We start from the raw sequence: 55,670 nt of genomic DNA, 5'->3' as shown, positions 1-55,670 counted from the left end.
CTCGCCTCGCTCACCGGCAGCGACAAGCCGCTGATCGTGCTGACCACCGTCAACGCCGTCGTGCAGCGCGTGCCCTCACGCGATCTGGTGGCGGCGCAGGCGCTGTCGCTTGCGCCTGGCAATGTCGTGCCGATGGACACCATCGTCGCCTGGCTGGAGCACAACGGCTATAGCCGCTCCTCGACCGTGCGCGAGCCCGGCGAATATGCCGTGCGCGGCGGCATCCTCGACCTGTTCCCGGCCGGCCTCGACCAGCCCGTCCGCTTCGACTTCTTCGGCGACAGCCTGGAGTCGATCCGCTCCTTCGACGCCGAGACGCAGCGCACGCTGCTCGACATGCGCTCGCTCGACCTGGTGCCGATCTCGGAATTCCAGCTCGTCACCGAAACCATCCGCCGCTTCCGCATGGGCTACGTCGCCGAGTTTGGTGCGCCCGAGCGTGACGATGCGCTCTACGAGGCCGTCAGCGAAGGCCGCCGCCATCCCGGCATGGAGCATTGGCTGCCGCTGTTCCAGGAGCGGATGGACACCCTGTTCGACTATCTGCAAGGCGCTGCCGTCGCGATCGAGCCGCAGGCCGAGGACGCGATCCGCGAACGCTTCAAGCAGATTCTCGACTACTACGAGGCGCGCCGCGATGCGCTGGAGCATCCGACCGGTGGCGCCGTCTACAAGCCGCTGCCGCCTGACAGGCTGTATCTGACCGAAGAGGAGTGGGGAAAGCGCGAAGGCGCGATCCCGCTGGTGCGGCTGACGCAGTTCTCGGTGCCCGCGGACGGCACCAGCGTCATCGATGCCGGCGCGCGCAAGGGCCGCGACTTTGCGCCGGAGCGCAACGATTCCACCGTCAACCTCTTCGAAGCGGTGGTCGCGCATGTGATGGCCATGCAGGCCCAACGCAAAAAAGTCGTCGTTGCGCTCTGGACCGAAGGCTCGCGCGACCGCATGACCTCGATGCTGCGCGACCACAAGCTGACGCATACGACCAGCGTCAATAACTGGCGAACCGTGCAGGCGACGCCGCGCAACGAGACCATGCTCGCCGTGCTGGGCCTGGAAAGCGGGTTCGAGACCGACGAGATCGCCATCATCAGCGAGCAGGACATCCTGGGCGACCGCCTGGTGCGGCCGCGCAAGGCGAGCCGCAAGCTCGACAATTTCATCTCTGAGGTGACGAGCCTTAGCGCCGGCGACATTGTCGTCCACGTCGATCACGGCATCGGCCGTTTCATCGGCTTGCAGACGCTGGAGGTCGGTGGCGCGCCGCATGACTGTCTCGAACTGCATTATGCCGCCGAGACAAAACTGTTCCTGCCGGTCGAGAACATCGAGCTGCTCTCGCGCTACGGCTCCGACCAGACGACGGTCGAGCTCGATCGCCTCGGCGGAAGCGGCTGGCAGACCCGCAAGGCCAAGCTGAAGAACCGCATCCGCGAGATTGCGGGCGAATTGATCAAGATCGCCGCGGAGCGCCAACTCCACGAAGCGCCAAAGCTACCGGTGCAGCCAGGCCTCTATGACGAGTTCTGCGCGCGCTTCCCCTATGATGAGACCGAGGACCAGTTGGGCGCGATCGAGTCCACCCTGAAGGACCTCGAAAAGGGCCGTCCGATGGACCGCCTTATCTGCGGTGACGTCGGCTTCGGCAAGACGGAGGTCGCCTTGCGCGCGGCCTTTGCGGTCGCGCTCGAAGGCAAGCAGGTCGCGGTTGTCGTGCCGACCACGCTGCTTGCCCGCCAGCACCACAAGACCTTCACCGAACGTTTCCGCGGCTTCCCGGTGCAGGTCGCGCAGGCCTCGCGCCTGATCCCGACCAAGCAGCTCAACCAGGTCAAGAAGGGCATCACCGACGGATCGGTCGACATCGTTGTCGGTACCCACGCGCTGCTCGGCAAGGCGATCAAGTTCCGCGACCTTGGCCTGCTCATCGTCGACGAGGAGCAGCACTTTGGCGTCAGCCACAAGGAGCGGTTGAAAGCACTCCGCTCCGAGGTGCACGTGCTGACGCTGTCGGCGACGCCGATCCCGCGCACGCTCCAACTCGCGCTGACCGGCGTGCGCGAGCTCTCGATCATCGCCTCGCCGCCGGTCGACCGCCTCGCGGTTCGCACCTTCGTCGCCCCGCATGATCCCCTGATGATCCGCGAGGCACTGCTGCGCGAGCGCTATCGCGGCGGACAGGCGTTCTACGTGGTGCCGCGGATCGATGACTTGGCCGAGGTCAAGGACTTCCTCGACAAGAACGTGCCGGAGATGAAGGTCGCGGTCGCGCACGGGCAGATGCCGCCCGCGGTGATCGAGGACATCATGACGGCGTTCTACGACGGCAAGTTCGACATCCTGCTCTCGACCACGATCGTCGAGTCCGGCCTCGACATCCCCAATGCCAACACGCTGATCGTGCATCGCGCCGACATGTTCGGCCTTGCCCAGCTCTACCAGCTCCGCGGCCGCGTCGGCCGGTCGAAGCTGCGCGCCTATGCGCTGTTCACGCTGCCGGCGCAGCAGAAGATCACCGCGCAGGCCGAGCGGCGGCTCACCGTGCTGCAATCACTGGAGACGCTCGGCGCCGGCTTCCAGCTCGCCTCGCACGACCTCGACATCCGCGGCGCTGGTAATCTGCTCGGCGAGGAGCAGTCCGGCCATATCAAGGAGGTCGGTTTCGAGCTCTACCAATCGATGCTGGAAGAGGCGATCGTCAACCTCAAGGCCGGCGTTTCCGAGCCTGCGGCCGACCGCTGGTCGCCGTCGATCACGATCGGCATGCCCGTGCTCATTCCCGAAGATTACGTCGGCGACCTGTCGGTGCGGCTGTCGCTCTACCGGCGGCTCGCCGATCTCGACACCGAGGAGGAGATCGAGAACTTTGCCGCCGAGATGCGCGACCGTTTTGGCGTCTTGCCCGACGAGGTGCGCTATCTCTTCAAGGTCGCGGCGATCAAGGCCTATTGCCGGCGCGCGAATGTCGAGAAGGTCGATGCCGGTCCGAAGGGCGCGGTCATCGTCTTCCGCGACAACTCCTTTGCGCATCCGGACCGGCTGGTGTCGTTCATTCGCAGCCACGGCGAGGCCGCGAAGGTGCGGCCCGACATGAAGGTGGTGTTCTTCCAGGATTGGGAGACGCCGGAGGAGCGGCTTGCCGGTACGACCGAGATCCTGCGCCAGCTCGCGCAGCTCGCCACGAGCAAGAAGGCGGCGTAGGCGACGCGAAGGGAGGTGCTGTAGCCGTAGGGTGGGCAAAGCGAAGCGTGCCCACCTCTTCTGTCACCTTCGTGGAGAGATGGTGGGCACGGCGCTATGCGCCTTTGCCCACCCTACGGCATCGAGAGAATAGCTACGACGCCGCGCGCGGCGCCTCAGCAGAGAGACGAGCGAGCAGCGATCTTGCCGTATCCGACGGCGCCAGCGAATCCACGCTGACGACGGGCTCGCTGCGCGGCTCGCGTTTGCCGTTGGAGGTGTGGCGCATCACGGCGGAGAGGCGGCGGGCGATCATGTGAGCGGTCCGGAAGTCGGTCTCAGCGAACACCACGATGACGGAGCCGTCCTTCTGAGCGGCACCGAAATCCATCTGCCGCATCAGCCGGCTCAGGATCCGCGCGGCGTCTAACTGCGCGCGTGGATTATGGGCATCGAAAGCAAAGCGCGCCACCGACAGGCCGCCGCCGCGGGCGAGCGTCTGCTCGACTGCCTTGGAGAAATCGCGGGCAAAGGCTTCCGGCGTGAGCAGGCCGCTGCGCGGATCGAGCCAGCCGCCGGCGTCGATCGAGCGCAGCGTGCGGCTGAACTGCGCCTCCATCGCGTGCTGACGGATCAGCGGCAGCGCGTTGGCGGCGATCTGTGCCGGCTCGCCGGAGATGAGCTCGAGGTTGGGCAGGTCGTAAGCCTGGGTGAGCTGATGCGCGGTGACGATCACGGGCATGTTGCGAAAGCGGGTGTCTTCCGCAAGCACAGTGAGGAAGGCGTCCGCAACGCGCGCGGTGAAGCCTTCGGCAAGCACGACGCCGTCGATGTCGCGGGTGTTGAGATGCTTTGCAGCGGCTTCGATGCTGAGAGCCCCGATTACGCCCACGCGCTCGCCGAGTGCGACCGACAGCGCCGGATAGGCGGAGCCGCGGCCGATCAGCAGCACCGTAGCGTCGCGCGCGGGGTCGGAGTCGGGCAGCGAGACCTTTGCCTCCGGCAGGCGGCGCAGCACGGTCGCGTGCAGCGTGCGGACGCGCATGGCGGCGCGCAGCCGCGCGATGAGGTGGTCGGAATTGTTGCCGCTCAGCGTGAACGGCAGCGCGTTATGGGGCAGGGCTGTCTGGGGATTGACGATGATCAGCGGCAGGTAAAGCGTCTGCTGAGCGATCACTTTTGCGACCGCGGCAAGATGCGGCTCATGCCCACCGGCAAGCGCCCCGACGACAGCGGCTGGCTGGACCTCTTCGACGGCGCGTGCCGCGCTCGCCCAATCGCTGTCGATGACGGGGAAAAGCCGGGCCCCATCGAGCGCCGAAATGAAGGCCGGCCGCTGACCATTGGACACAAAGAGGATTGGGCCCGCCTGGGACATCTCAAGCTCTGATTACGTACACGAATGCCGCGCAATCTAGTCCGGCCGCCTTAATGCCCGGTCAACGGAAGCGATGAAAAGCGCTTCAACCGGGCCCGGTGCGGTCGCGAAAAGCCTCGACCATCAGGGGGTTAAGCCCGAGTTCGCCGAGCGCTTCGCGGGCCCTTGCGTTGTCCTGGGCGCGGCCGGCCAGACGGTGCCCCGAGAGCCGGTCTGGCAGCGCCGTGAGCAGGGCGCCCTGACCAAGCCGGCGCGCCCACTCCTGCAAATCGTTGGACAGAAAGCGATAGCCGCCGACGGCCATGATGCCGGAGGGGGGCGCCGTGATGCAGATCGCACCGCTTGGGCGATCGAGCCGCGCGGCGTAGCCGGTGTCGACATAGTCGCGCGGCGGCTGCGCCGACAGGGTGTCGCCGAGCGGTTGCGGCGGGGCGTAGGCCGCAATCGGCACCATCGGCCCACGCAGGCCGAGCGTGCCTTTCGGTGTCAGCAGGATTTCGCCCGCAACAGAGGAGCCCGACTGCTCGCGCGGGGCGCCATGCGGCCCTGGCATCACCGGCACGGGCATGCCGTCCTCGCCGCGCCGCACTCCGAACAGGCCGGCCTCGCCGAACAAGTAGACGTCCGTCAGTGGCGCATGCGGCGCGATCCAGGCGTCGCTCGCCGCGACCTGTTCCGGCGCGCGCCACAGGCCGATGACGTTTCGCAAGCCCGGCATCCGCGCCGCGAGATCGGCTTCCCCAAGCCGCGAGGCCAGCGGGGCGGGCACGATCAGCACATCGCAACCTTGCTCGTTGACTTGCTGCTCCAGCACCTCGCTGTCGAAGGGATGATGCAGCGCCAGCGTTCCGCCAGACAGGAGCCAGATCGCAAGCGAGGAGGCGAGGCCGGCAAACGACATCGGCGTGAACGCCGACATGATGGTCGCACCCTGCGGAATGTCGGCTTCGAGCGACATCGCGAGCCCGCCCGCGATGATGCTGAAATGCGGCCGCGGTACCGGACGAAAGCCTTCCGCCGTGACGTCGAAGGAAATCATCGCTGCCTTGCGGCCGTCCTGGATGACGCTACGAGTCGTGCCGGGCGCGCGCGAAAGAACGTCGTCGAGCGAGGCCATGCCTTCGGGCAGATCGGTGCCGAAGCCGCAGACGTGACGGATAGAGAAGGCTTCTGCCGCGGCATGCATCGCGAGATCGGCGTAGATGACACCGTCGACCTTGCTCATGGTGACGATCGCACGTGCGGCGGTGCGGTTGAGCGCCGCGGTCAGCTCCGCGTGCCGCCAGAGTAGCGGTAGCACGGCGACGACGAGGCCGGCGCGCTGCGCCGCGAGCACCGTGAGCACGAACTCGACGGTGCTCGGCAGTTGCACGGCGATGACGGAGTTGGCCGGCAGGCCGGACTCGACGAAATGGGCCGACAGCGCCTCGATCGCCCGATCGGCTTCGGCATAGGTCAAGCGTCTCGGCAGATGCCCGGTGATGCGAATCTTGTTGATGGGATCGTACAGCGCAGGCGCATGTGGCTGGCGGGTCAGCGTCCGCTGGAACAGCGTGTCGAGCGTCGGCGATACGGCTGGCTGGTTCACGGCATCACGTCGCTTGCTGGTTGCCTTTTTACTTGCTCGGGGCGTCCACCTTCTGCCACCAGGTCTCCGGCAGATAACCGGATAACGCGATAGCCGATGGCCGTTCTATCCGATTCCAACGCGCGATCCATTGCTCCGATACGTTAAACAGGGGGATCGTGTAGAAGCCGGCGATCAAGGCACGGTCGAGCGCCCGGACGGCGGAGACGAATTCCGTATGATCACGGGCCTCCAGCAGGGCTGCGATCATTGCGTCGACAGCCGGGTCCTTTGCGCCCATGTAGTTGCGGGTGCCGGGATTGTCGGCGGCGGCGCTGCCCCAGTAGAACGATTGCTCGTTGCCCGGCGAGAGTGATTGGTCCCAGCGGTTCTGGATCATGTCGAACTCGTATCCGAGCCGGCGCTGGTCGAACTGCACCGGATCGACCGAGCGCACGGTCGGCTCGATGCCGGCTCGCTTGAGGTCACGTGCGAAGGCGAGCGCAATGCGCTCCTGGTCGCGCGTGCTTACCAGTATCTCGAAGGTGAAGGGCGCTTTCGTCGCGCGGTTGCGCAGCACCGTGCCGTCGAGATCGTAGCCCGCCTCCGACAAGAGCTTCAGTGCCGCGCGCAGCGTGGCGCGGTCACGCCCCGAGCCGTCTGTCACGGGCAGGCGGTAGCTGCCGTCCATGACGTCCGGCCGGATCTGCGCCGCGTACGGCTTCAGAAGTTCCTGCTCGCGCGCGTCGGCCGGGCGGCCATAGGCGGAGAGGTCCGAGCCCGCGAAGTAGCCGGCTACGCGCGAATAGAGCCCGAAGAAGTAGCTGCGGTTGACCAGCTCGAAGTCGAACAGCAGCGTCAATGCCTGCCGAACGCGAATGTCGGCAAACATCGGGCGGCGGGTGTTGAACACCAGAAATTCCGAGGGCTGCGGCAAACCCGGCTTGATGGTGTCGCGGATCACTGCGCCGGTCTTGACGGCCGGGAAGTCGTATGCGTCGTGCCAGCGCAGCGGCTCGGTCTCGACGCGAAAGTCATAGAGGCCGCGCTTGAAGGCTTCGAACTGGCCGTTGGCCTCGCGATAATAATCGAGCCTGATCTCGTCGAAATTGTAGAGGCCGCGATTGACCGGCAGGTCGCGGCCCCAATAGTCGGGATTTCGGGTCAGCGTCACGCTGGTGCCGGGCTTGACCGCGCTGACGCGATAGGGGCCCGAGCCGGTCGGGCCGATCATCGTCGTCTCCTCGAAGGTTGCGACATCCACCGCGTGCCTGGGCAAGATCGGCATCAGACCGAGGATCAGCGGCAGTTCCCTGTCGTTGGCGCCAGTGAGATCGAAGCGAACGGTGAGGGGATCCGGCGTCTCCGCCTTGGCGACCTTGGCGTAGTATTGCCGGTGGTTGGGCCGGCCATGGTCACGCAGGAGTTGCCAGGAGAACAGCACGTCCTCGGCGAGGACCGGTGTTCCGTCGGAGAACCGCGCGCGCGGATCGAGGTGGAATGTCACGTAAGTCCGGTCGTTGTCGGTTTCGACCGTCTTCGCGAGCAGGCCATACAGCGTGAAAGCCTCGTCATTGCCGCGTGCCAGCAGGCTTTCGATGACGTAGCTGCGGACTTGCTGGACCGCGATGCCCCTGACAATGAACGGATTGAGGCTGTCGAAGGTGCCGAGCACCGACCAAATCAGCCGGCCGCCCTTGGGCGCATCGGGGTTGGCGTAGGGCATGTGGGTGAAATCGGGCGACAGCGCAGGCTTGCCATGCATAGCAATGGCGTAGCTTTCGTCCGCTTTGGCCGGGACGGACCTCAAGCCCGCGAGAGCAAGCGCTACGCAGGCCGCGGCGGCTAAGCGCAGGCACTTAGACATGAACAACGGCGCGCGGATTGATTCGGAGACCGGTCACGCCCAAACCCTAGCATATGCCTTCGTCTTAAGCCTCTCTGCCCACTTCAAACATGCTTGTCGGCATTGATCTTTTCGTCCGCCACGTTAAGAAGGCGGGCAATCGCGCAGGAGCGTCGAACTTGTCACGTTTCCGCCTCTATTGATGGGGAGACAGCCGCGCCAAGGCGGCTCAGTATCGGTGCTTAGGAGCGGTTCGGGCACTTCCCGTTCAGAAAGGGTTTTCCGCAATGAATTTCCGTATTTTGGCCGCGTCGGTCCGGCCGCGCGGGCGCCTTCTCGCCCTTTTGACGGCCTCGGCACTGGTTGTTCCGTTCGCCGTCCAGGCTCAGACCGCAACGCCTGCTCCGGCGGCGCCGAAGGCAGCTCCGAAAGCCGCGCCGAAGGCAGCTCCCAAGGCGCCCGCGCCCGCCGCACCGGCGCCGCAGGCTCAGGGTCAGGCACCCGCCGCCGGCGCTCCGCCAGCCGGCGCACCGCCCGCCGATCAGCAACAGCAGCAGGTCCAGCTGATCTACGCGCCCTGGACCAAGTTCTGCCTGAAGGGCCAGGACGCCAATGCCAAGCAGGTCTGCTTCACCGGAAAGGACGGCCGCATCGAGTCCGGCCAGCCGGTGATCGCCGCCGTGATCATCGAGCCGGAAGGCGAGCCGAAGAAGATTCTTCGCGTCACGCTGCCGCTCGGCATGCAGCTCGTTCACGGCACGCGCATCATCGTCGACAACAATCCGCCGCTGCAGAGCCCCTATGTGATCTGCTTCGCGAACGGCTGCATGTCGGACTATGAGGCGACCGCCGAACTCATCAACAACCTGAAGAAGGGCCAGAACCTGGTGGTTCAGGCGATCAACGCCAATGGCGCGCCGCTGACGCTGCCGCTGCCGCTGGCAGGTGAGTTCGCCAAGGCCTATGACGGTCCGCCGACCGATCCGAAGGTGTTCGAAGAGAACCAGAAGAAGCTCCAGGAAGAGCTTCAGAAGAAGGCCGACGAGCAGCGCAAGAAGCTCGAGCAGAGCGGTCAGGCGACGCCCGCACCTTCGGCCCAGAAGTGATCGGGCCAACGCGGAACACGAAAAAGGCGCTCGATTGAGCGCCTTTTTTTATTGGCTTGATTGGCCGAATTCGAAACGGATCAATTGAGCGACGGATTGCGCGGGCGATAGCCTCCCGACTTGTCCTTCACGAAGATCTCGGCGACCTGCGAATGCCGGATCGGCTCGCCGGAATCATCGGGCAACAGGTTCTGCTCGGACACGTAGGCGACGTATTCCGACTCCGCGTTTTCCGCCAGCAGGTGGTAGAACGGCTGATCCTTGTGGGGCCGGACCTCCTCAGGGATCGACAGCCACCATTCCTCGGTGTTGTTGAATTCCGGATCGATGTCGAAGATCACGCCCCGGAACGAGAAGATCCGGTGGCGCACGACCTGTCCGATCTGGAATTTGGCGGTCCGCGCTTTAATCATGCTTCGTCGATAGACCAGGATTGTGGCCGATGCTAGTGCCCTTGCTTGGAATTAACCCGCGGAGGCGGGGCGGATAGCCCCGATTACCTTAGAAATCACTTCATAAATGGTCGATATCCTCAATCTGGCCCTACCTTATTTCGGCCTGATCTTCGTCGGTTTCGCCTGCGGTAAGGCCAAGTCCCTGCCCGAGTCAGGCCTCGCCTGGATGAACTTTTTCCTACTCTACGTGTCGTTGCCGGCACTGCTCTTTGCGATCATGTCGAAGACGCCGTTCTCCGAGCTGAACAACCCGCCGTTCCTCGTTGCGACCACGCTGTCGACGGTTGCGGCGTTCAGCATTGCGCTCATTGTCGGAAGGGTCCTTGGCCGGCTGTCGCTGCGCGAGGCAACGCTTGCGGGGCTCTCCGGCGGCTATGGCAATATCGGCTATATGGGCCCGGGGCTCGCGCTTGCGGTGCTCGGACCGAAGGCTGCGGCGCCGACCGCGCTGATCTTCTGCTGCGACAGCATCTTCCTCTTCACGATCGTGCCGCTCCTGATCGAGCTCTCCGACCGCGATCATCCCTCGATCCTGCACGCCTTTGGCGTCGTGCTGAAGCAGATCCTGCTCAACCCTTTGATTATGTCGGCCTGCTTTGGCGCGGCTGTTGCGGCGCTCCATATCGAGCTTCCGGTCGCGCTCGATCGCACCATCACCTTCCTGCAAAATGCCGCAGCTCCTACGGCACTGTTCGTACTCGGCGTCACCGTGGCGCTGCGGCCTTTCGATCGAGTCCCATGGGAGGTGCCAGGTGTGATCGCGGTCAAGTTGCTGATCCATCCGCTCACTTCGTTCGCGCTGATGCTGGCGTTCGGGCCGTTCGCGCAACCCTGGGCCGCGACCGCCGTGCTGATGGCCTCGCTGCCGCCGGCGCTGAACGTGTTCGTCATCGCGCGTCAGAATGACGCCTGGATCGAGCCTGCCTCGGTTGCGGTGCTGCTCGGGACGTTTGCGTCGGTGGTCACGTTGACCAGCGTGATGTGGTTCATCCAGACCGGCCGGCTGGCTTTTCCGTGAGCCGCCAAATTACCGTCGCCACGTTGGCGCCAATCCTTCACGCATCGCGAGACGCCGCAGCGGGCCGATGGCGCCGAGCAGGTGCATGCCGACGGCGCGGACCGGCTGCAGCGGCAGGAAATCGTTCAGCAGCGAACGGTTCGCCATATCGATCATGAAGGTGCGGCTCAGAATGTCGGGACGACGGGCCCAGTCGTAGCGCTTGAGCACCTCGTCAGCACCGGGATCGCAGCCTGCCGCGATCGCCTCTCCGGCGAGCCTCGCCATATCGGCGGCATCCCGCAGGCCGAGATTGAGGCCCTGCGCGCCAATCGGGGGAACCACATGGGCCGCTTCGCCGACGAGCGCGATGCGGTCGCGGGCGAAAGCCTTCGGCCGCTCAATCGCTAGCGAAAACAAGTTGCGGCCCGGTTCCACGGTCATCCGGCCCAGGATGGAATGCGATTGCTTCTCGATCGCCGTCGAGAGTTCCTCGTCGCTCAGGGCCCTGAGCCGCTCGGCTTCCGCAGGCGAGGTCACCCAGACGATGCTGCTTCGATCGCCCGGCAGCGGCACGAACACGCAAGGTCCATGCGGCGTGTGGAACTCGGTCGAGACGTTGCGATGCGGCCGGGAATGGCTGACGTTGAAGGTCAGCGCCGTCTGCTTCAGATCGCGCCGCGTGACGTCGATGCCGGCGGCCTCGCGGCACAGTGAATGCCGGCCGTCGGCGCCGACCACGAGGTGCGCCGTGAGATACCGCCCCGCGGCGGTGCGGATCGCGACAGCCTCGGCCTCGGCGAGGACGCTGTCAGCCTCGTCATCGAAGCGAACGAGATTGGCAAGCTCGGTGGCGCGCGCCTCCAGCGCCTGCATCAGCGAGCGGTTGTCGATGTTGTAGCCGAACGCGTCGAGACCGATCTCATGGCAGGAGAACCGCACCTCGGGCGCGCGGATCAGTCGGCCAGTGTCGTCGACAAGCCGCATCGCCTCGAGCGGTGCGGACTTGTCGCTACAGCGCGACCAGATCCCGAGCCCGTCCAGGAATTCAACGGAGCCGCCGAGCAGCGCGGTGGTGCGGTTGTCGGAATAGGGCGCGCGCCGCGCCACCAGCGCCGTGCGTGCGCCGGTCTCCGCCAGCGCGATGGCCGCGGCGATGCCCGCCGGTCCACCGCCGATCACGGCCGCGTCAAAAGGTGCTGCTAGATCTGTCATGACCGGACATTTGACATGCCCGGCGGTAATTTCAAGCCGCTGTTTCGCGCGAATTTGTCGCGAATTGCACGGCCGGACATTGCCGCGCCTTATGTGCAAATCGTTCTCATTCTGATAGCACTGCGCCAGCCATGGATACCCCGCAGGATTCTCTCAACCCCACGCCGGCCGCCCGTGCCGCGGCCTTCTCCGTGCATATCTTCACGGCGTTCGGCGGCGCGGTCGCGCTGCTGGCGATGCTGGAAGCCGTGCGCGAGCATTGGGCGGCGATGTTTCAGTGGCTCGGCGTCGCCCTGATCATCGACGCGATCGACGGGCCGATTGCGCGCAGGCTGAACGTCAAGAACGTGCAGCCGAACTGGTCGGGCGATGTGCTCGACCTCGTGGTCGATTTCGTCACCTATGTGTTCGTGCCGGCCTATGCGATCGTGGCGAGCGGCCTGCTCCTGCCCGTCGCGGCGCCACTGCTCGGGGTCGCCATCATCGTCACCAGCGCGCTCTATTTCGCCGACCTGCGCATGAAGGCAGAGGACAACCATTTCCGCGGCTTTCCGGCGCTGTGGAACGCTGCGGCGTTCTATCTGTTCCTGTTGCACTGGCCGCCATTGTGGTCGACGCTGCTGGTTGCGGCGCTGGTCGTCCTCACCTTCGTTCCCTTCCACGTGCTGCATCCGGTCCGCGTGGTGCGGCTGCGCTGGCTCACGATGACGTTGATCGTGATCTGGGCCGTGCTCGGCCTCTATGCGCTGGAGATGGATTTCCAGGTCGCCACTGCGGTGAAGGTCGCGCTGTGCGCGATCGCGCTCTGGATTGTCGGCAGCGACGCCGTGATCAGGATGGCTAGATCCTTCGCATGATGCATCTCATCACCAGCCCGGAGGCCTGGGCCGCGCTTCTCACCTTGACCTCGCTCGAGATCGTGCTCGGCATCGACAACGTCATCTTCCTGTCGGTGATGGTGTCGCGTATTCCCGAGAAACAGGCGCATCGCGCCCGTCAGATTGGGCTCGCGCTGGCCCTGGTGTTCCGCATCATCCTGCTCAGCGTCCTCGTCTGGTTGATCGGCCTGACCCAGCCGGTGTTCTCGCTCAGGGGGTATGATTTCTCCTGGCGCGATCTCATCCTGATCGGCGGCGGCATGTTCCTGATCGCGAAAGCGACCCACGAGATCCATGCCGAGGTCGATGCGGATGACGAGGACGGCGAGGACAATTCCGGCCGCCGGGCCTTCTTCTGGGTGATCGCCCAGATCGTCGTCATCGACATCGTGTTCTCGCTGGATTCCATCATCACCGCAATCGGCATGGCGCAGGATCTGGAGATCATGATCGCGGCTGTCGTGATCGCCTGCCTCGTGATGTACATTTCCTCGGGACCGGTGGCGCGATTTGTTGCGGAGCATCCCACCACCAAGATGCTGGCGCTGGCATTTCTGGTGCTGATCGGCGTCGCGCTGGTGGCCGACGGATTCAAGTTTCACATTCCGCGCGGCTACATCTACTTCGCAATTGCGTTCTCGGCGGCGGTCGAATTCTTCAACGTGTTGGCCAAGCGCAATCGCAGGAAGGCCGGCAAATAGGCCGGTTTGTCCGGTCCGCTTCTTGCGTCGAGTTGACAACGCAGGCGTGATGGCTTTCGCTTGCGCTCAACAAGAACGAGGAGGTCAGGTGATGACCAAAGCCGTCCGCGTGCACCAGGTCGGAGGCCCCGAAGTCCTGGTCTATGAGAGCGTCGAGGTGCCGGCGCCGGGACCGGGCGAGGTGCGCATTCGCCAGCACGCGGTCGGGTTGAACTTCATCGACGTCTATTTCCGCACCGGCCTCTACAAGGCTCCGGGACTTCCCTTCATCGCCGGCAACGAGGCGGCGGGCGAGGTGGTCTCCGTCGGTCCCGGCGTGACGAATTTCCACCCCGGTGACCGCGTCGCCTACTACCACAATCTCGGTGCCTACACCGGCGAGCGCAACATCCCCTGGGAGCGGCTCGTCAAGCTGCCCGACCACATCACCTACGAGCAGGGCGCCGTGCTGATGCTGAAGGGGCTCACCGTCTGGTATCTCCTGCACAAGACCTTCAGGGTCGAGCCACATCATCGCGTGCTGATCCATGCCGCCGCCGGCGGCATCGGCCTGCTCGCCTGCCAATGGGCGAGGGCGCTCGGGGCCCATGTCATCGGCACCGTCGGCTCGCGCCAGAAGGCGGAGCTTGCAGAGGCCAACGGTTGCGACCACGTCATCCTCTACAACGAGGAGGATTTCGTCGCGCGCGTCAAACAAATCAGCCGCAACGAAGGCTGTGACGTCGTCTATGACGGCGTCGGCAAGGCGACTTTCCCCGGCTCGCTGTCCTGCCTGAAGCCGCGCGGCATGTTCGTCTCATTTGGCAATGCCTCCGGACCCGTGCCGCCATTCGCGATCGCCGAGCTCAACACTCACGGCTCGCTGTTTGCGACCCGGCCCAAGCTAAACGACTATATCGGCAAGCGCTCGGAATTGCTGGAAGGCGCCGATACGCTGTTCGCCGCCGTGATCAGCGGCAAGCTGCACGTCCCGATCAACCACGCCTATGCATTGAAGGACGCGGCGAAGGCGCATATCGATCTCGAAAGCCGTGCCACCACGGGCGCGTCGATATTGAAGCCGTAAGCCGGCTTGATTGCGTCCACGAAACGATGCTACCTTGCGGGGTAGAGGATATTGCCAGTGATCTTTGGGAACGCACGATTCCTGAATCGAATGCCCCGGCCCGACCGCGAGGAGGTTTGCCGGATGGGATAGTGCGCGCATATTGCGTGCCGAGCGTGAGCTGAATCCAAGCCCTTCCGGTCCCGCGGGAGGGCTTTTTTTATTGCTTTCGGATTCAGCGCTACTCCAACGCAAAAAAGAGCGCTTCCCATGACCAAAATTCTCATCAGCAGTGCGCTGCCCTATGTGAACGGCGTCAAACATCTCGGAAATCTCGTCGGCTCACTGCTTCCCGCCGATGTGCACGCACGCTTCAGGCGACAGATCGGCGACGATGTGCTGTTCGTCTGCGCCACGGACGAGCACGGCACGCCGGCCGAACTTGGCGCGCTCAGAGCGGGACAGGAGATCGGCGACTTCTGTGCGCGGCAGCACGCGATACAGGCCGATATCTATCGCCGCTTCGATCTCTCTTTCGACCATTTCGGCCGCACGTCATCGCCGCAGAACGCCGCGTTGACGCAACACTTCTATCGCAAGCTCGACGCGGCAGGATTGATTGAGGAGCGCGAATTACAGCAGGTCTGGTCTCCGGTCGACCAGCGTTTTCTGCCGGACCGCTATGTGCTCGGCACCTGTCCCCATTGCGGCCACGGTGAGGCGAGGGGTGATCAGTGCGATGCCTGCGGTGCACTGCTGGACCCGGACGAACTGATCGCGCCGCGTTCGGCGCTCTCGGGAGACTCGGGTCTCGAGATCCGTGCAACCGGGCATCTGTTTTTGCGCCAGTCCCTCCTCGTCGGAAAATTGCGCGCCTGGATCGACAGTCGCGCGGGCTGGCCGCCCTTCGTGGTGTCGACGGCGAGGAGCTGGTTGACCGCGGCGCTGAGGGATCGCTGCATCACGCGCGATCTCTCCTGGGGAATTCCAGTGCCGCGTGCCGGTTTCGAGAACAAGGTATTTTATGTCTGGTTCGACGCGCCGATCGGCTACATTGCCGCGACGCAGGAATGGGCCGCTGCCGGCCCATGCCGCGATTGGCAGCGCTGGTGGTGGCAGGCCGACGATGTCAGGTACATCCAGTTTCTCGGCAAGGACAATGTGCCGTTTCACGCCGTCAGCTTTCCCGCGACGCTGATCGGATCGAACGAACCCTGGAAGACGGTCGACGTCATCAAGGGCTTTCATTGGCTCACCCATGAGGGCGGTAAGTTCTCCACCAGCGCACAACGTGGTGTCTTCACCGACGCTGCCCTGGAGGCGCTGCCGGCCGACTACTGGCGCTGGTGGCTGGTCGCCAACGCACCGGAAAGCGCGGATACGGACTTCACTGTCAGGCGGTTCATCACTGATGTGAACAAAGACCTCGCAGACGTCTTTGGAAATCTTGCCAATCGGATCATTAGCTTTGCGCATGTTGCCTTCGACGGCCGCATTCCGGACGGCGGCAAGCCTTCCGGGCTTGAGCTCGCACTGGCAGCCGACCTTGACCGGCGCATCGCTTCGCTGCGGCAGCATCACGAAGCGTTGGAGTTCCGCGCCTCTGCCGCGGAGACGCGGGCGTTCTGGAGTGTGGCCAACGCCTATCTCCAGCAGGCGGCGCCGTGGACTGCGATCAAGTCGGATCCTGCACGGGCGGCGGTTGTGACACGGACGGGCCTGAATCTGGTGCGGCTCTCGGCGGTGCTCGCATGGAGCATCATCCCCACTTTATCCGACGCCGTCCTGCGCGCCTTCGGCGCTGACAAAGGTGTTCCGGGCTGGCCCGCTCAGTCCTGCCACTCGCTGCTCGACAGCCACGCCGGTGAGGCGGTAGCGCAGCTCGGCCCGATCGTCGAGAAAATCACCTCTGACAAGGCGCGCTATTTGACCGCGCGTTTTGGCGGCGATTGAAGCGTGGATGGCCGGGACAAGCCCGGCCATGACGGAGTGGATATGCCTACGCTACGCCACCCTCCGTGCCGCGCCCGCCTTGGTCAAAATCGCATCAAGGCAATCGATCATTTCGGCGATCTCCTCGCGCGTCACGTTGAGGGCCGGCATGAAGCGTAGCGTGTCGACTTGCGGCGCGTTGAGGAGGACGCCCTCTTCAAATGCCTGTGCGACGATGGCAGATGCGATCGGCAATTTCAGGTCGAGCGCCAGAAGCAGGCCGCGGCCGCGCACCTCGCCGAGGCCGTGCCGCGCCGAGACCTTCTGCAACTCGCTTTCGAGCAGCAGACCCGTGTCGGCGACGGCCTTCAAAAATTCCGGCTTGCCGACCTCTTCGAATACGGCGAGCCCGGCGGCGCACATCACGGGGTTGCCGTTGAACGTCCCGCCTTGATCGCCATGCTCGAAGCATGAGGCTTGTTCGGTCGCAAGCAGGGCGGCGAGTGGCACGCCGCCTCCGATGCCCTTGCCCAGCGTCATGATGTCGGGCGCAATCCCGGCATGCTCGTAGTGGAAGAGCTTTCCGGTCCGGCCCATGCCGGTCTGGATCTCGTCGAAGATCAGCAGGAGACCATGCGCCTTGGTGAGCGCGCGCAGCTCCTGCAAGAACTTGTCGGTCGCCGGCCACACGCCAGCTTCGCCCTGAATCGGCTCGAGCATCACGGCCACGGTGTTCGCGGTGATGAGCGCTTCGACGGAGGCGATGTCGTTCAGCGTCGCCTTCTTGAAGCCTGAGACTTTCGGCTCGAACAGCGGTTCAAATGCCTTCTTGCCCGACGCCGACATGGTAGCGAGAGTGCGGCCGTGGAAGCCGCCCGCGAAGGTGATGATCTCGAACGCACCGCCCTTGTGCCGGCTGCCATATTTCCGGGCCAGCTTGATCGCGCCCTCATTGGCCTCCGCGCCGGAATTGGCGAAGAACACCCGGTCGAAGCAACTGTTCTCGACCAGCGCCTGCGCGAGCTTGAGGCTCGGCTCGTTGTAGAAGGCGGGGCTCGGCGTCAGCAGTCGCTTGGCCTGAGCCGCAAGCGCATCGGCGACCGCCGGCGGTGAATGGCCGAGGCAGTTGACCGCCCATCCCTGCACGAAATCGAGATAGCGCTTGCGGCCGTCGTCCCAGAGGTAGGAGCCCGCGCCGCGGACGAACACGGCCTTCGGCCGTGCGGTGATGTCCATCAGCGCATCATACGGATGGGTAGCGTTGGTCATATCAGACTCCTCTTGGGGGCAGGGACGATCTTCGGGAAAAAGACGCGCGAAATAGCAAGAAGGCCGCACTTTGCGGGTGCGGCCTTCTCGAAAACTCTGCTGATGTCAGTGCTTCAGCGGCGTCGTCGGACATGGCGCAACCCATCATCGTCGCGGGTGCGACGACGGAAAGCTGCGCGGCGGTGGGTCCGAGAAGAGGTCATGGGTCGCGGCCATACAGCCGAAGGGCAGGGTTTGTCAAGCTGCTCCGCGAGGGGGGCCGGTCGATGCGGTGCCGGCTTCAGGTGAATCGCGACGACTCTTCACCGTCGTCTTCGCCCCAATCGGCGCCGGCGATCGACCTCGAAGCACGGCGCGATGTTGCTCGCGCGCTGCGGTTGCGGATTACTCGACGCCCCAGCGCGAACACGTGGCTATAGTCTCGCTTGGCCAAATAGGATTTGCCGCGAAAAGCGGATCATGTCGCGTGCGAAGCACTGTTCGCGCAGCTCGGACGGTGAGGGCGTCTGCGCCTTCGTTCGACGTGGGGCGGCGAGCGAGGGCACCAGCAGTGCGAGAACGGCCGCAAAAGCCCTGAGATCAGCCCAAAATTCAGGTTTCATCCATCGCGCCCGCGCCGAACCATTTTCACGCCCGCGTGTTTGTACCTCTCAGGCGCCGTTTGGTTCGAACCAGGCCGGCGGCCTGCGCGACCAAGAAGACATCTCCATTCCGCCAGGCGGGCCCCCTTGTCCGAACCCTCCTATCGCATCGACGTCGACAGCATCCGCCGAGCCTTTCCGCCCGGCACCGAAGCGCCGCCCCTGCTGCTCGATTTTGCGGGCTGGCTGAAGGGGCGTCCCTGGGGCAGCGTCGGCTGCTTCGATCTGCGCGGACAGTTCGCCGATACCGCTCCGGTCTTCGACAGCAGCCCCTTGCGCGACAAGTTCGCCCTGTTCATGCGGCTGCCGGACGGCTCGGCCGTCGGCGCCTGGTATGGCGAGGGCCTGGACAGAGCCGATCCGCCCATCGTGGGACTTGGATCGGAAGGCGAATACGACATACTTGCTCCGTCATTGCCACGGCTGATCGCCAAGCTCGCGAGGCAGGAGTTCGAGCGTGCGTGGCATGATCTGGCGCCGAACGACGAGGTGGAATGCGAGACGGTGGAGCTAGCGCAGTGGTTGGCGAGGCGACTTTCCGATGTCGGGGTGACGCCACTGGAAGAGGCGTCATCGGACCTGCCCGACTTTCGTGGCTTCGTCGACAGATGGAGCAGGGAGCGCGAGACCTATTGGGCGAACCATCCGATGATGGCCGAACTCGGCTGGCGTCTCGCTGCGCATCTACCGAAAGGCAAAAATCCCTGGGACAAGACACGGTTCGAGGTCGCGATCGTCGGCGCGCAATATCAGGCGCGGGTCATGCGTTCCGGTCCGCAGTCGTTCAAGGAGGAGAAGGCGATCGAGCCGTTGCTGCGTGAATTGCGCGACGACATGCGCCGCGCGCAGCCGGAGCTCGGGCTTTGGTATTCGATGGATTTTGGCCTCTACGCCGACGGCCGCGTCATGCCGCGCTTCGACTATGACGAGCGTCCGACGATTGACGACGTCCCGGCGGAGCTGTCAGAGGCGAAGGCTGACCTCGCCCGCGCACCGCGGCCTGAGCGTTGGGTGCCGACCTGGCTCGCCGCAGGCTGACCTCGCCCCTAACGGCTCGCGACCATTAAGCTTTTGGTCAATATTCTCTTGCTATTCACTGGCCCGCTTCGAATTGGGGGGAGCGGATGAGATTCTTCGGGCGGCAGACAAGCCAGGGTCGCGACGGCCAGATCTGGCAAGCAATTTTCGAACGTTCGGTCGATGCGATCATGGTGCTGGCGGGACCCAAGATCATCGCCTGTAACGAGGCCGCGGTCAGATTCGGCGGCTATCGCAGCAAGGCCGATCTGTTGTCGCGCTCGCCGGCCGATATGGCTCCCGAATTCCAGGCGGATGGCCGCCGCTCGTCGGAGTACGTCAAGGAGACGCTTGCGCGGGCGATGAAGGACGGCCACGCCCGCTTCGAATGGATCACGCGCCGCGCGGATGGGCAGATGGTCCCGGTGCAGGTCACGCTCGTTCCCGCAGAGATCGATGGCCAGCCCGTCGTCATCAGCTATCGGCGGGACTTATCGGAGCTGATTGCCGCGCGGGAAGAGAAGAAGCGCGCCATCGCCAACCTTGCCGGCGAATTCGAGGAAACCATCGGCTCCATTGCCAATGCCGTGTCGTCGGCTGCCAAGGACGTAGAGGTGACGGCGGGCTCGCTCAGCTCGACTGCCGAGAACGCTGCGCAACGCGTTTCGACCGTCGCAGCTGCATCATCCGAGGCATCGACCAATGTTCAGTCGGTGGCTGGTGCGACCGAAGAGCTGTCGAGCTCGGTTGCCGAGATCAACCGCCAGGTCACGACCTCCTCGAACATTGCTGCCGAAGCGGTGGAGGCGTCCGCACGCACCAATGATCTCGTGAAGAGCCTGTCGGAGGCAGCGGCCAAGATCGGAGCGGTCACCGAGATGATCAATGCGATCGCAAGCCAGACCAATCTTCTGGCCTTGAACGCCACGATCGAGGCGGCGCGAGCCGGTGATGCCGGTCGCGGTTTCGCGGTCGTCGCTGCCGAGGTCAAGAGCCTGTCCAGCCAGACCGCCAAGGCGACCGAAGAGATCAGCGCTCATATCAGCGCCATGCAACGTGCAACGGACGATACTGTTGCGGCCATCCAGGGAATTGGCGGCACGATTGGACAGATCAGCGATATCGGCAAGACGATTGCCATTGCCGTCGAGCAGCAAGGTCATGCGACGCAGGAGATCGCGCGCTCCGTGAGCCAAGCGGCGGCAGGCACCAGCGGCGTCTCCGCAAATATCAATGCCGTCACGCGCACGATCGATGCCACGGGCACTGCTGCCAATGACATGCTCGGAGCTGCCGGTGAATTGTCACGACATGCAGTTGCGCTGCGCGACAAGGTGGCCGGGTTCCTGAAAGCCGTGCGCGCCGCGTAACGCGGGGCGCGCTCGGGTGAAGATCAAAATCCGGCGACGCTGCCGTGCAGATCGTAGGCGTCGGCGCGCTCGATCTTGGCGGTGACGATCTCGCCGACGCGCAAGGGACGGCGGCTCGACAGATAAACGGCGCCGTCGATCTCCGGCGCGTCCGACCTGGAGCGACCCTTCGCAACGGTCGGGCCAACCTCGTCGATGATGACCTGCTGGCGCGTGCCGACCTTGCGCTTGAGCCGTCGTGCCGAAATCTTCTGCTGGCGCGCCATCAGCGCGTTATAGCGCTCCTGCTTTACCTCATCCGGCACGGCGCCGGGCAGCGCGTTGGAGGTTGCACCCGCGACCGGCTCGTATTTGAAGCAGCCGACGCGATCGATCTCGGCTTCATCGAGCCAGTCGAGCAGATAGGCGAAGTCCGAATCGGTCTCGCCGGGGAAGCCGACGATGAAGGTCGAACGCAAAGCGAGATCGGGAGATTCCTCACGCCAGCGCTTGATCCGCGCCAGCGTCTTGTCCTGCGCCGCCGGCCGCTTCATCGCTTTGAGGACGTCTGGGCTCGCGTGCTGAAAGGGGATGTCGAGATAGGGCAGCACCTTGCCCTCGGTCATCAGCGCGATGACCTCGTCGACATGCGGGTAGGGGTAGACATATTGCAGCCGCACCCAGGCCCCGAACTCGCCGAGCTCGCGCGCGAGGTCGAGGAATCTGGCGCGGACCTGGCGGTCCTTCCACTGGCTCTCGGCATACTTCACGTCGACGCCATAGGCCGATGTGTCCTGCGAGATGACGAGCAGCTCCTTGACGCCGGCGCCGACCAGCCGCTCGGCTTCGCGCAGCACGTCATTGGCGGGGCGGGACACCAGGTCGCCGCGCAGCTTCGGGATGATGCAGAAGGTGCAGCGGTTGTTGCAGCCCTCGGAGATCTTCAAATAGGCGTAGTGGCGCGGCGTCAGCTTGATGCCCTGCGGCGGCACCAGGTCGAGATGCGGATTGTGCGCCGGCGGCAGCGCCCGGTGCACGGCATCGAGCACGGATTCGTATTGCTGCGGCCCCGTAATCGACAGCACGCCGGGATAGGCCTGCTCGATCTGCTCGGGCTCGGCGCCCATGCAGCCGGTCACGATCACCTTGCCGTTCTCGGCCATGGCCTCGCCGATCGCCGAAAGCGATTCCTGCTTGGCGCTGTCGAGGAAGCCGCAGGTGTTGACGATGACGATATCGGCCCCGTCATGCTTGCGGGCGAGCTCGTAGCCCTCGGCGCGCAGGCGCGTGATGATGCGCTCGGAATCCACCAATGCCTTGGGGCACCCGAGCGAAACGAAGCTGACCTTGGGCGCAGCCGTCTGATCCATACCTAAATCTGCCTGATTGACCGCCTGCAGCTAGTCCTAATTGCCCACAATTACAACCCTTTGCATGGGGCTCCGGCGTGCTATGGATGCCTCGCCGGGTGGTGAGTGAGCGATGAGCGCCGAACAGTCGCCTAAAATTGTGATTGTCGACGAAAGCCCGATCCGGGCCGCGATCCTCGAGGAGGGGTTGCGGGAGGCGGGCTTCACCCAGGTCGTTCATATCAGGGAGATGCAGAGCCTGTTGGCGCGCATCTATGCCGTTGACCCCGATATCATCCTGATCGATCTGGAAAACCCCAGTCGCGACGTCCTGGAACAGATGTTCCAGGTCAGCCGCGCCGTTCGCCGGCCGATCGCGATGTTCGTCGACCAGAGTGATTCGGCCTCGATCCAGGCCTCCGTGGAGGCGGGGGTATCGGCCTACATCGTCGACGGGCTGAAGAAAGAGCGCATCAAGCCGATCCTCGACCTCTGCGTGTCCCGCTTCAACGCCTTCGCGAAACTCCAGGAGGAGCTGGAGCGCACCAAGTCGCAGCTCGAGGACCGCAAGGTCATCGAGCGTGCCAAGGGCATATTGATGCGGGTGAAGGGCCTGACCGAAGACGAGGCCTATGTGCTGATGCGCTCCACCGCGATGCGCGAGAAGAAGAAGATCGGCGAGATCGCCCAGTCGATCATCACCGCGTCGGAGATGCTGAAATGACCGGACCGCTCCGCATAGGGTTCATCCCGCTGGTCGATGCCGCAGCGCTGATCGTTGCCGTCGACAAGGGGTTTACCGCGGCCGAAGGGCTCGAGGTCGAGCTGGTGCGCGAGGTCTCCTGGTCCAACGTCCGCGACAAGCTCAATATCGGACTGTTCGATGCAGCGCATCTGCTCGCGCCCGTCGCGATCGCGTCCTCGCTCGGGCTTGGCCACGTCAAGGTGCCGATCGCAGCCCCCTTCAACCTTGGCATCAATGGCAATGCCATCACTATCTCGCCCGCGCTGCATGCCGCGCTGATGGAGCAGATCGACGGCGACCGCTTCGATCCGATGGCGACCGCCAAAGCGCTCTCGCGCGTGGTGGCGAAACGGCGCCAGGCAGGGGCTGAGCCGCTGACCTTTGGCATGACCTTCCCATTCTCGACCCATAACTACCAGCTCAGGTTCTGGATGGCGGCGGCCGGCGTCGATCCCGACGAGGACGTGCGTCTCGTGGTGCTGCCGCCACCCTACATGGTCGACAGCCTCGCCAACGGCCATGTCGATGCGTTCTGCGTCGGCGCGCCCTGGAATTCGGTCGCGGTCGATCTCGGCATCGGCCATATCCTGCATTTCTCCTCCGACATCCTGGTCCGTGCCGCGGAGAAGGTGCTGGCCATGCGCCAGACCTGGTCGGAGAAGAATCCGGATGTGGTGGCCGCGCTGGTGCGCGCGGCGGAGAAGGCCGCAGCCTTCATTGAGCATCCCGACAACCGCAACGAGGCCGCGCGCATCCTGGCGCAGCCGGAGCGGATCGGCGTCGATGCCCAGGTCATTCAGCGGACCCTCGATGGCCGGCTGAAGATCGCGCCTGACGGCACCCTGCGCGAAAGCGGCCGCTATCTCCTGGTCGGCCGTGAGGGGGCAGGGCGCCCCGACCCAGTCCAAGCCGCCTGGCTCTATGCGCAGATGGTACGCTGGGGGCAGACCGCGCTGAGCGAGGCGGCGCTGAAGACGGCCATGGGGGTGTTTCGGCCTGACCTCTATGACGCCGCAGTGGACGCCGGGGGAGGCGGCAAGGAGGCCTCGGCCAGCTCGTTCGGGGCCTTCGCTGGACCGGCCTTTGACCCCGAAGATCTGGCCGGGTATCTCGCCTCCTTCGAGGTTACGCACCGCGTCCGTTAGATCCTGCTCAAACATTAGGCGCCACGATTCGAAGCTTAAACTTTGGGCCATTGCTGCCTGAAGCAGCATGAATGCTGATCCATTTCATGCAGTGCACCCAAATGTAACCAACTGATTTTGCTCGAATTCCAGAATTATGCTGCGTTGGCACACTCCTTGAATAGGAGGAGTAAGCCGACCGGCGTGGAAGCCGGCGGCTCCAAGTCCATGATGGATTTCCGCAGCAACGAGGCTGATCGGATCGCCCCGGGTTCCGGCCAGGCCACGTGCGCCTGAAATCGTGCTCCCAGCGATCAACGTCGTTTCAACCCGTTGTGGCCGCCCTGCGCGGTGCTGGAGCTTCGATATGGATTATTCAAAACCCTCTGATGTTGTGGCCTCGATGGTCGATGCCAGCTTGAAGAAGCTTGCGCTCGGGCCGCGCGACCTCCTGATCCGAGGCGCGATCTCGGGAGCATTGCTTGGTGCCGCCACGACCCTCGCCCTCACCGGCGCGGTGACCACCGGCCAGCCGATCGTCGGCGCACTCATCTTTCCCGTCAGCCTCGTGATGATCGTTCTGCTCGGGCTCGAACTCGTCACCGGCAGCTTCGCCATCGTGCCGCTCGCCCGGCTCGAGGGCAAAGCCACCTGGAATGCGGTGATCGCCAACTGGTCTTGGGTCTTCGTCGCCAATCTGCTCGGCAGCCTCGCCTTCGGTGCCCTGATTGCGATCTCGCTCACCAACATGGGCAAGGTCGAGGTCGCCGGCGTCGCCGCACGCATCGTTGCGGTGGCGGAAGCCAAGACGATCGGCAATGCCGCGATCGGCACCGCCGGCATGGTCTCCGTCTTCGTCAAGGCGATTCTCTGCAACTGGCTGGTCTGCCTCGGCGTCGTCATGGCGATGACCTCGACTTCGACAGTCGGCAAGATCGCGGCGACCTGGCTGCCGATCTTCCTGTTCTTCGCGCTCGGCTTCGAGCACGCCGTCGTCAACATGTTCGTTATCCCGACCGGAATGCTGCTCGGCGCGAAAGTGTCCGTCACCGACTGGTGGCTCTGGAATCAGATTCCCGTGACGCTCGGCAATCTCGTCGGCGGCTTTGTCTTCACCGGCCTTGCCCTCTACGCAACGTACAAGCCCGCGAAGCCGGCAGCCGAAGTGGCGCAGGTCGCGGTTCAGCCAGCAGAGTAGGTCCCGTTACCCCATGAAACTCGACACAGCACCCACGGCCGACTTCTCCGACGAGCAGAAGCGCTATCTCGAAGGCTTCATGTCCGGCCTCCAGGTCGGACGTGTCGGCCGCGCCTTTGTCGCTGGCGGCGCGCCCTCGGAGCCGACCGGTCCCGATGCCGCCGCCATCAAGGCGCAGGACAAGCTCACTGCGGCGGGCAAGAAGCTCGCCGACCAGGAGAAGTTCAAGCGGGAGCTGCATCCCTTCGACGGGTATGAGCGGCTGAAGGACCAGGCGCGTAACAACGCAAATCCGACGCCGGCGGACAATTTCCGCTGGCGCTACTACGGCATCTTCTGGGTCGCGCCGGCGCAGACCTCCTACATGGCGCGCCTGCGCATTCCGAACGGTATCCTGAAGCACTGGCAGCTCTCGGGCCTTGCCGATCTCGCCGAAGCCTATGGTGGCGGTTACACCCACGTGACCACGCGCGCCAACTTCCAGATCCGTGAGATCGAGCCGAAGAACGCGGTCGCGCTCATCGAGGGCATCCAGGACATCGGCCTATGCTCGCGCGGTTCCGGCGCGGACAACATCCGCAACGTCACGGGCACGCCGACCGCTGGCATCGATCCGCAGGAGCTGATCGACACGCGCGCTTACGCGCGCGAATGGCACTACCACATCCTCAACGACCGCTCGCTCTACGGCTTGCCGCGCAAATTCAACGTCGCCTTCGACGGCGCGGGCCGCATCGCGGTGCTGGAAGAGACCAACGACATCGCGTTCTCCGCGGTCGAGGTGAAGGACGGCTTTGGCGTCGACGCGGGCGTCTGGTTCCGGCTCGGCATCGGCGGCATCACCGGCCACAGGGATTTCGCAAAATATTCTGACATCGTCGTTCGTCCCGAGGACGCCACTGCAGTTGCCGACGCCATCGTGCGCGTCTTCATCGAGCATGGCGACCGCACCAACCGCACCAAGGCGCGGCTGAAATATGTGCTCGACAATATGGGGCACGATCAGTTTCTCAAGCTCGTGGAGGAACGGCTGAAGAAACCGTTCACGCGCGTGCCGTCGGATGCGATCGCACCGCGTCCGGCTTTCGATCGCATGGCCCATATTGGGGTGCACAAGCAGAAGCAGGCGGGTCACAACTGGGTCGGTGTCGCGCTTCCGGTCGGCAAGCTCACCTGCGAGCAGATGCGCGGCATAGGCAAGATCGCCCAGGATCTCGGCGACGGCGATATCCGCCTGACCGTCTGGCAGAACTTTCTGATCTCGGGCGTCCAGGACGAGAACGTGGCGCTGGTGACCGCGGCCATCGAGAAGCTCGGCCTCGCCACGCAGGTCTCTCAAGTCCGCGCCGGCCTGATCGCCTGCACCGGCAATGCCGGCTGCAAGTTCGCCGCCTCCGATACCAAGCGCCACGCTGCCGCGATCGGGGACTGGTGCGATGAGCGAGTGAAGCTGGACACGCCGCTCAACATCCATCTCACCGGTTGCCACCACTCCTGCGCGCAGCACTACATTTCCGACATCGGCCTGATCGCGGCCAAGGTGCCGGGCGCCACGGAGGAGGACACGGTTGAGGGTTATCACCTCTTCACCGGTGGCGGCTTCGGTCCCGATGCCGATATCGGGCAGGAGGTCTATCACGACGTGAAGGCCGAGGACGCGCCCAGGCTCGTCGAGGGTCTCTTGAAGGCCTATCTCGCCAACCGCGCCTCGCCGGAAGAAACGTTCCTTACCTTCTCTCGTCGCCATGACGGCGAAGCCCTGCGCAAACTGGCCGGAGCGGAAGCAACAGCATGACCCAGATGCCTGTCCCACCGAAACTCGAGATCATCCCGCCGAACGCGCCTTTCAGCGAAGGGCAGCGGCTGTGGCTGAATGGATTTCTCGTGGGCATGTTCGGCCTCGACGGCTCGACGCCGCTGTCGCCGGCCGAAAACGGTGCGGTGCTCGCGCCCCAGGGCGATGGCGATGACGGCGAGGCGCCCTGGCACGATCCGGCGATGCCAATCGGCGATCGCATGAAGCTTGCGGAAGGGCGTCCGCTCCGCCGCCGCATGATGGCGGCGATGGCGCAGCAGGATTGCGGCCAGTGCGGCTACAATTGTGCCGACTATTCCAACGCCATCGCCAAGAAGAGCGAAGCCCGTCTCAACCTCTGCGCTCCAGGCGGCAAGGACACCGCGCGGATGCTGAAGCAGCTCTTTGAGGAGCTGGACAAGGCGCCGGCAGCGAAACCTCCTGGGGGCGGTGCATCGCCGGCAGCGGCCGCACCGGCTGCGCCCGAAGTAAAGGCCGAGCTGGGTCGCGCCCGCGAAAATCCGGCTGAAGCCGTATTCCTGTCGCGACGCCTCCTCAACAAGCAGGGCTCGGAGAAGGAGACCTATCACATCGAGTTCGATCTCTCCGACAGCAAGCTCGACTATGTCGTCGGCGATTCCTTCGGCGTGTTTGCGCGCAACGACCTCGGCCTGGTCGACCAGATAATCGCGCTGCTTGGCGCCTCCCACACCACGCAGGTCAACGGCAAGACGCTGCGCGAGGCGTTGGTCGAGGACGTCTCGCTGTCGCCGGCGCCGGACAAGCTGTTCGAGCTGCTTTCTTTCATCACCGGCGGCGCGCAGCGCGAGAAGGCACGGGCGTTGGCGCAGGGTGAGGATCCCGATGGCGATGCCGCAACGCTCGACGTCATGGCAGCGCTGCAAAAATTCTCCGGCTGCCGACCGCATCCCGAAGCCTTCGTCGAAGCGCTGGAGCCCTTGCAGCCGCGGCTCTACTCGATCTCGTCCTCGCACAATGCGTCGCCCGGAAAGCTGTCGCTGACCGTCGATTCCGTGCGTTACGTCATCGGCAAGCGCAAGCGCCTCGGCGTCGCGTCGACCTTCCTCGGCGAGCGCATCACCGAAGGCGAGAAACTGAAGGTCTATGTGCAGAAGGCGCACGGCTTTGCGCTGCCGCAGGATCCGAAGACGCCGATCATCATGGTCGGTCCCGGCACCGGCGTTGCACCGTTCCGCGCCTTCCTGCTCGACCGCAAGGCGACCGGCGCGCCGGGCAAGAACTGGCTGTTTTTCGGCCACCAGCGCAGCGACTGCGATTTCTTCTATCGCGACGAGCTCAACGCGCTGAAGACGGCGGGCTTGTTAACGCGTCTGTCGCTCGCCTGGTCGCGCGACGGCGAGAAGAAGTTTTACGTGCAGGATCGCATGCGCGAGCTCGGCCGCGAGGTCTGGACGTGGCTGGCCGAAGGCGCGCATCTCTACATCTGTGGCGATGCCAAGCGCATGGCCAAGGACGTCGAGCGTGCGCTGGTCGACATCGTCGCCCAATTCGGCGCACGTTCCACGGACGAGGCCGTGAGCTTCGTTGCCGACCTCAAGAAGAAGGGCAGGTTCCAGGCGGATGTCTATTAGCGTGCAGGAACCGGTTCCATTGGCTTAAAGGTTGAGCGAATAAGATTCTCGGAACCCATGGGTGAAGAGAATTTTACTCTACGACGGCGGTTCTGAAGAGAACCGCCGTCGCTATTTCCGCCACCATCTTGTCCGACGCCGCGATTGCTCCTTCATATCTCCGCAAATGGGGCGTTGGAGATCGACCATGCGCGAACTATCGGCGGAAGCGAGGCTGCATTTTTACGCGCGCTCGCTCTCCCGGCGGACCGGGGCGAGCATGCACCATGTGGCGCTCTACAGCGCCTTTGCGGTCATCGCGGCCATCATCTTCGGCACACTGTCGGTGCACCCGTTCTGATTTTGGGTGAGCAAAGGCGCACTTGCGCCGTGCCCACCATCCTTCCGGTCATGAGACAGAAGAGGTGGGCAGCTTTGCTTTGCCCACCCTGCGGCACCGAGCAAGGCTCACGCGGCGCGCTTGAATGGCGCTACCGCAATCCCCGCATCCTTCAACGCCTGACGCAGATTGCGCGCGATATCAACCGCGCCTTGCGTGTCGCCGTGGATGCACACCGTATCCATCCGCATCTTGATGACCTTGCCGGTGACCGAGATCACGGCGCCGTCCTGCACCATGCGCACGACGCGATCGGCGATCGCCTTGGCATCGTGCAACACCGCGCCGGCCTTCTTGCGCGAGACCAGGTTGCCGTCGTCCTCATAGGCGCGGTCGGCGAACACCTCGTGCACCATCGGCAGGTTCGCGTCCTCGCCGGCCTTCACCAGCTTCGAGTTGGCAAGCACAACAAAGATCAGCGAGGGGTCGACGGCCTTGATCCCGGCTGCGATCGCCTTTGCGGTCATGTCGTCCTCGCATGCGACGTTGGAGAGCGCGCCATGCGCTTTCACATGCGTGACCTTGTGGCCGGCCGCGGTCGCGATGGCCTGGAGCGCGCCGATCTGGTAGGCGACGAGGTTTTCGATCTCGGACGATTTCAGCCCGAGGATCGGATGCCGGCCAAAGCCGTGCAGGTCGCGATAGCCGGGATGCGCGCCGATCGAGACACCGCGCGCCTTCGCGAGCTCAACCGTCCGCCGCATGATGTCGGGATCGCCGGCATGGAAGCCGCAGGCGACGTTGACCGATGTCGCAAGCTCGAGCATCGCGGCGTCGTTGCCCATCTCCCAAGCGCCAAATCCCTCACCGAGGTCGCAGTTGAGATCGATCGTCGTCATGGGTGCTCTCCACCTCTGGTTCCGTTACGACTCCGCCGAAACCTGCCACGTCCCGGCATCGACAGCGTTCACCGCGTAGCCCGCGACATTAGCATCGTGCAGGGCATCGATGTTGAGCTCCACGGTGTCCGCCGCGCGTAACCGATCGGGCAGGCGGCGCAGGAGCTGCGCGAATTTCCGGGCCTCGTCCTGCGCTTCGGTCATGCTGATCGCCTTGAAGCGGAACGCGGTGCCGGCAGAGGTCTGGGCGAGGCGGCCGAGATCGGCGGAGATGACCGTTGCGATCTTCGGATAGCCGCCGCTGGTGCCGCGGTCCATCATCAGGACGATCGGCGCGCCGTTGCCCGGCACCTGGATGCTGCCATTGACCGTGCCGTCGGAGACGATGTTGTGGCCGTGGAGATGTTTGATCACCGGGCCTTCGAGCCGGTAACCCATGCGGTCCGAGGTCGCGGAGATCTTCCAGTCGCTCGACAGGAACAGCGCCTTGTTGGCGTCATCGAATTCGTCGTCCTGCGGCCCCAGCACGACGCGGATCGGACCGCTCGTTGGCTTCGGCAATTCGATCCGCTGCTCAGGCCCGCCGCTTGCGACCGCGACGCCGAACTCGTCGCCAGCCTGGAGCGGGCGCGGGTAGGGGCTGCCGAGCCCGGCGCGGGCGTTCACTGCGAGGCTGCCGAACACGGGCTCGCCTCGGACAGCCCCTTCGATCGCGAGATAGCTGAACGCGCCACCGCGGGCGAAGCCGAGCGTCAGCGTCTCGCCATCCTTCAGCGTCATCGAGGTCTCGTTCGCCACAGGCTTGCCGGCGATATCCGCATTGCGCGGGGCGCCCGCGAGCGCGACGCGCACCGCACCGTCGCGCGCGATGAATGAGACGCCGAACGGGCCGATCTCGACAGCGGCCGCGAACAGATCGTTGCCGACCAGGCAGTTGGCGGTCGCCAGCGCCAGCCGGTCCATCGCGCCGCTCGGCGTGAGGCCATAGCGCTGCGAGCCCGGCCGTCCGCCGTCCTGGACGGAGCTGGCCGGGCCGATGCTGGCGACAATGAGCCGACTCATGACGTCGTCAGCTCCGCAATGATCTCGCCCGCTTCGGCGGCGCAGTCCTGCTCCGCAAAGGTCTTAGGGTCGATGGCAAAAAACGTCACGCGATCACCGGGTTCGGTGAGGAAGGTGGGATTCCGGTGGAGCTGATAGGTCCGCACGGGGGTGCGCCCCAACAGGTGCCAGCCGCTGGGACCGGCCAGGCATTGCACGCCGGTTTGAACGCCGCCGATCGCGATCGTTCCGGCGGGCGTCAAGAGTCGCGGATTCTGCCGCCGCGACATGTGCAGGGATTTTTCGAGGCCGCTGAGATAGGACCAGCCCGGGGTGAAGCCGATCATGGCGACGCGATAGTCGCCGGCGATATGGCGGGCCACGATGTCGTCGGGTGTGGTGTTCAGCGTCTTGGCGACATCCTCGAGATCGATGCCGTGCTCGCCGCCATAGGCCACGGGAATGCGCCAGCGGCGCGCTTTTGCCGAGCGCGGCCGCGGCTGGCTTGCAAGCGCAAGCAGCTTTTCGCTCAGTGCATCAAAGGCGATCCGGCCGGGATCGTAGTGCACCAGCAGCGAGCGATAAGTCGGGACCGCCTCGGTGACGCCGTCGATGCCGGCTTCGGTGAGCGCCCGGTCGAGCGCCAACACGCGCTGATTGGCCGCGTCGTCGATGGTCCGGCTGAACTCGACCGTGACGGCACTGTCGCCGCTGGGCAGAAGGCGGGGCGGGGGAAGCGTCGCGGCCATGAGCTGTCGAAATCGGCCCTTTGGAAATCGCGGGAGACTCCTTTGGTTCCCGCTGCCCTTTGCTTCGCGTAAATGCGCCTGCAAGTCCAATAAATTAATTCAGCGCCAAGCGATAAAGCCTTGTTATCGCGTCGCATAACAGCCCTGCGCCGCTTCGCCTTGGCCCTTGACGGCAGGCCTGCGCCTCGCAAGATGCGCAGCTTCTTTCCCACCCGGAGCTCGTTCTCGTCCATGTCGCTATCCCCCGAAGCCCGCAAGACCCTTGCCGGCATCACCACTGCCACCATCACCACGGTCCTGCTGAAGAAGGGCCTGCGCAATGTCTGGATGCGCGGCGCGCGTCCGCTGCGCCCGGGGTTGCCGCGGTTGGTCGGCCCGGCGTTCACGCTGCGCTTCGTGCCGGCGCGCGAGGATCTGGCGACGCCGGAATCCTGGTCCTCTCCGATCTCGACCCGCACCGCGATCGAGGCGATGCCGGAGGGGTGCATCGCCGTGGTCGACGCCATGGGCATCACCGATGCCGGCATCTTCGGCGACATCCTCTGCGCGCGCATGGTCAAGCGCGGCGTCACCGCGCTCGTCACCGACGGTGTCGTGCGTGACGTCGAGGGCGTGCTCGGCACCAATCTTCCGGTGTGGTGCGATGGCTACGCCGCGCCACCGTCGGTCGCGGGCCTGACCTTCGTTGGCTGGGGCGAGCCGATCGGCTGTGGCGGCGTTGCGGTGTTTCCGAACGACATCGTCGTCGCCGACCAGGACGGCTGCGTGCTGATCCCGCAGGCGATGCTCGACCATGTGCTCAATGAGGGCGTCGAGCAGGAGCGAATGGAAGCCTGGATCGTCAACGAGGTGAACAACGGCGCCGTGCTGCCGGGCCTCTACCCCATGAACGCCGAGACCAAGGCGCGCTACGCCGCGAGCAAGAAGTAACAGGAAGAGAGGCACCCATGGAAATCCACGTCGCAGGCACGCGACCGACCCGCCGCGCGCCCAAGGAGAACTTCACCGGCACGGTGTTGCAGGACCCCGTCATCATGGCGCCTGCGCCGGCGCGGCTGAACTGCTCGCGCGTCTCGTTCGAGCCCGGCGCGCGCACCAACTGGCATCACCATCCACTCGGGCAGACGCTCTACGTCATCTCCGGCGTCGGCCGCGTCCAGGCCAAGGGCGGCCCGATCAGGGAAATCCGCCCCGGCGACACCGTCTGGATTCCGCCGGGGGAATTGCATTGGCACGGCGCTTCGCCCACCAACGGCATGACCCACATCGCCATGCAGGAAGCGCTCGACGGCGTGTACTCGACCTGGTTGGAGCCGGTCACCGACGCGGAATATTCGGCACCGGTGGGTTAGCCACGGTCTCGCGCCCCGGCGGCAACGCAGCGCGTCAGCGATGCGTTGCCAATCCGGGGCACAGACCCGCGAGAGCATCAAGCTGACTAGATTCCACTCCGCGTCGCAACACTTCGGGCTGCACCACCGAATTCACAGGACATCGCGGCCCGCGTCGGTGATCCGGTATTCGACCTCGCCTGAAGCCAGTGGTTCGGTCTCAACGAGCCCGAGTTCGATAAGTCGGGCGACGATTTCGTGGTCGAACAGCGGCGTGCTGATCCAGGCTTGGGAAGCCAGCCGTCTCAGGAAATCGCGCTCGGTTGCGGTAAGGTCCATCGGATAAGATCTCGCCACCCAAGAACCAAGGTCGCAGGCGCGTTCTGGTTCCGGCCGGACTATCTCTAGATATCCCCGAAAGCGCTCCAAAGTCCGATTGCGGTGGGCAAGAAGGCCGCGCACGACCACAGCGCGGGTGCGCTGGTGCTTAGGCCGGCAACGAAGATCCAGACGCCAAAGCACACGATGAAACCCGAGATCGCATAGGCAAGCACTTTTTCCATGAGCAAACGCAAAGCTGTGCGTCACTTGGCGACGCGCGCTTCCTCCTTCTTGCTCACGTGCCAGATCACGAGGTGGTAATGCGGCACGTCCACTCCAGGATGCCCCGGATTGAAGTAGATGCTGACGTGGTCAACTGTTCCAGCGAAGCCGGGCGCCTCCAACGACTTGTGATCGTCGATATCCTTGATGGGCACCATATACACGCTCGCCACCAGGCGATCCCTGCGATCAAAGCAGAGGAAAGGACCTAGCGGCAGAGTGTCGGGTTTGACAAAGAGGATGCCCAGGCCGGGAAAGAACTTCGGGAAGTTCACGAGATCGCTGACGCGCTTGTATCCCTTCTTTTCGGCGATCCTCCGCTGATTTGGCCGTGCGGGAGCGACGTAGAGTCTTCCATGTCGTTTTTCGTCCGGGCGAGCATGTGGTTTGCCGTCTGGACGAGTTACCGCCCTGGCTTTCCCGGCATTGTCGGTTGATGGCACGGGAGCGAGCGTCTGCGGATCCGGAAGCTCGAATGGAAAAAGTTGCGCCGCCGGCCGCCTCACGTCGGCGATCAATGCAAGCAACGTGGCCAAGGCTGCGGCCACCAGTAAATTGCGCATCAAGACCTCCCGGTGCTTGGGTCATCGGCCCTGCTGGCGTTCTCGCCACCGCATAAAGTCCTGGAACAGTTGTTCGCGGTCCGGCGGATTGCTGATCGGCTTTTGCTCGAGGAAACGACCGAACGCCTTGCGAAGCGCGGCCTCTCCGCCGGATTGCTGCTGGAGCCAGCGCTCCGCTGGTTGAAATCGCCTCCAACCAGGAAGCAGCGCCGTCAGGTTCACCTCTCGCCACTTCGGGTGATGACCGTCGCCAAGAAATTCAGGAAATCGCGAGAACAGCGTCTGCACAAACAGTTCCACCAGCGGAAACCGCTCGCTGCGCGCCGGCCAGTTGTAAGCGAAAAGCGCGCATTTGATCGCGATGGTGTCGACATTATCAGAGACGCCGATGAGGTCTGGGTAATCTTCGTGGCGGAGGGTCGAGGGCAGAAACTCACGCTCCAGCATCGCCTTCGAATAGGGGATGGACAGAAAGTGAAGGCCATCATCTTGCGCGTATCGCGCGAGGAAGCTGACCGGCTTGCCCGACACCAGCAAGGCGGCGGAGATTTGCCCCTTCCGCATTCCCTCCAGTGCTGCGTCCAAAGCCAGGTTAGATTCGCTGACCTTCACCTCCAGATAGTTGAGCACCTCGCGACCGAGGACGGCGCCAGCGCTGCCTTCTTCGCCGAGATTGACAGGCTTTCCCGCGAGATCCGACAGGCTCTGGATCTCGGGCCGCGCGAGGAGGTGGAACTCTTCGACAAACAGTGGGGTGACGTAGACAAGCTTGTTGCGGATATCTCCGAGCGTTCCTGACTCTCGGAGACGATCGGCCAATGGGACGGGGGCGATCGCAATATCGGCGCCTGCCAGGCTGAGTATGTCGATGATGTTGCGAATGCCACCGTTTCCCACCATTGGCAGCACCCGCAATGCGACCTCCCCGTGAGGGCCGGTCTCCTGGCCGCTGGCCAGGGTGGTAGCAAGGTCCTGAGCGATGGCGAACTCGGTGCTCTGCGCCGCGCCGGTTACAAATCCTGTCGTGTGCGGATCAGAGTTTGCGGCTTCCTTCCTGGGGGCATTTTCCTTCCGCGGAGACATCTTCGACAGAGACGTCTTCGACGCGTCGCTGGGGGAAACGGATGGCCGGCTTTGTGCGAGGGACGTCTGGACCTGTCCGCCGAGCCAGGCCGCTGCAATGAATGCGATGAACAAACCGGCCCGCATAGCTCCGCAGACCCTCATTGTTCAAGCCTGTTCGCGGCGTCAGCGCGCCAGCTTTGGCGCGCCCTTGTCTAGCCGGCAAATCGCACTCGGCCCATCCGTCGCGCGACAGGCTGGAGTGGGTTTGCTTGGGCTTCTCAACGCACCGATCAGAGCGACGTTCCCTGGGATGTCTGTCCACCATTGGCGAACCGCGATTGATTGCCACCCGTCGGGCGAGCGTTGCCGTCCTAGATTTTTTCCGCCGTCCACGTGCCCGTGCACATTGTGCCGTGCCAGGTGCCTGAGCCTGAGGTGCCGGCGAGGTGGCCAAAGCCCGCGGCGCGCTTGATGCCGCTACTCAAGAGGACGCTGATCTTACCTGCCTGTGCGACGCTGCCCGATGCACTCACCGCGGCGCTGCCGGAGGCGATCTGACCGTTGGTGATGCCGATGGCGACCGTCGAGCCGTTGCCGCAGGCTTCGCTCGTTGACGTGATCCGCACATTCCAGGTGCCGTCGAAGCTGCCGGTCGCAGCGCGTGCCTGCCCATACGGCAGGGCAATGACGAGGATGCTGGTCAAAAGTCCTTTGCTAAAATGATTCATGGCTTGCCCCTATGAGTTGAACGTTCTGGGAACCTGCCACGGTGGTCGAGCGCGCCGATGTGAGGGCTATCACGCCGGTTCTGCGGGGCGTGACCTTGCGCACGCTGCGGCCTGCTGTGCAGCGCGACGTGACAAGGCGCCGCCTTCATGGCCTGCTGCCTGCGACCCGAAAGGCTTTTCGCGGAGGACGAAAGGATGCCTGAATCCGACAAGGTGTTTGCCGGCGCGGTCCCGGAAAATTACGACCGCTATATGGTTCCGCTGATTTTCCAGAGCTATGCCGACGACATGGCGCGCCGCGTTGCCGTGCGCTCGCCAAAGGCCGTACTGGAGACGGCGGCGGGAAGCGGCGTGGTTACACGCGCCGTCGCAGCCGTTCTGCCGCCCGATGCGACTTACGTCGTGACCGATCTCAATCAGCCGATGCTCGAGCATGCAAAACTTCGGCAAGGTGCCGATGCGCGCGTCAGCTGGCGCCAGGCCGACGCGCAGGTGCTCCCGTTCCCCGACAGCTCGTTCGACGTCGTGTGCTGCCAGTTCGGCGCGATGTTCTTCCCGGATCGGGTCAAGGCCTACCGGGAGGCGCGGCGCGTGCTGAGGCCGAGAGGGATTTTCATCTTCAGCGTCTGGGACAGGGTCGAGGACAACGTCTTTGCCGGAGACGTCACCGACGCGCTGGCCGAGTTCTTCCCGGACGATCCGCCGCGCTTCCTGGCGCGCACGCCGCATGGCTATCACGACACCGCCACGATCCACCGCGATTTGCAGGACGCAGGGTTTTCAGAGGTGGCAGTTCAAACACGGTCGGATGAAAGCCGATCCATCTCAGCGCGGCATGTGGCGATGAGCTACTGTCAGGGTACGCCACTCCGCAACGAAATCGAGGCGAGACGTCCCGACGCGCTGGAGGCTGCTACTGCTCACGCGGCAAAGAAAATTGCAGCGCGACATGGCGAGGGCGAGATCTCCGCAAAGATCCAGGCGCACGTGATCGAGGCGACGTCCTAAGGCATGATCCGGAAAAGTGTGAAGCGGTATTCCCTCGCGATTGCGCGGAGATCATGCCCAAACAACGCCCCAAAGCGCGATGACGATTCATCCCAATCTCATCGCGCTTTAGCTAGACGGATGTGAACTAGTTCACGCGCGTCCACGTCTGGCCGCCGCAGAACATGCCGCCGAAGGCGCAGCCCTGTACGCGCAGGCGATCGGTGCCGCGCATCGCGATGGTGGAATCATAGGTCGAGCCGGTGTTGGGATCGACGATCCGGCCGGTCCATTTCTGGCCCTGGACCGGCTTCATGTTGATCAGGATCTGCTCGCCGTTCTGGTCCGATTTGGCATCGACCGAGTAGCCACAGAGATTGTTGCCGCACTGCTCGATGCGGACCTTGCCTTCCTTCTCCTCGGTGAGCCAGATGCCGAGCGGCGAATTGAGGTCGCGCGTGGGCGTAGGCGCTGTCGTCGGAGCTGGAGCGGCCGTCGCCTGAACGGGAGGCGGAGCGGGCGCCGGCGGCGGGGCCGGAGCCGGAGCCGGAGGTGCAGGCGGAGCAACCGCGACGGTGGCTGGCGGAGCAGGCGGCGGTGTCACCGCGGGAGCGGCGTCCTGCTGGGCCGGGGCGGGCGGCGATGGTGGAGCCGGCGGAGGCGCAACGGCGGTTGCAGCCGGCGCGTTGTTGGCGGTCGTGGCGGGTGGCGGTGCAGGCGGGGTGGGTGGCGCCGGAGGCGGTACGGCTGCTGCTGGAGCTGGCGCTGCCGCGGGCGTCTGCTCGGCCGCCGGAGGCGGTGTCACGGGAGCCGGCGCGGGCGCAGGATTGGCCGGCGGCTGCGGATCGACCTTGGCCTGTTGGGGCGGCTTCGTGTCCGCCTTGGGAGCGTTCTTGGTGTCCGTCTTGGCGTCGTTCTTCGTGTCGTTCTTGGCCTTCCTCGCCTTGCCCTGGCCGGTGTTGTCGTAGACCCCTGGGATCTGCACCGTGCCGCGATCGGGGTCGATCCGGATGGTGCGGCCGCCATACTCGAAGGTGTATTGCGCTTGCGCGGCCGTGCTCGCCAAAAGAAATGCGGCCATCGCCAACAGCTTTTTCATTGCAATCTCCTGAGCAGGTGCTCCCCGTATCGACCCTTACGCCGCGGCCCCGTGGCGAAACGTGATCCAGATCACTTTCCAGCTATGAGTCGTACTCCCTTCGATCTTGGTTCAATGCCCGCCAACTCGGTTCAAGGTTTGACCGGCGGGCCGCCAAAATGCGGACAGGCGCCGCGTTCTAGTCGAACCAGGCGCCATAAATTTTCTGGTAGCTGCCGTCCTCCATAGAGACGTGCAGCCACTGGTCGACGAAGGCCTTCAGCGCGACGTCGCGCTGGAGCCAGTAGGCCTTCTCCGAGAAATCGAACGGCTTGTCCGGATGCACTGCGCAGAGCACACCCTGATGCTGCTTCTGCTGGTAGCGCGTCTCCGAGGCGTCCGTCATCATCAGGTCGGCATGACCCTTGGCGATCTCGTCGAAGATCGCGGTGTTGTCCGGGAAGACCTCGATGTCGGCGTCCTTGATGTTGGCCCGCGCGAAGCGCTCGTTGGTGCCGCCGGGATTGACGATGACGCGCGTACCCTTCTTGTCGATATCGGCGAGCGTCTGGTACTTGCCGACATCCGCGCAGCGCGCAATCGGCGTCTTGCCCTCACGCATGATGGGCGTCGAGAACAGGCCCTTCTTCTGGCGGTCGAAGGTGATGGAGACACCGCCCATCGCGATGTCGAACTGATCGGCCTCAAAGTCCTTCATCAGCTTGGGCCAGGCGGTCTGGACGTACTCCACTTTGACGCCGAGCGCCTTGCCCAGCGCTTCGGCCATGTCGACGTCGAAGCCGCTGAATTTCTGCGTGGTCTTGTCGAGAGAGGTGAAGGGCCTGTAGTCGCCGGTCATGCCGACGCGCAGCGTGCCGCGCTTGATGATCTCGTCGAGGCGGGAAGGGGACGTTGTCTCCTGTGCATGGGCCGCAAAGCCTATCACCACCGCCGCAGCCAGCGCCGCCAGTCGTCGAACGATCATCTCTTTCCTACCCTCGCATGAGCTGTCATGTTGCTCTTGAACCTGCGGATTTAGACCAGATGTCCGCAAACTGCGAGAAGGAATTTCTTGAGGTGACGCTCTCTCTCCACGAGGCTTCGGTCGGCATGTTCGTGCCGTTCCTGCGCAACCTGTCCGGGCTGCTCGACAAGGCCGCCGCTTACGCCGAGGTGCGCAAGATCGATCCGGCCATCCTGCTGGGCATGCGGCTCTATCCGAACATGTACGATCTGGCGCAGCAGGTGGGCGAGGCGGTCCGCCATGCCGTGGTCGGGCCCGCGCTGCTTGCCGGGCATGAGCCGATCACGTTTGCCGATGCCAAGCCTGATCTTGCGGAGCTGCAGCGGCGCATCGCGGCCGCGATCGATTTCGTCGAGAGCCTGCCGCAGGCCGAGATCGATGCCGCAGGCGAAAAGGACGTCGCCTTCCGCCTGAAAAGCGGCGCCGAGCTGCCCTTCACCGGGCGCTCGCTGCTTCTGACCTTCTCGGTCCCGCAATTCTTCTTCCACGTCACGACCGCCTACGACATCCTGCGGCACGCCGGCGTCGATCTCGTGAAGAAGGATTTTTTGGGAAGAAGGTGAGGCCTACGCCTCACCTTTCCGTACGATGTCGGCGACCGAGCTGCGGTTAGCGATCTCGTCGCGCAGGACCTCGAAGCGGCGATGCGCTTCGCTCTCGCGCTCATCGACGAACCGCACCGCGGCTTCGCCCGACATCGGTCCGCTGACCACAGGCGTGGAATACTCGCCGATGGTCTCGTGAACGTAGTAGAGACCCTCGTCGCCGCGCTGCACGGTCCATTTGAACCGCAGTGCCGCCATCGGCCCGGGGCCGAGCTTGCTGTAGCCGTCGGCGTCGGCCGGGTGCTCCGGCACGAGCGGCTGCTCGTCGACGACCAGATCCTCGTCGGCACTCGGATGCTCGTCGACGCTCGCGAACTTCTCAGTCTCGGGCCGGGCCTCGGGGTGTTCGAGAATGCTGGCGATCGTCGCCAGCGCGTGGTCGGTCGGGTCGATGTCTGACAAGGGGTCATCCTCCAAGAGGACGCGCCGGCAATTCCGTCCCACGACCGGTCGCGACCTGTCAGCCTAGCTTGCCTTTGATTAAGGCCAGGTTTGGGCCCGATTGTGCCAAAATGGGACGTCTGGTTGACCTTGGTGCGGCAATTTCTGCCTCTCCGAAAACTGCAGCGCTCAGGCGAGCACATCCTGGTTGATCACATTCTGACGGATCGGATCGCCGTCGAGCACGCTCAGGATATTGCGCGCGGTCTGCTCGCTCATGCGGTCGACTGCCTCGACGGTGACGCCGGCCACATGCGGCGCCATGATCACGTTCGAAAGCTCGAACAGCGAGTGTCCGGCCGGCGGCGGCTCCTGCTCGAACACGTCGAGGCCGGCACCGGCGAGCCGGCCAGAGGTGAGCGCGTCGTAGAGCGCCTTTTCTTCGACGATACCGCCGCGTGCGGTGTTGATGAGATAGGCGGCCCGCTTCATCAGACCGATCCGCGCGGCATTGAACATGCCGACGGTTTCTGGCGTCTTCGGGCAGTGGATGCTGACGAAGTCGGCGCGGGACAGCGCCGCGTCGAGATCGGTGACCGGCTCGCAACCGGCAGCCTTGATGTCGGCCGCCGGCTTGTAGGGGTCGTAGACCAGGACGTTCATTTCCATCGCGAGGCAGCGCTTGGCGGTGCGGCTGCCGATGCGGCCAAAGCCGACGATCACCACGGTCTTGCCGTAGAGATCGAACGGCAGGATGCCGAGCCGGTCGGCCCATTTGTTGTCCCTGACGCAGGCGTGCAGCTCCTGGGCGCGCTTGGCGAGCGTCAGCATCATGAACAGCGCGGCTTCCGCGACCGAGGGCGAGTTGGCGCTGCCTGCCACCATCAGTGGCACCTTGCGGCGCGAGAGGGCAGGCACGTCGACGGCGTCGTAGCCGACGCCGATCCGCGTCACCACCTTCATGTCCCTGGAGGCCTCGAGCTCGGGCTCGCCGAACCGGGTTGCGCCGAGCGCCACGCCATGAACCGGCGCATGCGCCGTCAGCATCGCCTGGAAATCCGAAGCCGAGATCAGATTGGAGAACTCGACGAGCTCGATGTCGTCCCGCTGGGTGAGAAGGGCGCGTGCGCCCCGCGACAAAGTTTGCGTGACAAAAATCTTCTTCTTGTTGGCCGCCATCGTTCCCTGCCTGCTCGAAGCTTTTCTCGTCCGGCCATCACAGCACGAGGCCGGTCGCCTCGTTTAGCAGGTGCATGTTGTTGAGGTCCATCGCCAAACGCATGGGTGCCCCGTCCTTGGCGCCGGCATTGGGATCGACGCGGCCGCAGACCGGCGTGCCCTCGAGGGTGAAGTAGACCAGCGTCTCCATGCCCATGGGCTCGGTGACATCCAGCACGGTGTCGAAGGTCTCGACCCCGGGCGCCAGATGCGCATGCGACTCGGTGAGGTGCTCGGGGCGGATGCCGAGCTGCAGCTTGTCGGTGCGCGGCAGAGCGTTGTAGCGCGAGGCGCGCGCCGGCGGCAGCGGGAAGGAGACACGATCGGTCAGGCGGATGTTGAGCTGGCCGCCGACGTCCTCGAGCCGGCATGGCACGAAATTCATCGCGGGCGAGCCGATGAAGCCCGCGACGAAGCGCGTCGCCGGCTTGTGGTAGAGCTCGTTCGGCGTGCCGATCTGCTCGATGCGGCCCTTGTTCATCACGACGACGCGGTCCGCCAGCGTCATCGCTTCGACCTGGTCGTGGGTAACGTAGACTGTGGTGGTGCGCACCTTTTGATGCACCTTCTTGATCTCGATGCGCATCTGCACGCGCAGCTTGGCATCGAGGTTGGACAGCGGCTCGTCGAACAGAAACACTTTCGGATTGCGCACGATCGCGCGCCCCATCGCAACGCGCTGGCGCTGGCCGCCGGAGAGCTGCTTCGGCTTGCGGTCGATCAGGTCGGTGATGTCGAGGAGGCGGGCGGCCTCCGTCACGCGCGCCTTGATCTCGGCCTTGGGATAGTGCTTCAGGCGCAGCCCGAACGACATGTTCTCCGCCACCGTCATGTGCGGATAAAGCGCGTAGTTCTGGAACACCATCGCAATGTCGCGGTCCTTCGGGGGAACGTCGTTGACGACGTCGCCGCCGATCGTGATGTCGCCGTCGCTGATATCCTCGAGGCCCGCGATCATGCGCAGCGTGGTCGACTTGCCGCAGCCCGACGGGCCCACCAGCACGATGAACTCGTGGTCTGCGATGTCGAGATCGATGCCGCGCACCGCCTCGACGTCGTCGTAACGTTTGACCACCTTGCGCAAGGAAACTTCAGCCATGAATCGTCAACCTCTCGCTTTCAACCCTTCGTCGCACCGGCGGTCAGGCCGGCAATGTAGTAGTCCATCAGGAAGGCGTAGATGACCAATGGCGGCGCCGCGCCGAGCAGCGCGCCCGTCATGATCTGGCCCCAGTTGAAGACGTCGCCCTTGATCAGTGTCGTGGTGATGCCGACCGGCAGCACGAGCTGGTCGATGGAGGTCGTGAACACCAGGGGATAGAGGAACTGGGCCCAGGAGACGGTGAAGGCAAAGATCGTCGCGGCGATCAGGCCAGGCAGGGCCACCGGAATGAAGATCCGGGTCAGGGTCTGCAGCCAGGACGCCCCGTCGATGATCGCGGCTTCATCGAGCTCCTTCGGGATCGAGGCAAAATAGCCGATCATGATCCAGGTGCAGAACGGTACCGTCAGCGTCGGATAGACGAACAGCAGTACGTACCATCGATTGAGCAACGTGATGCCAGTCAGATCCTGGATCAGCGCGAACATCTTGAAGAGCGGAATGAACAGGAGGCTGTCGGGGACGAGGTAGGTCAGGAAGACGCCGGTCGCGAGTGTCGCCGAGCCCCAGAACCGCATCCGCGCCAGCGCGAACGCCGCGGGGACGCTGATCAGCATGGTCACGAACACGACCACCAGCGAGACGATCGACGAATTCCAGAAAAATCGGAGAAACTGGTTGGACGTCAGGAGTTCGAGGTAATTCGACAGCGTCGGGTGGAAAACCCACCATGGATTGGTCGCAGCCGATATCTCCGCGCTGCTCTTGAGCGAGGTGATCACCATGTAGAGTGGCGGCGTCAGGAAGAAGATCGCGAACAGCACCAGGAAGAAGTAGGACCAGCGCAGCGCCCAGGCGCGGTCGCGGCTCATGCTGCCATATTTGACCTTGCGCCGGGGGCCGGCCTTGTCGATCGCGAGCGTGCTCATCAGGATTCGTTCCCGCGTTTAGAGACGTCGCGCAGGATGAAGATCGCCGCGACGGCGAGGATGGGGACCATGAACAGCGAGACACTGGCGCCGAGCGGGATGTCACTGCTCTCGATGCCGACCCGGAACGCGTAGGTGGCAAAGATCTGGGTCTGGTCGAGCGGCCCGCCCGAGGTCAGGATGCGGACGATGTCGAAATTGGCGAAGGTGACGATCAGCGAGAACAGCGTCGTGATCGCGATGATGTTGCGCATCATCGGCAGCGTCACGTACCAGATCCGCTGCCACCAATTGGCGCCGTCGATTGCGGCGGCCTCATAGAGCTGCTCCGGCACCGATTTCAGCGCCGCCAGATACATGATCATGAAGAACGGCGCGCCGTACCAGACATTGACCAGGATGACGGAGAAGCGCGCCCACGCGGCACTACCGAGCCAGTTAACGGGACCGATGCCGAACAATGAGAGCGTGTAGTTGAATGCGCTATAGGAGGGATCGAACAGCCAGAGCCAGGCCAGCGTGCTCATCGCCGGCGGAATGACCCAGGGCACCAGCAGCATGCCGCGCCATTTGCGCTGGCCCTTGGCCGGAATATTGTGCACGAAATGCGCGACGATGAAGCCGATCAGCGCCTTGAAGATCACGGCGGTGATCGCGAAGATGCAGGACTGCTTGACCACCATCCAGAACGTTTCGCGCTTGAACAGGAAGGTGAAGTTGCCGAAGCCGACGAACTTCTGCATCGACTTGTTCAGCGTCGCGAGGTGGATCGAGAAGAGGGCAGGGTAGAGCACGAGCAGCGCGATCAGGAGGATCAGCGGCAGCGTCAGGAAGAACGCTACGGTCGATTTTCGCCCCAACGCGTTGTGCAGGCTCGTCCGTTTTCGTGCGTTCGCGGTGCCCGCGACGCGACCGTGCTCAACGACGACATCGGCCATGTCAGTTTCCCCGGGTCAAACTTCCTTGGGTCAAGCTTGCGTGCAGGATGTCCAACGTCGAAGCCGGCACGCGCGTGTCGGCTTCATCTGATCACGTCCGGCGAATGGCGGGGTGCCCGGCGGCCCACGCGCGAGGCGTGAACCGCCGTGGCACACCCCGGCTCAACTTCGCATGAAGCCTTCGCACTCGCCCTCGGCCCAGGCCAGCGACTGCTCCAGCTTCTCCCCTTGCGCAAAGCGCAGCGCCATCTTGGTCAGCGTCGCCTGCGCATAGATCTGCTGGGCGATCTTCGGCGGCGCAGGAGAGGCCGCGATCGACAGCGTCTGATGGTTGTAGGGGTTCGGATAATGATAGAGCGTACCCTTCGGCGGCCCTTCCTCGGCCCAGGTCTTCAGCGTCGTCATGTTGGCATAGGCCGGCAGGTCATAGCCGCCGCTCGCCGCGACGAATTTCTCGATCGATGACGGCTGCGACAGATAGGTGAGCAGGCTCTTGGCCGCTTCCTTGTTCTTGGAGAAGCTCCAAAGGCCCCAGAAATACGGCAGGAACGGCGCAAAGCGGCCCTTTGGACCCGCCGGGAAACCGTGGGTCCAGCATTGCTCGGCGACTTGAGGCGCGTCGCGCTTGGCAACCGCCCAAGCGCTCGGCGGATTCATGATGAGCGCGCCGCGGCCCGAGATCAGCCATTTGTTGTTCGAGGCATCGTCCCAGGACGGCGCATCCGGCGGCAGGAAGGCGATCAGCTTTTTGTAGTATTCCAGCGCCTGGCGGACCTGATCGGTCTTCACCGTGAGGTCGCCCTTGGAGTTGACGAGCTCGGCGCCGAACGACTGGAAGATGGCGCCCGCCGTGTCGACGCTGTCGGTGGTCTCGCCAAGACCGATGCCGAATGCGAAGCCCGCCTTCTGGCAGGCTTCCGCCGCCTTCAGGAAGGTATCCATGTTCCAGCTGTCTGCCTTCGGTGGGCCGCCAGCCGGATACAACTCCTGAACGTCGATGCCGGCGTGCTTCTTCATCAGATCGATGCGGGAGCAGGGTCCCTTGATCTGGCTTCCCGGAGTGGCGGGGACGGCAAGCCATTTGCCGGCAGCCTGACCGAGATATTTCACGGTGCCGTTCACCTCGCCGTTCTGCTTGATCGCCGCCTCCACGACGTCATTCACGGGCTCCAGCTGCTCGGCATAAGCATGCGGCCACCAGGTGTACATCTGAAGAATGTCGTGACCGGATTTGGCCTGCGCTTCGGCGGCAACGGTCAGCTCGATCTTCTTGTTGTTGCTGGTGATGTAGTCGATGGAGACTTCGACCTTTTCCTTCGCTGCCCACTCGTTGACGAGAGCTCTGGAGCTGTCGTTGGCGCCGGGCACCCAGTGGTCCCAGAAGCCGATCGAGAGCTTGCCGGCGGCGTAGGCGCCGCGCACGTAGGGCGCGGTGATCAGGGCGGCGGAGGACATGGCAGTTGCGGCCACAAATTGTCGCCGCGTAAGCTTCTTGCGTGACATCTCGTTTCCTCGCTTTGGCGTTCGTTGTTTTGCTTTTTGTTGTTTTGTTTTTCTTGCCGTCGCCTCGCGTGGCCAGTCACGCGAGCCGCGGAGAATTGGTAGCGCGATCAGATCAGAATTGATCGCGTCTGTCGAGAAATCCGACGCGCGCGTTTCTTGAACTAACGTTGAGTCCGAAAATTCAGTAGCTCCGCGTCGCGCATGTGTCGCGGTGTTGAACCTGGACTGATCCTTTTGCGACGCACACTGTGGTCAGGATCGGCGAGGATCGTTTGAGCGCAATTACGCCGCAGTTCCGAATAACCCTGAACTAACCGGTTCGCAGGACAGACTTTTCGGATGTGGAGGGGCGCTCCTCGATCTGGACCGGAGCGGCGTGAAAACGCTAGAGTTCCGGCGGGCAGACTTTCCGCGATTCCACCCTCCGAGCAGCCAATCAGATCGACATGGAGACTAGAATGATCAACCCGACGCCGCCTGCGCGGCTTCGCCTGCGACGATGGTTCGCGCTCGGGTCAGTCGTGGCATTGCTGTTGGGCGCGGCTTGCGTTGCCAATGCGCAGGGCCTGGTCAAAGGAGTTCAGGAGGGCGCGGCCGCCGGCAACAAGGCTGCAGGCCCGGTCGGTGGCGTGCTGGGCGGCGCGATTGGCGGCGTGGTCGGTGTCTTCACCGGCGTGCTCGGGGTTGGCAACAACAACCAGGCGCCGCCCGCCAAGGACGCAAGCAAGGACGCGAAGCAGCAGGGGGCCGACAAGGGCGCCGACGCCAAGGGCACCAAGGACGCCAAAAGTGGTAAGGGCAGCAAGACCGCCAAGGCCGGCAAGGATGCACCGAAGGATGCGACAAAGGACGTCACCGTTCTCACCCAGAACGGCGCGCCGCAGCTCACCGGCGAGCAGATCGTCGCCAACAGCGATTCCTATATCGAGCGCATCAAGACCGAGCTGAACCTCACGCCTGACCAGGAGAAGCACTGGTACGGTTTCTCCAGCGCCATGCACTACCTCGGGCATAATGGTGCCGAGCGGCTCAATCTGCGGATTGCCCGCGCCAAGCGCGATCCGCCGGACGACATCATCGAGCAGATGCGCAACGAGGCACAGTTCCTGATCGACCGCGCGGCCGACCAGCGCAACGTCGCCGATGCCGCCGAGCCGCTGTTTTCGAGCCTGGACGACAAGCAGAAGGAAGTGTTCATCCAGGAAATGGTGCGCCTCAGCCACGAGCGCGGCCTGGATTGATCGGCGTTTGAGTAAGATTTGTCGCGCTCGACTGCCACGAACTCGTGAATCCCCGCAGCGATGCAGTTATGATTAGCTGCAAATGATCGCTGCGGGGTTGATATGACGACGGGCGCACTCTCCGTTTTCCTGGTCGAAGACGAGGCGTTGATCCGGATGATGATCGCCGACATGGTGGAGGAGCTTGGCCACCATGTTGTGGCCGAGGCCGACAATGTTCAGGACGCGAGCGCCTTCGCGATGACGGCGCAATACGATCTTGCCATTCTCGACATCAATCTCATGGGGCTTTACGTCGACCCCGTCGCGGACCTGATCGAGCGCCGCGGCAAACCGTTTCTGTTCGCCACGGGTTACGGACCGGAATTGCTGCCGTCCTTGCTCCGGCGCAGGCCGATCCTGCGCAAGCCGATTTCAATCGACCAGCTCAAGGCGATCATCGATTCTCTTTTTCCCGGCGCACCGGCCGCCTCGAAAAGCGGATCGGCCTGACGTCCGCTCGCGGCGAATAGCCGGGCAACCTTGCCCTGGGGTAGGTGGAAGGCACTGCGCCCGGCTATCCTGCCGCAGCGGCGCGGCCTGCCCAATTCGTCACGGGAACTTGAAGAAAAGCCGACCGATTCACGCCCGACCTGTGGCCGAGCTGCGGTCTTGTCGGGAACCCGCGACGCGGGCGCGTGATTGGCTTTCACGCCAGCCGCCATCCCCATTGCATCGCACAATGAAAAGACGCTGGGGAAACCCGAGGATCGTGCAATTTGTTTAGGCAGTCCGGCTAGGCTTGGATCGAGGCAGACCGCGCATGGACGACAAACGAAAGTATCCGCGTATCGATATCGAAGAGCTGGCCTATGTCTCCGCGGGCGGCTCGGTGATGAGCTGTGTCGTGCGCAACATCTCGCCTGCCGGCGCGGCAATCGACGTCGACAATCCCGCCTTCGTTCCCCAGCGTTTTCGCCTCGTCATGGCCAAGGACTCCTCGGTCCACGATTGTCGGGTGATCTGGATCCAGAAGAACCGGATCGGACTCGCCTTCGTCGGCCCAGAGGAGGCAACGCGGCGCTCCTGAGCTGCATGCGGGCCGAAAACGAGAATGACCGCCCGAGGGGCGGCCATTCGATCAATGTCTTGCGGTGAAACTGACCTAAAGAACGTCTCTAATCAACGCGTCTCGTCCTCACATCAAGCCGGCGCTCAGGTCAATGCCGGTCGCCATCAGGCTGAACGAGGCGACGAGACCGATGCAGCAGAAGAAGACGATGGTCTTGAAGGCATTGTCGAACGACCGGACCTCAATGCGGGCCGGCATCTCAGCAAGTGAAAGCATGCTCATGTGAATTCCCCCTGTTTTGATCCTGAATTGCATCAGGTAGGGGAAAGCTCTAGCGCAGAAAGTTTGATACGGGATTGCTAGGCATCCTTAACGGAATCGCAATCGAAACCCGACTCCGCGGCGGGCCGGCAGGGCTGGTGGCCCGGGATTAGTCGCGGCCCGTTCGCAGCACCTTGGCGATGGTATGCGCCGTCATCGCGGCCCGGTCAGAGGCACGCTGCGCGGCCAGTTGATCCCTGGCCTTTTCCTCGATCAGGAGATCGATGAGCGCCAATCGCCTGTCCTCGTCCACCGCCTCGGTCAGCAACCGGTGATAGCGATGGTAGTCAAATCCCACATCCAGCTTACGCATGCCACGCCCCCATATCGTACACACGCACCACGGGCGAATTGTTGTTCAAGCGACGGCAGCGGGCAAGGAGGAACTCGCGTCCGGCGACGTGACCGGTGCAATCAGCTGTGGATTGGCTCGCCTGCCTTGCGCGAGATCAATGGTAGATCGCGCGTCCGCTGTGAAAGAGGTCACAGAGCTCTCGCCTGCCGGGGCCTATAGCTAAGCGGCAGGGCATTGGAATACGCGAATGCAAGACGAATTCGATTTCATTTCGATCATTGTCGCCGTCTGGGTGGCCGGCTATGCCGCCATCCTGCTGGACTACTTCGCGCAGGCCGAGCTTGGCTGGTCGCTCGCGCAGTTGCGCGGATGGGCGTGTCTGACGGCTGTTCTGATTGCATTCATGACGTTGGCAGGCATGCTCGGCCGCAAGCGCGGTGAGCTTGGCAAACGCCGCTAGCGGGCGACGGGCTATTTGCTCGCATCGGCCGCGTCGATGCATTTCAGCACAAAGGCGGCGCGGTCGCGCAGCAGGATCTTGGCCTGGTCCGCCTTGAGGGCGCAGGCACGCTGCCTCAGTTGCTCGGCGCGGCGATGCTCCGCGGCGTCGCGGTATTCCGGCGCAACCGCCCCTGGATCGACCAGCTTTTGCGCAAAACCAGGGGCAATCAAGACAAACGAAATCGCAATGATCCGGATCAGGTCTTTCACAAAAGTCCCCCCCGAGCCCTCAAACCCCGTGATCCTAACACGGCCGGGGCGGCAAGCCGTGAGGCGTTTCACGCTTGACACCGCAGTCGTGGGGCGAAGGCTCAAGCCGTACTGTGATCGCAAAAAGCCTTCAGGCCGGCAAAGCTGGCGTCCGGCTTGACGATGATGCTGGTCGGAATGGGGTGCAGGTAATCCCGGAAACGTCCCTTGGCCTCAAAGCGCTCGCGGAAGGCGGAGGCAGCGAGGAATTTCGGGAAGCGCGGGACGATGCCGCCGGCGATATAGACGCCGCCGCGAGCACCGAACGTCACCGCCAGGTTGCCGGCGACTGAGCCGAGAATGGCGCAAAACATCTCGAGCACGGTGTGGCTGAGGTCGCAGCTGCCGTCGAGCGCGGCCGTGGTGATGGCTGCCGCGTCGCGTTGCGAAGCCTTTACACCATCGACCTCGGCGACCGCCTCGTAGAGATTTTGCAGCCCCGCACCGGACAGCGCGCCCAGCTCGATCTCGACATGGCCCATGCGCCGTCGCATCGCGGCGATGACGCGCTCCTCGCGCTCCGTCTCAGCCGGCAGGGTCGCGTGACCGGCTTCCGTGATCACGGCCACCCGGGCGCCGTGACGCTCGACGAGGCAGGAGACGCCGAAGCCCGTGCCGGGTCCGAGCACCAGCAGCGGCTCGCCAGCCGCGCCAGTCTGGGCATCGAGCGGGAACAGGTCGGCCGGTTGCAAGGCCGGCAGCGCCCAGGCTAGCACCTCGAAATCGTTGAGCACGTGAACAGCGTCGAGGCCAAAGCCCTCACGGAGCTCCTTCCCATCGATGATCCAGGGACTGTTGGTCATGACGCAGCGGTTGTTCACGACGGGTCCCGCGACGGCGAGCACCGCGGTGCCGACGCACGGGCCATTGACCTGACGGGCGAGGAAGTCGGCCATGGCGTCGCGAACGGTCGGGAAGTCGACGACCCGCGCGTAGGCGACCGGCCCGATCCGGCCGTCCTCCTCCATCAGCGCGAACCGCGAATTAGTGCCGCCGATGTCGGCGAGCAAAGCGCAACCTCTTGTGGTCCGACTGGTCATGTCCTCGCGGTCGCCGCGTCCACCGCCATTGGTGATCGCGGGAACCTTTGTCTCCATTGCTACGCGGTCAGATTCGCATACCACCGCGGCTTGATGATGTCGTCAACGTCGATGCGGGCGAACCGTTGCGCCGGCAGCACTCCGCCCGCGGTAGGCGGTTGCGAAGCGGCGCCGGAAGATCGACATTGAGGCAAGACCGGGTGGAGACCAGCAATGAAGATATCCGACCGGGACGTCCTGCTCGTGATCGACGTCCAGAACGACTTTTGCACCGGCGGGGCCCTGGCCGTCCCGAGCGGCGAAAGAGTTGTGCCCGCCATCAATCGCGTCGCCCAAAAGTTCGCCAATGTCGTGCTGACGCAGGATTGGCACCCCGCCGATCACGTCTCCTTCGCCTCCAACCACCCCAATAAGCGGCCGTTCGAGGCCATCGATCTCGACTACGGTCCGCAGGTGCTGTGGCCGACCCATTGCGTGCAGGGCACCGCCGGCGCCGAATTCCACCGGGACCTCGAGGTCCACCGGCCAAGCCTCGTGGTGCGCAAGGGATTTCGCCGCGGCATCGATTCCTATTCGGCGCTGTTCGAGAACGACCACAAGACCCCAACCGGGCTGCTCGGCTATTTGCGCGAGCGCGAGCTGAAGACGGTGTTCGTCGCGGGCCTGGCGCTGGATTTTTGCGTCCGCTTTTCGGCGGAGGATGCCCGCAAGGCTGGGCTCGAGGTTGCCGTGATCGAGGATGCCTGCCGCGGCATCGATCTCGACGGCTCGGTCGCCGCCACCCATCAGAGCTTCAAGGCGCTCGGCATTCCCGTGGTCAGCATCGAGGCGTTCTTCTAGAAATGGCGCAAGGCACCAAGAAACCGCCGCCCTCGACGGGATCCGAGCCCGGGTCGGATGATCCGCTGCTGTGGCCGTTTGCAGCGGCCAAGCTCGCCATGAACGCCGCGTTCTGGTGGGTAGAGCGCAGCTCGCCCGAGCCGCGTGAGACGGAACTGCCCTGGACCACGCCCAATCAGGTCGCGCTGGAGCTCGCGACCATGCGCCTGCGCGACTGTACCAAGAAGCGTACCGGCCCGCCGGCGCTGGTCTGCGCGCCCTATGCGCTGCATCGCGCGCTGATCGCCGATTTTGCGCCGGGTCATAGCGTTGTGCAGTCGCTGCTCGAAGGCGGGGTCGATCGGGTCTATCTCACGGACTGGCGCTCGGCGTCGCCTGAGATGCGTTATCTCTCGATCGACAGCTATCTCGGCGACCTCAATGTCGCGATCGACGAGATCGGCGCGCCGGTCGACCTCATCGGCCTATGTCAGGGCGGCTGGCTGTCGCTGCTCTACGCCGCGCGCTTTCCGGACAAGGTGCGCCGCCTGGTGCTGGTCGGCGCCCCCGTTGATCTCGCGATCGAGTCGGCATTGTCGCGCCTGGCGCGCAATGCGCCGGAACTGGTCTATGACCAGCTCGTGGCACGCGGCGGCGGCAATGTCAGCGGCGAGGAGATGCTGCGCTTCTGGTCGAGGTCACCGAGTGCGGAAGATATCGCGGTGGCGTTGCAAAGGAGTTTGGCCGAGGAGGGCGGACCCGAGCTCCTGGAGCGCTTCAATCGTTGGAACGAGGAGACGCTCAACCTGCCGGGCAGCTATTATCTTCAGATCGTCAACTGGATCTTCCGCGAGAACCGGATCGCGGCGGGCGACTTCGTGGCGCTCGGCAGACGAATCGATTTGAAGGATGTGAGAGCGCCCATCTTCCTGCTCGCCGGGCTCGACGACAACGTCGTACCGGCGACGCAGGCGCTGGCGATCGCCGATCTCGTGGGCACGCCCTCGATGTTCATCGCGGCGGCATCGGAGCCCTCGGATCATCTTGGGCTGTTCATGGGAGCGCGGACCCATGCTCATGCCTGGCCGCGCATCACCGAATGGCTACGTTCCGATCTCGGTGGTGGCGTTCTCGCACGCCGGGCCTGAGCGACGTACCGGACGACGCCGGTCTTGATCCCGGTCAAAGCCGCTGGACCGACGTGGAGCCTAGAGTGTGACGTGGAGGCTCCATGAGGTTCAGCACACTTCTGGCTGCTCTCGCGCTGCTGACTGCCTCGCTCTCGCAGGCGCTCGCACAGGCCGACGGCATGCGCGGCGACAAAGCGGCGTCCGAGCTGATGGCCGCGCTTCAGTTCCAGCACATCAAATTGTGGTCCGCTGGCCGCCTCGGCAACTGGCCGCTTGCGACCTATGAGCTCAACCAGATCGAAGCCGGCCTCGGGCGTGTGGCGCAACCCATGGGCCGCGCCGATCGGGCTGCCGCGGCGGTAAAGGCCTTGCGCAGTGCCATCGATGCCAAGGACGCCGCGGCTTTCACCAAGGCCTATGGCGATCTGACCAATGGCTGCAACGCCTGCCACCGCGCCGAAGGATATGGTTTCATCACGCTTCAGGTCCCGGCGAACTCGCCGTTCACGGATCAGCTCTTCGTCGACCAACTCGCCGAGGCGCGCGGGCTGGCGCGCTCGATCTGCGGCAACTGCCATGTGGTGTCCGACAGGCCGAACGAACAGCCGGAGTCGCGCGTTCCGGCGCCGAGCTTCCCGGACCTCGCGAGCCGGCCGTCATTCTCCAGCGACGACATCAGGCAGCTTCTCACCTCCGGTCATCGCTACCTCGGACCGAACCAGTCCATGCCGAACCCGCGGCTTGCCAGCCATCAGGTCGAGGCCATCGTCGCTTTGTTCGAGACGCTGCGGGCCGAACGCTCCCGATAGGGATCTGCGCCATTCCACTAAAAGGAACGGCCGCGGCAGCCATGGGGTGCAGCGGCCGGAAGTGGAGTAGGGAGAATATTTAGCAGGACCGTTATGCATGATCGGGAATTGCGTGCATTGATCCGCGTCAATCGGCTAAGAATGGTTCGCAACTGAACAAAAAGGTCCCGCGCGCCATGAGCTTTCACTCGATCTACGCCCACGGATTTGCGCGCGTGGCCGCCTGCGTCACCACCTCGCATGTGGCCGATCCGGCCGCCAATGCGACGGCGATCGTCGCGGCGGCGGGCGCATGCCACGAGCAGTCGGTGGCGGTCGCCGTGTTCCCTGAACTGTGCCTATCCGGCTATGCGATCGAAGACCTCGTCATGCAGGACCCGCTGCTCGATGCGGTCGAGCGCGGCCTTGAAGCGATCGTCGAGGCATCGTCCGCCCTGATGACCGTGCTGATCGTCGGCGCGCCGCTGCGCCATGGCGCGCGCATCTACAATTGCGCGGTCGTCATCCATCGCGGCGGCATTCTGGGCGTCGTTCCGAAGACTTACCTGCCGACCTATCGCGAGTTCTACGAAGGCCGTCACTTTGCCTCAGGGGCAGGGATCCTGGGCGAGGAGATCGCGGTTGGCGACCTAAGCGCGCCGTTCGGTGTCGACCTGCTGTTTGCGGCGGAGGACGTCACGGGCCTGACCATCGGCGTCGAGATATGCGAGGACATGTGGATCCCGGTGACGCCCGCCTCAGAGCTGGCGCTGGCTGGTGCGAGCGTGCTGATCAACCTCTCCGGCAGTCCGATCACGATCGGCCGCGCACGGTCGCGCGCGCTGCTCTGCCAATCGACCTCCGCGCGCTGCCTTGCCGCTTATGTCTATGCCGCCGCGGGTGCCGGGGAGTCGACGACCGATCTGGCCTGGGACGGCCAGACCTCGATCTACGAGAACGGCGTGCTGCTGGGCGAGGGCGAGCGGTTTCGGCAGGGCGGACAGATCACGACCGCCGACGTCGATCTCGACCTGCTGCGGCAGGAGCGTTCGCTGATGGGAACGTTCGACGACAATCGTCGTCAGCGCGAGGCAAGCTACCGCAAGATCGCCTTTGCCTTGAAGCCGCCGGTCGTCGATATCGGCTTCCTGCGCAACGTCGAACGCTTTCCCTTCGTTCCGAGCGACGAACATCTGCTCGAGCAGGACTGCTATGAGGCCTACAACATCCAGGTTGCTGGCCTCGTGCAGCGGATGCGTGCGACGGGGACGAAACGCGTCGTCATCGGGGTGTCGGGCGGGCTTGATTCCACTCACGCCTTGATCGTCGCCGCCAAGGCGATCGACCTGCTTGGTCTGCCGCGTGAAAACATCCTCGCCTACACCATGCCGGGCTTTGCCACCGGCAGCGAGAGCAAGACAAACGCGCTTGCGCTGATGAAAGCGCTGCATACGACTTGGCAGGAACTCGACATTCGCACCACGGCGACGCAGATGCTCAGGGACATCGGCCATCCCTTCGGCAAGGGCGAGAAAGTCTACGACGTCACCTTCGAGAACGTGCAGGCGGGCCTGCGCACCGACTACCTGTTCCGCCTCGCCAACCATCACGGCGGCATCGTCATCGGCACGGGCGATCTGTCGGAACTCGCGCTTGGCTGGTGCACCTATGGCGTCGGCGACCAGATGGCGCATTACAACGTCAATGCCGGCGTGCCAAAAACGCTGATCCAGCATCTGATCCGCTGGGTGATCGCCTCGAAGCAGTTCAGCGATGATGTCAACCGAACGCTGGGATCGATCCTCGCCGCCGAAATCTCGCCGGAACTCGTTCCGGTCAAGCCGGGCGAGAAGCCACAGAGCACGGAGGCCGCGATCGGACCGTACGAGCTGCAGGATTTCAACCTGTTCTATACGCTGCGCTACGGATTCCGTCCGTCCAAGATCGCCTTCCTATCGTTGCATGCGTGGAAGGATGTTGCCGGGGGCGAGTGGCCGCCGGCGTTTCCGAGCGATCGGCGCAAGGCCTACGCGCTGGCCGACATCCGCCACTGGCTCGAGGTGTTCTTGCGACGGTTCTTTGCCTTCAGCCAATTCAAGCGTTCTGCGATGCCCAACGGTCCAAAGGTCTCGGCCGGCGGCTCGCTCTCGCCGCGCGGCGACTGGCGCGCGCCGTCCGACTCCAGCGCAGCCGCCTGGCTCGACGACCTCGAGCGCAACGTGCCGAAGTGACGAAGGCCAACGAAAAAGGGGGATAGGCTGATGGCGGCCGAGCCTGGGCCGGAAACGGCCGACGATCACACCGGGGTCGTCAACGGCCTCTATATGTTCGAGATCGAGATGCGCGACGGCAAACGCGGCCAGGCCAAGGGCGTTGCCGTGCTCTGCGACGGGCGCATCATGGGTGGCGACAGCTATTTCTACTACACCGGCCACTACACCTTCCGGAACGGCAAGTGGCGCGGCGACATGACGGTCAATCAGCACACTGAGGCGCTCGGCAAATCGCTGGCGTTCGGGGGCAGGGAGGTCACCTGCGGTTTCTCCGGCGGCTATTTCGCCGGCGGCGCGGAGGTCGAAGGCATGGCGCTGGTCGGCAAGGCCAGCGTGCCCTTCACGGCGCGGTTGACGCTGAAAGAGGCGATGTAGGCGTGCGTGGCGTCGCCGCACGAGATCATGCCAAATGTGATCTGAAGAGTAATCCTCCGCTGGGGGCCGCCTTGTCAGGTGGACCGTTGTGTTGAGAACTGTCCTTATGGACAGGCATACTCAC

General features: G+C 64.1%; 54 protein-coding genes (1 of these 54 running past the window's edge). 28 read left to right on the top strand and 26 right to left on the bottom strand.

The window, feature by feature from the left end; all coding sequences use genetic code 11:
- On the top strand, positions 1–3,201 hold the 3' portion of the coding sequence (gene mfd, locus SO180_RS26235; RefSeq protein ID WP_449381726.1) for a transcription-repair coupling factor. Its footprint begins 318 nt before the window's first position; 3,201 of the gene's 3,519 nt are visible here — the last part of the coding sequence; its start codon lies off the left edge, out of view; the stop codon is at positions 3,199–3,201.
- A gap of 133 nt (positions 3,202–3,334) precedes the next feature.
- Here the strand turns inward: mfd and SO180_RS26230 are convergent, their stop codons facing one another.
- The 3 genes from SO180_RS26230 to SO180_RS26220 all read right to left on the bottom strand — a co-directional run bounded on the left by SO180_RS26230 (position 3,335) and on the right by SO180_RS26220 (position 7,992).
- Positions 3,335–4,558, bottom strand: coding sequence for a GGDEF domain-containing protein (locus SO180_RS26230; protein WP_449381725.1), 1,224 nt, complete (start codon positions 4,556–4,558; stop codon positions 3,335–3,337).
- A gap of 85 nt (positions 4,559–4,643) precedes the next feature.
- The gene (locus SO180_RS26225) at positions 4,644–6,146 is read right to left on the bottom strand and encodes an AMP-binding protein (RefSeq protein WP_449381724.1); all 1,503 of its coding nucleotides are present in this window, start codon (positions 6,144–6,146) and stop codon (positions 4,644–4,646) included.
- Between the two features lie 28 nt (positions 6,147–6,174).
- Positions 6,175–7,992 carry an extracellular solute-binding protein gene (locus SO180_RS26220; RefSeq protein WP_449381723.1) on the bottom strand — a complete coding sequence of 606 codons (1,818 nt, stop codon included), beginning with the start codon at positions 7,990–7,992 and terminating at the stop codon, positions 6,175–6,177.
- Positions 7,993–8,258: 266 nt separating this feature from the next.
- On the opposite strand from SO180_RS26220, the gene SO180_RS26215 reads away from it, so the two are divergent.
- A complete protein-coding gene (locus tag SO180_RS26215; RefSeq protein ID WP_449381722.1) occupies positions 8,259–9,077 on the top strand; it encodes an invasion associated locus B family protein in 819 nt (272 codons plus the stop codon).
- Positions 9,078–9,157: 80 nt separating this feature from the next.
- Here SO180_RS26215 and hspQ read toward each other — a convergent pair whose 3' ends face one another.
- Entirely contained in the window at positions 9,158–9,490 is a 333-nt protein-coding gene (gene hspQ, locus SO180_RS26210) for a heat shock protein HspQ (RefSeq protein ID WP_027523411.1), read from the bottom strand.
- A 106-nt stretch (positions 9,491–9,596) separates the two neighbouring features.
- Between hspQ and SO180_RS26205 the strand changes: the two genes are divergently transcribed.
- Entirely contained in the window at positions 9,597–10,550 is a 954-nt protein-coding gene (locus SO180_RS26205; protein ID WP_449381721.1) for an AEC family transporter, read from the top strand.
- A gap of 9 nt (positions 10,551–10,559) precedes the next feature.
- On the opposite strand, the gene SO180_RS26200 is transcribed toward SO180_RS26205, so the two are convergent.
- The gene (locus SO180_RS26200; protein ID WP_449381720.1) at positions 10,560–11,744 is read right to left on the bottom strand and encodes a UbiH/UbiF family hydroxylase; all 1,185 of its coding nucleotides are present in this window, start codon (positions 11,742–11,744) and stop codon (positions 10,560–10,562) included.
- A 131-nt stretch (positions 11,745–11,875) separates the two neighbouring features.
- Between SO180_RS26200 and pcsA the strand changes: the two genes are divergently transcribed.
- The 4 genes from pcsA (at position 11,876) to metG (ending at position 16,321) form a co-directional block, all read left to right on the top strand.
- Positions 11,876–12,601, top strand: coding sequence for a phosphatidylcholine synthase (pcsA, locus tag SO180_RS26195; protein WP_449381719.1), 726 nt, complete (start codon positions 11,876–11,878; stop codon positions 12,599–12,601).
- Complete coding sequence (locus SO180_RS26190; protein WP_449381718.1) at positions 12,598–13,323, top strand: TerC family protein; 726 nt, start codon at positions 12,598–12,600, stop codon at positions 13,321–13,323. Before pcsA ends, SO180_RS26190 begins: the two co-directional genes overlap by 4 nt.
- Before the next feature lie 91 nt (positions 13,324–13,414).
- A complete protein-coding gene (locus SO180_RS26185) occupies positions 13,415–14,389 on the top strand; it encodes a quinone oxidoreductase family protein (RefSeq protein WP_449381717.1) in 975 nt (324 codons plus the stop codon).
- Between the two features lie 249 nt (positions 14,390–14,638).
- Positions 14,639–16,321 (top strand): methionine--tRNA ligase, encoded by a 1,683-nt coding sequence (gene metG / locus SO180_RS26180; RefSeq protein ID WP_449381716.1) that lies wholly within the window; start codon positions 14,639–14,641, stop codon positions 16,319–16,321.
- Positions 16,322–16,372: 51 nt separating this feature from the next.
- Here metG and SO180_RS26175 read toward each other — a convergent pair whose 3' ends face one another.
- A complete protein-coding gene (locus SO180_RS26175) occupies positions 16,373–17,569 on the bottom strand; it encodes an acetylornithine transaminase (RefSeq protein ID WP_449381715.1) in 1,197 nt (398 codons plus the stop codon).
- 728 nt (positions 17,570–18,297) lie between these two features.
- Between SO180_RS26175 and SO180_RS26170 the strand changes: the two genes are divergently transcribed.
- Positions 18,298–19,248: a hypothetical protein gene (locus SO180_RS26170; RefSeq protein ID WP_449381714.1), complete on the top strand. Its 951-nt coding sequence runs from the start codon at positions 18,298–18,300 to the stop codon at positions 19,246–19,248.
- An 86-nt stretch (positions 19,249–19,334) separates the two neighbouring features.
- Positions 19,335–20,597 carry a methyl-accepting chemotaxis protein gene (locus SO180_RS26165; RefSeq protein WP_449381713.1) on the top strand — a complete coding sequence of 421 codons (1,263 nt, stop codon included), beginning with the start codon at positions 19,335–19,337 and terminating at the stop codon, positions 20,595–20,597.
- A gap of 23 nt (positions 20,598–20,620) precedes the next feature.
- Here SO180_RS26165 and rimO read toward each other — a convergent pair whose 3' ends face one another.
- Positions 20,621–21,946: a 30S ribosomal protein S12 methylthiotransferase RimO gene (gene rimO, locus SO180_RS26160; RefSeq protein ID WP_449381712.1), complete on the bottom strand. Its 1,326-nt coding sequence runs from the start codon at positions 21,944–21,946 to the stop codon at positions 20,621–20,623.
- 112 nt (positions 21,947–22,058) lie between these two features.
- Here rimO and SO180_RS26155 point away from each other — a divergent pair, with 112 nt between their 5' ends.
- The 6 genes from SO180_RS26155 (at position 22,059) to SO180_RS26130 (ending at position 28,740) form a co-directional block, all read left to right on the top strand.
- The gene (locus SO180_RS26155; protein ID WP_449381711.1) at positions 22,059–22,649 is read left to right on the top strand and encodes an ANTAR domain-containing response regulator; all 591 of its coding nucleotides are present in this window, start codon (positions 22,059–22,061) and stop codon (positions 22,647–22,649) included.
- The gene (locus SO180_RS26150; protein WP_449381710.1) at positions 22,646–23,815 is read left to right on the top strand and encodes a CmpA/NrtA family ABC transporter substrate-binding protein; all 1,170 of its coding nucleotides are present in this window, start codon (positions 22,646–22,648) and stop codon (positions 23,813–23,815) included. The genes SO180_RS26155 and SO180_RS26150 overlap by 4 nt, the downstream gene beginning before the upstream one ends.
- Before the next feature lie 346 nt (positions 23,816–24,161).
- Positions 24,162–24,992: a formate/nitrite transporter family protein gene (locus SO180_RS26145; RefSeq protein ID WP_449381709.1), complete on the top strand. Its 831-nt coding sequence runs from the start codon at positions 24,162–24,164 to the stop codon at positions 24,990–24,992.
- A gap of 13 nt (positions 24,993–25,005) precedes the next feature.
- Positions 25,006–26,787 (top strand): NirA family protein, encoded by a 1,782-nt coding sequence (locus tag SO180_RS26140; protein ID WP_449381708.1) that lies wholly within the window; start codon positions 25,006–25,008, stop codon positions 26,785–26,787.
- On the top strand, positions 26,784–28,400 hold the full coding sequence (locus SO180_RS26135) for a sulfite reductase subunit alpha (protein ID WP_449381707.1): 1,617 nt from the start codon (positions 26,784–26,786) through the stop codon (positions 28,398–28,400). Before SO180_RS26140 ends, SO180_RS26135 begins: the two co-directional genes overlap by 4 nt.
- A gap of 187 nt (positions 28,401–28,587) precedes the next feature.
- On the top strand, positions 28,588–28,740 hold the full coding sequence (locus SO180_RS26130) for a hypothetical protein (protein ID WP_449381706.1): 153 nt from the start codon (positions 28,588–28,590) through the stop codon (positions 28,738–28,740).
- Positions 28,741–28,847: 107 nt separating this feature from the next.
- Here the strand turns inward: SO180_RS26130 and SO180_RS26125 are convergent, their stop codons facing one another.
- Genes SO180_RS26125 through pxpB form a run of 3 tightly spaced genes read right to left on the bottom strand, consistent with a single transcriptional unit; the run spans position 28,848 to position 31,408 of the window.
- Complete coding sequence (locus tag SO180_RS26125) at positions 28,848–29,618, bottom strand: LamB/YcsF family protein (RefSeq protein ID WP_449381705.1); 771 nt, start codon at positions 29,616–29,618, stop codon at positions 28,848–28,850.
- A gap of 24 nt (positions 29,619–29,642) precedes the next feature.
- Positions 29,643–30,680 (bottom strand): 5-oxoprolinase subunit C family protein, encoded by a 1,038-nt coding sequence (locus tag SO180_RS26120; protein WP_449381704.1) that lies wholly within the window; start codon positions 30,678–30,680, stop codon positions 29,643–29,645.
- Complete coding sequence (gene pxpB / locus SO180_RS26115; RefSeq protein ID WP_449381703.1) at positions 30,677–31,408, bottom strand: 5-oxoprolinase subunit PxpB; 732 nt, start codon at positions 31,406–31,408, stop codon at positions 30,677–30,679. The genes SO180_RS26120 and pxpB overlap by 4 nt, the downstream gene beginning before the upstream one ends.
- Before the next feature lie 231 nt (positions 31,409–31,639).
- Between pxpB and SO180_RS26110 the strand changes: the two genes are divergently transcribed.
- Positions 31,640–32,338 carry a ribonuclease activity regulator RraA gene (locus SO180_RS26110; RefSeq protein ID WP_036012452.1) on the top strand — a complete coding sequence of 233 codons (699 nt, stop codon included), beginning with the start codon at positions 31,640–31,642 and terminating at the stop codon, positions 32,336–32,338.
- Between the two features lie 17 nt (positions 32,339–32,355).
- Positions 32,356–32,760: a (R)-mandelonitrile lyase gene (locus tag SO180_RS26105; protein ID WP_449381702.1), complete on the top strand. Its 405-nt coding sequence runs from the start codon at positions 32,356–32,358 to the stop codon at positions 32,758–32,760.
- A gap of 132 nt (positions 32,761–32,892) precedes the next feature.
- Here SO180_RS26105 and SO180_RS26100 read toward each other — a convergent pair whose 3' ends face one another.
- From SO180_RS26100 to SO180_RS26085, 4 genes are all read right to left on the bottom strand, one after another.
- Positions 32,893–33,078, bottom strand: a complete 186-nt coding sequence (locus tag SO180_RS26100) for a hypothetical protein (protein ID WP_449381701.1) — start codon at positions 33,076–33,078, stop codon at positions 32,893–32,895.
- A gap of 245 nt (positions 33,079–33,323) precedes the next feature.
- Entirely contained in the window at positions 33,324–33,905 is a 582-nt protein-coding gene (locus SO180_RS26095; RefSeq protein WP_449381700.1) for a hypothetical protein, read from the bottom strand.
- A 21-nt stretch (positions 33,906–33,926) separates the two neighbouring features.
- A complete protein-coding gene (locus SO180_RS26090) occupies positions 33,927–35,102 on the bottom strand; it encodes a TAXI family TRAP transporter solute-binding subunit (RefSeq protein WP_449381699.1) in 1,176 nt (391 codons plus the stop codon).
- Positions 35,103–35,341: 239 nt separating this feature from the next.
- Positions 35,342–35,698 (bottom strand): hypothetical protein, encoded by a 357-nt coding sequence (locus SO180_RS26085; RefSeq protein ID WP_449381698.1) that lies wholly within the window; start codon positions 35,696–35,698, stop codon positions 35,342–35,344.
- Positions 35,699–35,893: 195 nt separating this feature from the next.
- Between SO180_RS26085 and SO180_RS26080 the strand changes: the two genes are divergently transcribed.
- On the top strand, positions 35,894–36,706 hold the full coding sequence (locus tag SO180_RS26080; protein ID WP_449381697.1) for a class I SAM-dependent methyltransferase: 813 nt from the start codon (positions 35,894–35,896) through the stop codon (positions 36,704–36,706).
- Between the two features lie 127 nt (positions 36,707–36,833).
- On the opposite strand, the gene SO180_RS26075 is transcribed toward SO180_RS26080, so the two are convergent.
- Both SO180_RS26075 and SO180_RS26070 read right to left on the bottom strand, forming a co-directional pair.
- Positions 36,834–37,784 (bottom strand): DUF2147 domain-containing protein, encoded by a 951-nt coding sequence (locus SO180_RS26075; RefSeq protein ID WP_449381696.1) that lies wholly within the window; start codon positions 37,782–37,784, stop codon positions 36,834–36,836.
- A 178-nt stretch (positions 37,785–37,962) separates the two neighbouring features.
- Positions 37,963–38,748, bottom strand: coding sequence for a transporter substrate-binding domain-containing protein (locus tag SO180_RS26070; protein WP_449381695.1), 786 nt, complete (start codon positions 38,746–38,748; stop codon positions 37,963–37,965).
- Between the two features lie 59 nt (positions 38,749–38,807).
- Between SO180_RS26070 and SO180_RS26065 the strand changes: the two genes are divergently transcribed.
- Positions 38,808–39,350, top strand: coding sequence for a DUF1993 domain-containing protein (locus tag SO180_RS26065; protein WP_449381694.1), 543 nt, complete (start codon positions 38,808–38,810; stop codon positions 39,348–39,350).
- 3 nt (positions 39,351–39,353) lie between these two features.
- Here SO180_RS26065 and SO180_RS26060 read toward each other — a convergent pair whose 3' ends face one another.
- The 6 genes from SO180_RS26060 to SO180_RS26035 form a co-directional block, all read right to left on the bottom strand.
- Entirely contained in the window at positions 39,354–39,794 is a 441-nt protein-coding gene (locus tag SO180_RS26060) for a hypothetical protein (RefSeq protein ID WP_449381693.1), read from the bottom strand.
- 168 nt (positions 39,795–39,962) lie between these two features.
- A complete protein-coding gene (locus tag SO180_RS26055) occupies positions 39,963–40,952 on the bottom strand; it encodes a hydroxyacid dehydrogenase (protein WP_449381692.1) in 990 nt (329 codons plus the stop codon).
- A gap of 37 nt (positions 40,953–40,989) precedes the next feature.
- Positions 40,990–42,090: an ABC transporter ATP-binding protein gene (locus tag SO180_RS26050; RefSeq protein ID WP_449381691.1), complete on the bottom strand. Its 1,101-nt coding sequence runs from the start codon at positions 42,088–42,090 to the stop codon at positions 40,990–40,992.
- Between the two features lie 20 nt (positions 42,091–42,110).
- Positions 42,111–43,022 (bottom strand): carbohydrate ABC transporter permease, encoded by a 912-nt coding sequence (locus SO180_RS26045; protein ID WP_449381690.1) that lies wholly within the window; start codon positions 43,020–43,022, stop codon positions 42,111–42,113.
- Positions 43,022–43,960, bottom strand: a complete 939-nt coding sequence (locus SO180_RS26040; protein WP_449381689.1) for a carbohydrate ABC transporter permease — start codon at positions 43,958–43,960, stop codon at positions 43,022–43,024. The genes SO180_RS26045 and SO180_RS26040 overlap by 1 nt, the downstream gene beginning before the upstream one ends.
- Before the next feature lie 162 nt (positions 43,961–44,122).
- A complete protein-coding gene (locus SO180_RS26035; RefSeq protein ID WP_449381688.1) occupies positions 44,123–45,463 on the bottom strand; it encodes an ABC transporter substrate-binding protein in 1,341 nt (446 codons plus the stop codon).
- A 458-nt stretch (positions 45,464–45,921) separates the two neighbouring features.
- On the opposite strand from SO180_RS26035, the gene SO180_RS26030 reads away from it, so the two are divergent.
- From SO180_RS26030 to SO180_RS26020, 3 genes are all read left to right on the top strand, one after another.
- A complete protein-coding gene (locus SO180_RS26030) occupies positions 45,922–46,704 on the top strand; it encodes a Spy/CpxP family protein refolding chaperone (protein WP_449381687.1) in 783 nt (260 codons plus the stop codon).
- A 102-nt stretch (positions 46,705–46,806) separates the two neighbouring features.
- Complete coding sequence (locus SO180_RS26025) at positions 46,807–47,196, top strand: response regulator (RefSeq protein WP_449381686.1); 390 nt, start codon at positions 46,807–46,809, stop codon at positions 47,194–47,196.
- A gap of 310 nt (positions 47,197–47,506) precedes the next feature.
- Positions 47,507–47,773: a PilZ domain-containing protein gene (locus SO180_RS26020; RefSeq protein WP_449381685.1), complete on the top strand. Its 267-nt coding sequence runs from the start codon at positions 47,507–47,509 to the stop codon at positions 47,771–47,773.
- Between the two features lie 108 nt (positions 47,774–47,881).
- Here the strand turns inward: SO180_RS26020 and SO180_RS26015 are convergent, their stop codons facing one another.
- Positions 47,882–48,037 carry a hypothetical protein gene (locus tag SO180_RS26015; protein ID WP_449381684.1) on the bottom strand — a complete coding sequence of 52 codons (156 nt, stop codon included), beginning with the start codon at positions 48,035–48,037 and terminating at the stop codon, positions 47,882–47,884.
- Positions 48,038–48,185: 148 nt separating this feature from the next.
- Complete coding sequence (locus SO180_RS26010) at positions 48,186–48,389, bottom strand: hypothetical protein (RefSeq protein WP_449381683.1); 204 nt, start codon at positions 48,387–48,389, stop codon at positions 48,186–48,188.
- Positions 48,390–48,618: 229 nt separating this feature from the next.
- On the opposite strand from SO180_RS26010, the gene SO180_RS26005 reads away from it, so the two are divergent.
- Positions 48,619–48,831: a hypothetical protein gene (locus SO180_RS26005; protein WP_449381682.1), complete on the top strand. Its 213-nt coding sequence runs from the start codon at positions 48,619–48,621 to the stop codon at positions 48,829–48,831.
- Between the two features lie 11 nt (positions 48,832–48,842).
- Here the strand turns inward: SO180_RS26005 and SO180_RS26000 are convergent, their stop codons facing one another.
- Positions 48,843–49,082: a hypothetical protein gene (locus SO180_RS26000; protein WP_449381681.1), complete on the bottom strand. Its 240-nt coding sequence runs from the start codon at positions 49,080–49,082 to the stop codon at positions 48,843–48,845.
- A gap of 101 nt (positions 49,083–49,183) precedes the next feature.
- A complete protein-coding gene (glk, locus tag SO180_RS25995) occupies positions 49,184–50,161 on the bottom strand; it encodes a glucokinase (RefSeq protein WP_449381735.1) in 978 nt (325 codons plus the stop codon).
- Between the two features lie 213 nt (positions 50,162–50,374).
- Between glk and pncA the strand changes: the two genes are divergently transcribed.
- From pncA to SO180_RS25970, 5 genes are all read left to right on the top strand, one after another.
- Positions 50,375–51,001 carry a bifunctional nicotinamidase/pyrazinamidase gene (gene pncA / locus SO180_RS25990; protein WP_449381680.1) on the top strand — a complete coding sequence of 209 codons (627 nt, stop codon included), beginning with the start codon at positions 50,375–50,377 and terminating at the stop codon, positions 50,999–51,001.
- A 2-nt stretch (positions 51,002–51,003) separates the two neighbouring features.
- Positions 51,004–52,128: an alpha/beta fold hydrolase gene (locus SO180_RS25985; protein ID WP_449381679.1), complete on the top strand. Its 1,125-nt coding sequence runs from the start codon at positions 51,004–51,006 to the stop codon at positions 52,126–52,128.
- A gap of 83 nt (positions 52,129–52,211) precedes the next feature.
- Positions 52,212–52,919: a c-type cytochrome gene (locus SO180_RS25980; protein ID WP_449381678.1), complete on the top strand. Its 708-nt coding sequence runs from the start codon at positions 52,212–52,214 to the stop codon at positions 52,917–52,919.
- Between the two features lie 176 nt (positions 52,920–53,095).
- The gene (locus tag SO180_RS25975) at positions 53,096–55,129 is read left to right on the top strand and encodes an NAD(+) synthase (protein WP_449381677.1); all 2,034 of its coding nucleotides are present in this window, start codon (positions 53,096–53,098) and stop codon (positions 55,127–55,129) included.
- Between the two features lie 30 nt (positions 55,130–55,159).
- Positions 55,160–55,546 carry a GrlR family regulatory protein gene (locus tag SO180_RS25970; protein ID WP_449381676.1) on the top strand — a complete coding sequence of 129 codons (387 nt, stop codon included), beginning with the start codon at positions 55,160–55,162 and terminating at the stop codon, positions 55,544–55,546.
- Positions 55,547–55,670: the final 124 nt, after the last annotated feature.

The organism is Bradyrhizobium sp. UFLA05-112 (genome assembly GCF_053572325.1).
This window is presented reverse-complemented; position numbering and strand designations above follow the sequence as displayed.

What these genes read in the sequence shown, in the direction of transcription:
- SO180_RS26105 (WP_449381702.1), top strand. Translation starts at nt 32,356, where the DNA reads ATGGAAATCCACGTCGCAGGCACGCGACCGACCCGCCGCGCGCCCAAG.
- rimO (WP_449381712.1), bottom strand. Translation starts at nt 21,946, where the DNA reads ATGGATCAGACGGCTGCGCCCAAGGTCAGCTTCGTTTCGCTCGGGTGC.
- SO180_RS26150 (WP_449381710.1), top strand. Translation starts at nt 22,646, where the DNA reads ATGACCGGACCGCTCCGCATAGGGTTCATCCCGCTGGTCGATGCCGCA.
- SO180_RS26080 (WP_449381697.1), top strand. Translation starts at nt 35,894, where the DNA reads ATGCCTGAATCCGACAAGGTGTTTGCCGGCGCGGTCCCGGAAAATTAC.
- SO180_RS26020 (WP_449381685.1), top strand. Translation starts at nt 47,507, where the DNA reads ATGGACGACAAACGAAAGTATCCGCGTATCGATATCGAAGAGCTGGCC.
- SO180_RS26220 (WP_449381723.1), bottom strand. Translation starts at nt 7,992, where the DNA reads ATGTCTAAGTGCCTGCGCTTAGCCGCCGCGGCCTGCGTAGCGCTTGCT.
- SO180_RS26145 (WP_449381709.1), top strand. Translation starts at nt 24,162, where the DNA reads ATGGATTATTCAAAACCCTCTGATGTTGTGGCCTCGATGGTCGATGCC.
- SO180_RS26040 (WP_449381689.1), bottom strand. Translation starts at nt 43,960, where the DNA reads ATGGCCGATGTCGTCGTTGAGCACGGTCGCGTCGCGGGCACCGCGAAC.
- hspQ (WP_027523411.1), bottom strand. Translation starts at nt 9,490, where the DNA reads ATGATTAAAGCGCGGACCGCCAAATTCCAGATCGGACAGGTCGTGCGC.
- SO180_RS26100 (WP_449381701.1), bottom strand. Translation starts at nt 33,078, where the DNA reads ATGGACCTTACCGCAACCGAGCGCGATTTCCTGAGACGGCTGGCTTCC.
- SO180_RS26215 (WP_449381722.1), top strand. Translation starts at nt 8,259, where the DNA reads ATGAATTTCCGTATTTTGGCCGCGTCGGTCCGGCCGCGCGGGCGCCTT.
- SO180_RS26125 (WP_449381705.1), bottom strand. Translation starts at nt 29,618, where the DNA reads ATGACGACGATCGATCTCAACTGCGACCTCGGTGAGGGATTTGGCGCT.
- SO180_RS26030 (WP_449381687.1), top strand. Translation starts at nt 45,922, where the DNA reads ATGATCAACCCGACGCCGCCTGCGCGGCTTCGCCTGCGACGATGGTTC.
- SO180_RS25980 (WP_449381678.1), top strand. Translation starts at nt 52,212, where the DNA reads ATGAGGTTCAGCACACTTCTGGCTGCTCTCGCGCTGCTGACTGCCTCG.
- SO180_RS26085 (WP_449381698.1), bottom strand. Translation starts at nt 35,698, where the DNA reads ATGAATCATTTTAGCAAAGGACTTTTGACCAGCATCCTCGTCATTGCC.
- glk (WP_449381735.1), bottom strand. Translation starts at nt 50,161, where the DNA reads ATGACCAGTCGGACCACAAGAGGTTGCGCTTTGCTCGCCGACATCGGC.
- SO180_RS25985 (WP_449381679.1), top strand. Translation starts at nt 51,004, where the DNA reads ATGGCGCAAGGCACCAAGAAACCGCCGCCCTCGACGGGATCCGAGCCC.
- pncA (WP_449381680.1), top strand. Translation starts at nt 50,375, where the DNA reads ATGAAGATATCCGACCGGGACGTCCTGCTCGTGATCGACGTCCAGAAC.
- SO180_RS26185 (WP_449381717.1), top strand. Translation starts at nt 13,415, where the DNA reads ATGACCAAAGCCGTCCGCGTGCACCAGGTCGGAGGCCCCGAAGTCCTG.
- SO180_RS26155 (WP_449381711.1), top strand. Translation starts at nt 22,059, where the DNA reads ATGAGCGCCGAACAGTCGCCTAAAATTGTGATTGTCGACGAAAGCCCG.
- SO180_RS26015 (WP_449381684.1), bottom strand. Translation starts at nt 48,037, where the DNA reads ATGAGCATGCTTTCACTTGCTGAGATGCCGGCCCGCATTGAGGTCCGG.
- SO180_RS26110 (WP_036012452.1), top strand. Translation starts at nt 31,640, where the DNA reads ATGTCGCTATCCCCCGAAGCCCGCAAGACCCTTGCCGGCATCACCACT.
- SO180_RS26035 (WP_449381688.1), bottom strand. Translation starts at nt 45,463, where the DNA reads ATGTCACGCAAGAAGCTTACGCGGCGACAATTTGTGGCCGCAACTGCC.
- SO180_RS26230 (WP_449381725.1), bottom strand. Translation starts at nt 4,558, where the DNA reads ATGTCCCAGGCGGGCCCAATCCTCTTTGTGTCCAATGGTCAGCGGCCG.
- SO180_RS26025 (WP_449381686.1), top strand. Translation starts at nt 46,807, where the DNA reads ATGACGACGGGCGCACTCTCCGTTTTCCTGGTCGAAGACGAGGCGTTG.
- SO180_RS26135 (WP_449381707.1), top strand. Translation starts at nt 26,784, where the DNA reads ATGACCCAGATGCCTGTCCCACCGAAACTCGAGATCATCCCGCCGAAC.
- SO180_RS26205 (WP_449381721.1), top strand. Translation starts at nt 9,597, where the DNA reads ATGGTCGATATCCTCAATCTGGCCCTACCTTATTTCGGCCTGATCTTC.
- SO180_RS26130 (WP_449381706.1), top strand. Translation starts at nt 28,588, where the DNA reads ATGCGCGAACTATCGGCGGAAGCGAGGCTGCATTTTTACGCGCGCTCG.
- SO180_RS26065 (WP_449381694.1), top strand. Translation starts at nt 38,808, where the DNA reads ATGTCCGCAAACTGCGAGAAGGAATTTCTTGAGGTGACGCTCTCTCTC.
- SO180_RS26175 (WP_449381715.1), bottom strand. Translation starts at nt 17,569, where the DNA reads ATGACCAACGCTACCCATCCGTATGATGCGCTGATGGACATCACCGCA.
- SO180_RS26075 (WP_449381696.1), bottom strand. Translation starts at nt 37,784, where the DNA reads ATGAAAAAGCTGTTGGCGATGGCCGCATTTCTTTTGGCGAGCACGGCC.
- SO180_RS26140 (WP_449381708.1), top strand. Translation starts at nt 25,006, where the DNA reads ATGAAACTCGACACAGCACCCACGGCCGACTTCTCCGACGAGCAGAAG.
- SO180_RS26005 (WP_449381682.1), top strand. Translation starts at nt 48,619, where the DNA reads ATGCAAGACGAATTCGATTTCATTTCGATCATTGTCGCCGTCTGGGTG.
- SO180_RS26045 (WP_449381690.1), bottom strand. Translation starts at nt 43,022, where the DNA reads ATGAGCACGCTCGCGATCGACAAGGCCGGCCCCCGGCGCAAGGTCAAA.
- SO180_RS26190 (WP_449381718.1), top strand. Translation starts at nt 12,598, where the DNA reads ATGATGCATCTCATCACCAGCCCGGAGGCCTGGGCCGCGCTTCTCACC.
- SO180_RS26200 (WP_449381720.1), bottom strand. Translation starts at nt 11,744, where the DNA reads ATGACAGATCTAGCAGCACCTTTTGACGCGGCCGTGATCGGCGGTGGA.
- SO180_RS25975 (WP_449381677.1), top strand. Translation starts at nt 53,096, where the DNA reads ATGAGCTTTCACTCGATCTACGCCCACGGATTTGCGCGCGTGGCCGCC.
- SO180_RS25970 (WP_449381676.1), top strand. Translation starts at nt 55,160, where the DNA reads ATGGCGGCCGAGCCTGGGCCGGAAACGGCCGACGATCACACCGGGGTC.
- SO180_RS26120 (WP_449381704.1), bottom strand. Translation starts at nt 30,680, where the DNA reads ATGAGTCGGCTCATTGTCGCCAGCATCGGCCCGGCCAGCTCCGTCCAG.
- SO180_RS26095 (WP_449381700.1), bottom strand. Translation starts at nt 33,905, where the DNA reads ATGCGCAATTTACTGGTGGCCGCAGCCTTGGCCACGTTGCTTGCATTG.
- SO180_RS26010 (WP_449381683.1), bottom strand. Translation starts at nt 48,389, where the DNA reads ATGCGTAAGCTGGATGTGGGATTTGACTACCATCGCTATCACCGGTTG.
- pxpB (WP_449381703.1), bottom strand. Translation starts at nt 31,408, where the DNA reads ATGGCCGCGACGCTTCCCCCGCCCCGCCTTCTGCCCAGCGGCGACAGT.
- SO180_RS26055 (WP_449381692.1), bottom strand. Translation starts at nt 40,952, where the DNA reads ATGGCGGCCAACAAGAAGAAGATTTTTGTCACGCAAACTTTGTCGCGG.
- SO180_RS26070 (WP_449381695.1), bottom strand. Translation starts at nt 38,748, where the DNA reads ATGATCGTTCGACGACTGGCGGCGCTGGCTGCGGCGGTGGTGATAGGC.
- SO180_RS26165 (WP_449381713.1), top strand. Translation starts at nt 19,335, where the DNA reads ATGAGATTCTTCGGGCGGCAGACAAGCCAGGGTCGCGACGGCCAGATC.
- pcsA (WP_449381719.1), top strand. Translation starts at nt 11,876, where the DNA reads ATGGATACCCCGCAGGATTCTCTCAACCCCACGCCGGCCGCCCGTGCC.
- SO180_RS26050 (WP_449381691.1), bottom strand. Translation starts at nt 42,090, where the DNA reads ATGGCTGAAGTTTCCTTGCGCAAGGTGGTCAAACGTTACGACGACGTC.
- metG (WP_449381716.1), top strand. Translation starts at nt 14,639, where the DNA reads ATGACCAAAATTCTCATCAGCAGTGCGCTGCCCTATGTGAACGGCGTC.